We start from the raw sequence: 57,671 nt of genomic DNA on the forward strand, positions 1-57,671 counted from the left end.
CTGCAAAACTGGCGGTGGAAGAAGTCACCTTAAAACAGAACCGATTCAAGCAGCTTATCTCATCCAACAATGAACTGTATGAGCACAACATCAACTCATTACAAAAACAAATTGATAGTAAACAGGCCCTGTTAAACCAGTTAGCCAGTTGTAAATAGATTTCACTTATTCATGATATTAAGAGGAAAGAATATGGAAAATGTCGCCGTTTTTTATGCCAGTGACTCTGGTTCAACCGAAAAAGTTGCCGCTCTCATTGCGCAGCAGTTCTCAACAGAAAGTCACGATATTGCCGACGCAGATATTGAAGAGTTAGAAGAATATGACCTAATCGTATTAGGAACACCCACGATCAACGATGGTGAAATTCAGTCTGACTGGGGTTACGTACTGCAGGAACTAGAAGATCTCAGCTTAAGCAACACCAAAGTCGCTGTCTTTGGCTTGGGAGACCAAATTGACTTCCCTGATACTTTTGTCGACGGAATGGCCGACTTAGCGAATGCTTGCAAAGATGCTGGTGCGACAATTATCGGCCGCTGGCCATCTTCAGGCTATCAATACTCCGAATCACGAGCAGAAGATCAAGGTGAGTTTATCGGCTTAGCAATAGATGTAGACCGGCAGGCAGATCTCACTCAAGAGAGAGTAATAAAATGGACAGAGCAGCTAAAAGGCGCATTAGCTGCTTAAGTTTTCAATACCATTAATCAAGAAACTCAAAATAACCTTATTGCTCTAACGGTCAATGAGGTTATTTAGCCTTAAAAAACTGACAACTAGGGTAAGCTTTTACTCAGTCCTAATCTCTGGTCCACGGGTAGATAGTTTCATCACTTTGATTTTGAAAAAAATGATAATTGAGCTGCATATAATCATCTTTCTTCAGAGCTGTGATATCCCACTGGTTCAGATTGAGGTTGAACTCAAAATCCGAGTTAACCAGTTGTAGCTGTTCAAACTTCCGTTTGCCAATTCGATAAAGGGCAATGCTCGGTGTCTTACAATCAAACGTTACCGTTTCGCTAGGTTTACCGTTAACAGTAAGCTTAGCCTGATATGGTGTATCAGAATCGCACGGCACCTCTTTTACGAAAGTAAACAGGAAGTTGGCATTATTTGTCGTATTCAAAAATATTGCTAACTGATGCTTCAGATCGACTTTGCGAAAAATCAGCTGTTTGGTGTGATTTTCACGCGCACTTTGCATCGCAGTATTATCTAAACGGACAAACTGATCATCAACCCAGAGCCACTGTAAACCTTGATCAGCGAACGTCAGTGCTCGATACGATTGAAATCCCAGATAACCGAACCCCACCAGAAAACTGGCGAACAATAGCAATAAATATTTAAATAATTTAGACATCAGTACATCTCAAACAATCTGCAATCACGTTCATCTTCATCGCATAAAAACAGTCGTTTCTACTCACATTAATTTGGCATAATGCAAAGGTAAGCACCACACTGTCAAGCACACAGTTATCAATGTAGACAAACCACCTCTTTGAGAGTGTTCTATATCTCCTTGCTTACTCCTTTGTTGCTCCTCTCATGGCAATCTGTAGAAAAACAGGTACAATCCGTGCTCAAATTTTTCCTATCATACGGCCTTTACTATGCACTCACCTCAACACTGCTTTACTCGCTTCAACGTTGCTATCGAAGGTTATGAATTACCAAAGGAATTTACATTTCCGTTCTACTATACTCCGCACCCTTTATGCGTATTAGCGGCTGAACAGTTACAGCAGCACTTAGAAACTCAAACCGATTTCGAACATGACTTTGGATTAGAGAGTAATGAAACTGGCCGAGGAAAAATGTTTGGGGTGCTGTTGGTCGAGAACCTTCAAGGGGAAATCGGCTTTTTGAGTGCGTTTTCCGGAAAGATTGCAGAGCAAAACTTATTGGCTGGTTTTGTTCCACCGGTATTCGATATGTTGACGGAAAAAAGCTTTTTTCTTGAAGAGAGGGATGCGATTAATAAAGCCTATACAGATTACAATACCCTTTCACAAGATCCAGAAATAGCCGAGCTAAGCGCTCAAATTGAAACGGAGCGCACGGCTTATGAAAAAGAAGAGCAATCACATCGCCAAATGATGATTATGAATCGCGCTATTCGTAAGCAGCAGCGTGAAGAAGGCAAAGAAACTCTTGCACCAGAACGATATCAAGATTTACTGAATGACTTAAGCAGACAAAGCGTGTCTGAGAAAATAACACTCAAAAACTTAAAACAGAGTTGGACTGAAAAATCAGCCCTCAAAGAACAACGCTTAGCGGAACTTCGCGCACAATTAGCGGCACTTAAGCATAAGTACAAAAGCTTATCGAACGCCTTACAACATAAGCTGCATAAACAGTATCGTTTTTTAAATGGTCACGGCCAACTGCGCGATTTAATTGATATTTTTGCTCCAACAAGCAACCCTGTTCCACCAGCAGGTTCTGGCGAATGTGCGGCACCAAAGCTATTACAATTTGCTTATAAGCACGGTTTTAAACCACTTGCTTTCGCTGAATTTTGGTGGGGAACTCCGCACAAATCTGAAGTTCGTCAGCATAAAAAATTCTACCCTTCGTGCAACAGCAAATGTAAGCCCATTTTAGAACATATGCTGCAAGGTTTGAGTGTTGAATCTAATCCTCTGGAAAAGAACTGGGCAGAAGATAAAGAGTTAGAAATTGTATTTCAAGATGATGCGATGGTGGTGATTAATAAGCCATCAGGCTTATTATCTGTTCCGGGAAAAACGATCAAAGACTCTGCCTATACTCGTTTACAAACATTGTTCTCAAGCGTAGAAGGACCATTTGTCATTCACCGCCTAGATATGGTGACATCAGGGCTATTGGTATTCGCATTAACCAAACGAGCCAATAAAGATCTGCAAAAACAGTTTATTACCCGAAATGTACAGAAGCGCTATATCGCTCTTTTAGAAGGCGAACTGAATCAACCAGATGGAGATATAGCCTTACCATTGCGCGGAGACCCTAATGACCGTCCGCGTCAACTTGTCTGCAACGAGCATGGTAAACATGCTGAAACTCACTGGCAATTAATTGAAGTGAAAGAAGGTCGCAGTAAAGTATACATGTACCCAAAAACCGGTCGAACCCATCAACTTCGCGTCCACTGTGCACACCATTTAGGTTTGAATATGCCTATGGTGGGAGACAGTTTATATGGAGAAAAAGCCGATCGCTTGCACTTACATGCTGAACGACTAGAGCTGGATCATCCATACAGTAAGGAAAGAATGACATTTCAAGTGGACAGTGAGTTTTAGTGACCGTCTGAACATTGGATAAAATTTGTTTTGGGGCCTACACCATAGCAGCTCTCTGCTGGTGTGTGCCCTTTGTTGCTCTTGTCTTTTGTTGATCTTGTCTTTTGTTATACGCAGTTACTCACCACACTTAACGGCAAAACCGATTCTCGCTTGATGAGCAATGGGTGAAATGCACGGGAGACAGAGCACTGCTTACCTTCTAATGAAATTCTTGCGGCATTAATTGCCATACTTTCTATTGGGCTGCGTATGGTCGTTAGCTTTGGCGAAAAGTAGCATTGTGGTAACACATCATCAAACCCAACAATAGAGAGTTGCTCCGGAATTGAAATGCCATGCTCTTTAAATACTTGAATTGCCGCCGCGGCATAAAAGTCATTAAACGCAACCAGTGCTGTCATGGGCAAGCCTTTGTTTAAAAAGTTGGTAGCAGCCAACGCCCCACCTTGCTCTCCAAACGGCACTTCTTCTATCCAATCAGGGTTAAACTGAATCCCCGCTTCCTGCAATGCTCGTTGATAACCATCAAAACGAAGAAATTTGTCATCCACTTCCGTATCACAGGACAAAAAGCCGATTCGACGATGCCCTTGTTCAATTAAGTGTTTTGTCGCCTGATAAGTCCCTTCACTGTTGTCTAGCCAAACACATTGTTGTTCCATTGCTGGAACACGTCGATTGATAACAACGAGCCCAGGATTATGTTTTGCGTATTGCGTTAACGTCTCATCACTCATTACTTTGCTGTGGATCACAATATTGCGACATCCCTTACTCAGCATGAACTTTATCGCATCTTCTTCACAGTCGGCGTCATAATTGCCACTAGCAACCATCATTTTCTTATCATACTGCTTGGCAATCTTTTCTACACCCTGACTTAATAAACCATAAAAAGGGGAATTAAACCGGCTAACAATCAATCCAATAGCATTGAGCCCTTGATTGATATTAAGCCTCTGATTTCCTTTTACTTTATATCCTACTTGAGACATTGCTGATTGAACGATTTCAACCGTTTCTGGTATCACACTGGACGATTTATTAATCACCCTAGAAACCGTTGCTGTCGACACACCTGCTGCTTTCGCTACATCGTTTATGGTTGCCATTTCTCCTCCTAATTTCCTTAAGATTAACTCAATGTAAATTACACTACAATTATCATTTTTTACATTGGTGAATAGGGTCACAGAAAAGCCGAAATTGACACGATAAGATCCATTTCGTGACCTATAGCGAACAAAAAGACAATAAATTCGACATATCGTTTTTATACCCTACTACTCATACTGGATGTAAATTACATGAATAACGAAACCAAAATTGAACCTTCTGTTGGCTTGGCACTCATGCCAATAGCAACCATGCTGCTCTTTCTTATTGTTGGTTATGGTGTGTTCGGCTTACCTATCGAAAGTTTACTTCTCTCCTCGGCAGTTGTCGCTTCAGCTGTTGCATGGAAAATTGGCTATAGTTGGGATGACATTCAAGGCGCGATCATCGACCGTTTAGCAAAGGCATTACCTGCGGTATTCATTCTTGTCTTAGTTGGAGGGCTTATCGGTAGCTGGATGATAGGTGGAACAATTCCTATGCTGGTCTACTACGGCCTGAAAATCATCAGTCCAGAGTACCTCATTTTAACCGCTTTCCTAGTCACCAGCTTAGTCTCACTGTGTACGGGTACTTCTTGGGGTTCTGCGGGTACAGTAGGGGTCGCTTTAATGGGTGTGGCATCAGGTATGGACGCCAACCTTGCGGCTACTGCTGGTGCGGTGGTTTCTGGTGCCTATTTTGGTGATAAAATCTCACCGTTATCTGACACCACCAATTTTGCTCCCGTCGTTGCCGGTACAGATCTTTATTCCCACATTCAGCATATGCTTTGGACAACAATTCCAGCATTCTTATTAGCGGCGGCGGTGTTCTTCTTCGCCGGTAACAGTGATGTTTCTGCCGATACACCCGACAAGATTATTGCCATCCTTGCCAACTTGGACCAACTGTTTACACTAAATATATTCCTACTATTGCCACCTGCCCTGATTCTTTTTGGTGCTATCCGTAAACTACCAACCATTCCATTGATGGTGGCAGCTATCGCAATCGCTATCCTCAATGCCGTTATTTTCCAAGGGTTTGACTTGGCCACCGCGTTAAGCTCGATGCTTAGTGGATTCAATGCATCGATGTTTGCCAATGCAGGTCTTAGTAACGTTGAAGTGATTGGAGATGTATTAACACTGGTTAATCGAGGTGGTATGTCTTCTATGATGGGCGTAGTGCTGCTGGTATTTTGTGCATTCTCCTTTGCTGGCGCACTGGCGCTTACCGGTGGTCTGAATGTTTTAGTCAACCTGCTATCTAAAGGCATTAAAGGCACCGCGAGTCTCATTGGCGCCACTATCGTGACGACCATTACCGTGGTATGCACAACATCCGATGGAAAACTGGCTCTTCTTATCCCATCTGAGCTCTTCCGTGATACATACAAACGAATGCAACTTGACGCCAAAAATTTATCTCGAACAATCGAAGACGCAGGGACGGTTATTGAGCCGTTAGTCCCATGGACAAATGCTGGAGTATTTATGGCTGCAACACTTGGCGTCGCCACACTTGACTATCTTCCATGGGCAATTCAAAACCTTTCTGGGGTATTTTTCGCAATGATTTGGGCCTCAACAGGTATTGGCATCGCAAAACTTAAATTGAGCAACACAGCGCAAGCATCATCTGCAGATAAAACCGCAGAAACCGCATCTGCTTAGCGTATTTATTTAACTTTACTACCTTAGCAAGGGCTCATTCAGTGGGCTCTCTGCTACCTAAGGGCTATTATGCAACACGAATTAGATACCGTTATTAATCGCTATGGTACGGACTGCCTAAAGTGGGACTATATGGAGAAATGGCTAGGTGTTCCTGAAGGTGAAGCGATACCAAGTTGGGTATCTGACTGGGATTTCAAGGCACCAGAGTTTATTACTAAACCTTTAAAAGATCGTATTGAACACGGCATTTTCGGGTATTCTGAACGCGGTGATGACTACTTCAACTCTGTCATCGACTGGTGGGCAGTAAACCACAATGTTGAACTAAAAAAAGAGTGGTTTCACACGACTCCCGGCAGTCTTCCTGCCATCGCAATGCTTATTGAACGTTGGAGTAATATCGCAGATAAAGTCTTGGTATTTAGCCCTGTTTATCATGCATTTTACCGTACAATAGAAAACACTGAACGAACATTAGTCGTGTCACCTCTAGAGGAGAATGACGGCTACTACACCATCAATTTCGACCATCTAGAGGCACAACTTAAAAATGGCGTTAAGGTGTTAATGTTTTGCAACCCACATAACCCCGGTGGTCGAGTATGGACAGAGCAAGAAGTCACTCGTGTTTGTGAGTTATGCCATCAGTACAACACCTATATTATCTCAGACGAGATATGGGCAGATGTTGTTTTTAAAGGCAACACCTTCTATAGCTGTTTACGTGTTGATGCTCGCTATTTAGATAAAATGGCCGTTTGCATCGCAGGTACTAAGTCATTCGGTCTGCCGTCAATGCGGCTAACCAACACCATGATCCCAAATAAGCAAGAAGCAAAGGCGTTGAAATCGAAACTTCTTGCCTATGGCATTGATGTATATAGCTCATTTAGCTTACTGGCGAACCAAGCAGCGTATCGCCATGGCCGTAAATGGTTAACAGACACGCTTCAGTACCTCGAACGCAACAATAAAGTACTCTCGGACTTTGTAGACAGCGAACTTTCTCTGGTGAGCTACCGTGTTCAAGAGTCCACTTATCTTGCATGGCTTGATTGTCGTAGCATGGAGATGTCCGATGAAGAGCTAGAAATACAGCTTCATGGTGCGGGCGTTATCCCCACCATGGGTTACAGTTTCGGTGAGCAAGGAAGAGGATTTATTCGGTTAAATCTAGGTTGCCCCACTTCGGTTCTCGAAGAGAAAATAAAACGTCTAAAAACGGTATTAAAGTAATCAACCTGAAATAAGAGTAATGAATGAAACCGCCGCCTTAGAGCAGAAATACTCTAGGCGGCGGTTTTAACATGTTACGTTACGACATTGCTTAGTTAAACCTTATCCTGCCGGAATACCAAAAATAACAATCGTCATCGCGACAACACCAAGTACACCAAACTGCATAGCCCGCTTATCATTACCTTGACCAAGCGCTACCATTGTCGAGACTAAACACTGCAATGCGTAGAAAAGCGCAAACGCACGACTAGCTAGCGCGACAATTGACACCACATCGGTTCCCCATATAACCAGCACAGAAACAATGCCGATCAATAGATAGGCGTGTTTCGGCGTAATATGTTTATGTGTCGTATCACTGACTAACCCGCTTGCACCGATACTATCAGCAACCGAAGCGCTAAACTGGCTCGCAACTGCGCCAGCAGCAACCACATAAGGTAACCATGGCGATACTCTCTTTATCACATCAATAAATCCCGCGACATCAGCTGACGAGGTAAAATAGGGGAAAAGTGGCAGCATCAAAATAAAGAAAACAATATAGACACATGTAGATATCACTTGTGCGCGTCGCATTGCCTTGATTCTTTGGTTAGGGTTATACATCTGCCCCATAAACCTTGTTGTCTCAAATCCCTGAACAATAATGACTAGCCCCATTAGAAAACGTACTGTATCCCAGTCAAAAGTATGGCTCTCTTGTAATACCGCTCCCCAGCTATACTCAGACGGTAGCGTAAAACCAAAAATAACTAATGAAACTAACAACGCGGCAATTACCGCTAAGTTGGCACTCACCGTATACTTTTCTGTTCGTTCAATCCCTTTCAGTCCCTTAGTTGCCCCTACTCCGCAAATCAAAAGAATCAAAGCAGTCGCTATCCCCTTGCCAACCATTGGGTTGTCAACATTTGCCATCTTTAGTGTAAAAGTCGCCAGCAGAACTAAGTAGTATGCAACAGAAATAAAATACGCACCGATTAACACCACATGTGACGCAGTTTCGATAGATTTAATCGTGTGGCCAGCCTCCGCCTTTTCTAAAATCGGCTCAGCGTTGGCAATATTAAAGCGAATCGACTCTCCGAACAGATACGCCAATGCTGTTAATCCGACCACCGCCAGTACTGCCCATACGCCAATCGCACTCGCCAGCATAGGAACTGAAACTAAAAAGCCACTACCAATAATGGAGGCTAAAGGGGTAACGGTAGCTGACCAAAGTTTATTGTTACGCACTGGAGGGCTTATCAAAAGCAGGAATGTAATAAGCAGCACTACACATAACGCTATGTCTATAAAATTCATCAAAAATGCCTTTTGCTTTATCTTGTCATTTAGTTGTTCTAATCGTGGAGTTTGCACTTGTTCCACTCGTGAGGCACTTCTAAGAAAGTCTTGCCACCCATAGAAAGAGGGATGTTACGAACAACTAGGGTTAGGCTCAAATTAAATATATTTATAGAGAAACTTTGCCAAAAATCTGCTAGGAACTCAGCAGAGATGACAATACTCTTCACTGAGGCCACAGCGCTAGATTAATTAGGTTCGTTTTCTGTTCGTTTTTGCGCTTAAGTTAGCGGTCGAAACTGGACTCTTTTGGCCATTACACCCTGCGGAGTCTATTGATAAGTCTAAACTAAAGTCGCGTTATCTCTTACATACCTAAGCTTCCACACTAGAAAAGAGCTTTAACACAGAGGGGGCTAATTGCGAGGTAAGCGTATGTTTTCTTAGGTAGAAGTATCGATATGCTACTAGCTGTATTTGAGGGAGGTAACACAATATAACCAAACTTTATTCATCATCACACTTTGATAATCTCACGATTATATGACTCTGCTATCGCCTTGTTCGTATGTATTAACTGTGTAATACTTTGTTCATATTTTCGTCACATATTAGTGACACAGTTTTAAAGTAACAAGAACGCACAATCAAAACAAAACAGTTCAGTTAGGGAAAACATTATGACATTAAAGCTACGCACACTCGCTACCGTTGCAATAACCAGCGCCATTTTTCCTGCTTTAGCACAAGCAGATACGTTACGACTACTCACTTGGGGCGGCTATGCTCCCGATGAAGTGATCGATATGTTTGAAAAAGAGACCGGTATCGACGTCAAGGTGACCACCTCCAACAATGAAGATATGATCTCCAAACTGCGTGCTACTGGTGGTTCTGGCTTCGATTTGGCTCAGCCATCTCAAGACCGTATTGCTGGAGCGCAAGCCGAGTTCAATATATACAAACCACTCGATTTATCTAAAATCGATGCCAATCAGTTCATTCCTTCAATGCTGAAATCCACACAAAATATCACGAGTGTAGACAACAGCGTATATGGTATTCCTCACATCTGGGGAACGAGTGGGCTTGTGGTCAACACTAAACAAGCTCCAAACGTTAAAGATTATACCGATTTATGTAATGCCGATTATCAAGGAAAAGTGAGCTACCGTCTTAAGCGTCCAACTTTGATTGGGTTCGCTTTTGCTCTTGGTGAAGACCCATTCGCCGCCTATGGTGATCAAGCGAAATATAAAGAGATTCTGGCCAAAGTTGAAGCTAAGCTTGTTGAGTGTAAAGCTAATGTCAAAACTTACTGGAGTGGCTCTGATGCACTGATGAACCTACTTCGTACTGAGGAAGTTGTCGCTAGTATGGCGTGGGATGCGGGCGGTTGGAAACTTAGCCAAGAAAACCCAGACATCGAGTACATCGCACCGGCTTCAGGCGCGCTAGGTTGGATTGATACTTTTGCACTTCCACGTAAAACCAAAAACGAAGCTGCTGCCTATAAATGGATTAACTTTGTTATGCGTCCAGAAGTTGCAGCGAAAATTACCGAATCTGCGGGTAACTTCACGGCATCTCAAGGTAGTGACGAGTATGTTAACGCAGAAGCCAAAGCACGATTCCAAAAAAGCTTCCCTAAAGCCGCCATCGATAACATTAAGTGGTATCCAGCAGTACCTGCCGGACTTGAAGAGATGGAAGGCATGACGCTAGACCGCGTTAAAGCATCAAGATAAACAAACATTAACACTGCCAAAATTCGTTAAGGTAGTTACCTCCCCCCTGCTGAGAACTGTCTCAGCAGGGATCGTATTTTTTAAAGGAGCGTCGACGAATCATTTATGTCCCAGCCCGATTACATTCTACAGTGCCATAAATTAGGCAAGCAGTTTGCGAAATTCACCGCAGTGCACAACCTTGATCTTAATATTCACGCCGGCGAGTTTTTCTCCATACTTGGTCCGTCTGGATGTGGCAAAACAACGCTATTACGCATGTTAGCGGGATTTGAATCCCCAACTCATGGCCAAATAGTACTCAATTCAAATGAAGTGACCGATACACCGCCAAACAAACGGCCGCTTAACATGGTGTTTCAGCATCTCGCACTGTTTCCCAATATGAGCGTTGCCGATAACGTTGCGTTCGGATTAAAACAGCGTGGCGAACCAAGCGACCAGATTAAACTCAAAGTAGAAGATATTCTTAAACGAGTTGATCTAGCAGGCAGCGGGTCGAAGCGAACACATCAACTCTCTGGCGGACAAAAACAACGTGTCGCGTTAGCACGCTCATTAGTGTTAGAGCCAAAAGTCTTATTGTTGGACGAACCATTAGGCGCGTTAGACTTAAAACTTCGAGAACAAATGAAGATTGAGCTTAAACACTTACAAAAAGCGTTTGGCACGACCTTTATTTACATCACTCACGATCAGAGTGAAGCCTTGATGATGTCAGACAGAATTGCCGTTATGAACGCTGGACGTTTCGAACAAATTGGCACCCCGAGTGAACTGTATATGCGTCCATCCACCCCTTTCGTGGCAGAGTTTGTTGGTGAAAACAACAGCATTACCGCAAAAGTGGTGGAACTGACATCATCAAATCTATCTGTTGTTACAGAACAAGGTGTCTCACTTTCGTTACCACGTTCGTGCTGTCATACCGAGCTAAAAGCCGATCAAGCGATTAAAATCTACCTTCGTCCAGAAGCATTGGCGATGAGCGATAATCCCACAGATGGTGAGGCTTTAACGGGCCAACTTAAAGAGCTACTGTTTGATGGTGCAGCGAGTGGAGCCATTGTTTCCACTAATCTAGGTGATCTCAGGTTGTCTATTACTCCGAATCAACTCAACGACCTACAGTCAAAACAGCAAGCAGAACATTCTGATGACGTCGCTGTGAACCTAAGATGGGCCCCTAACCAAGCGATTGTATTAGGAATATCAGAATGAGCAAAAAATGGGCACTAGCTTTATTTCTTACTCCCGCTATCGTGTGGCTATTAGTGCTAATAGTGATTCCACATCTACAATTAGTTGAACTAGCCTTCTCTGATAGAAGAGATGGATGGACGATTAAACACTTTAACGTCTTTTTTGAGCACAGCATCTACTGGAACACTTTTGTTCGGACTGCGTGGATGTCTATTTTAGCAACAGTATTTACCTTACTGCTTGCCTTCCCTGTCTCGTATTACATAGCAAAAGTCGCAACCGGCGCTAATAAGTTGCTTTTATTGATGATATGTATTCTGCCCTTTTGGCTCAGCGAACTCATCCGCGCCTATGGTTGGATGATCATACTTCGCGAGTCAGGCTTGTTAAGCAATGCTTTAATGTATTTAGGGTTGGCAGAGCAACGCATTGAGTTTCTTTATAATGATTACACCATCATTATGGGGCTGGTATACAATGGGCTTCTGTTTATGGTCGTTCCTTTAGTCAGCGCTCTAGACAGCCTTGATGATAGTCACATTGAAGCCGCTTTCGACCTTGGAGCCAATCGTTGGGTTGCTCTAAAAGAGATTGTTATTCCTCACGCCCTTCCTGGCATTGTATCTGGTTGCATTATTGTCTTTATGCTCAGCTTAGGAAACTACCTTATCCCTAACCTTATGGGCGGTAAGGACAGTCTGTGGTTTACCGAGCAGATTTTCACTCAATTCATTACCCGCTTTAATTGGGAACAAGGTTCCGCTTTAGGGCTGTTGCTATTGCTATTGTCTTCGGCGATGGTGTGGCTTGGATTGAAGGTCAGTGGCCAGTCATTACAGTCCACTGTAGGACGTTAGGAGAGTATATGATTCCTTCGGTACCATTTAGCACATCAAAAACAAAAGTTTATCAAAGCTTTATCGCGATCTTTTTTGTTTTTTTACTGCTGCCTTTGGTTGTCGTCGTGGTATTTTCGTTCCATGATGCCACTTATCCTTCGCTACCTTGGAAAGGTGCGAGCACCATTTGGTATACGGGTGATAGTTCACCCTATATTGGGCTTTTTAACGATAAAAACTTGTTATCTAGTGTACTCACAAGTGTTCAAGTTGCCTTAGGGGTAACCTTAGTATCCACATTTTTGGGACTCAGTAATGCACACTTGTTGGTTCGCTTTCAATTCCGTTACAAAGAGCTTCTTTCTGTCTTAATGTTGATCCCTTTAGTCATTCCAGGAGTCATTCTCGGTGTTTCAATCCTGGTAACATCCAGCACAATGGCAAACTGGGTTGACGATGTTTGGGCATGGGAATGGCAATGGGCGCGACCCGGATTGATATTAGTCGTGTTAGGTCAGGCAGCGTTCATCACTTCTATTACTACGCTGGTCATATTAGCCCGTTATAGACGATTTGATCCTAGTTTAGAAGAAGCGGCACTCAACTTGGGGGCAACACCCCTAAAAGCATTTAGAGCGGTTACCCTGCCTTTCTTGCGCCCAACATTGATCAGCGCTGCAATCGTCGGCTTTTTAATGTCTTTCGAAAACTTTAACACCACCCTGATGTTGGTGGGGTCCGATTCTCCGCTAACGGTGGAAATGTTCCAGCGAGTACGGGAAGGAACAACTCCCGTGGTCAATGCCGTTTCCGTCGCATTAATGTTAGGCTCTACCATACTTGCAGGCTTGTATACCTGGCTACAGTATAAAGCTCAGCAAACCAGCGCTTAACTTGTTAAAAGCTGTGTTCTCCTCGTTACCATTTGCTTATGGTAACGAGGACCCACCTTAATGTGACTCCAACTTCCTACAAACAAGCCAGTACATCAAAATCTATTGAAGCAAACTCATTATGCAACTAACTCGTTGAAAACGAGCTAAGTTTTCTAAACATAAATCTGCTATTCTGAAGAACAATAAGTCATATTCAATTGATAATTAACAATTGAATAGTATTCTACACGTCAAGAAGTCGCACTAAATGACGGACGTGTAAGCTCTAAGGTATTAATATGCAAAAAATAAAGTCGCTAATTTACGTCTGCTTAATGTTCTCGTCAGTTTCTATAGCCAGCACACAATTACCTTCTCCTCCAGAAAAAGTACTGAGTCCATATCAGGCTGAGTCAACAAAAAAACTTAGCTCAGCGCAAGAACTCATCAGTTTCTATAAAAATCGTGCTTATAGTCTCGATACACTTCAATCGACACAAAAGCTGCCTCAAATCTTTACAGAAAATTTGCCGCACAACCTAAATACTTTATCAACCCATGAAAAGACGTCAGCATTTATTCGTCTATTGCTACCCACTCTTAAACTTGTGAACGAGCAAATTCTCGACGTAAGAAGCCAGCTAGTAACACTGTCAACCAAGTCAATTTCAGACTGGAGCGATAAAGAATCTAACTGGGTAAATACGCTTTATGATTCCTATGGTGTAAAAAATAAAGACATCAACCAACTGTTATTACACATTGATATCATTCCACTTGGAATGGCCTTGGCACAAGGTATTGATGAAAGTGGCTGGGGCACTAGTTACTTTGCGGTTGCAGGTAACAACCTTTATGGAGAGCATCTTCCAGCAAGAGGAGGAAAATACCTGACAACCTCAAATGGAAAAGTAAAAGTCGCCGCTTTTGACGGGCTATACCAAGCAACAGCCAGCTACATGCACAACCTAAATTCAACGCGTGCATACAAAGACCTGTGGCAATTACGTTCTCGTTTACGTGCACAAAACAACTTGACTGGTTATGAACTTGTCAGTGCTCTATCACACTACTCTACTAGAGGTGAGTCCTATGTGGAAAACCTTCAAGCCCTCATTAAGTACCATCAGCTAGACGCATTTGATCATGTCGACTTTAAAAAAGAATCGGCCATTAACATCCGCTTTATGGATAAATAACCCTCAAGTTTTCTCTTCAATATTTAGCTATGGTTAACCATAGCTAAATATATACAAACATATACAGATAGACACTTTGACACGGATAAGTCCTAAAGTTGCTTTAACTGTAAGAACAACCCACACTCTCTGCTATGCTGGCAAACTGACACGCACGGCTCAATCAAATGGACGTTACTATGATAGATTCTCTTTCACTACCACAAGCCAGAAAGCTCATTCTTCATTGTCAAAAGCTTCCTTCAGCTAAACAAAGTGGTACTGCTCTATCTGCAACCTTGTCGGCGTTTGAGCATCTTAGTTATATCCAAATAGATACTATCTCTGTTATTCAACGTGCTCATCACCATACGCTCTGGAATCGCAATCCCCGATATAATCCAACTCATATTGACCAACTCCTTGATAGCGGTGATATTTTTGAGTACTGGTCTCATGCTGCATCCTATTTACCTATGTCGGACTACCGCTATACGCTTCCTCGCAAACAGACATTTGCAAGCGGTCAACAAAAGCATTGGTTTCGACGCGATGAAGGCTTAATGACTTATGTAAAAGATCGTATTGCAGCGGAAGGCCCTCTGATGGCAAAAGATTTTGAAAGCCAACAGAAAAAAGTCGCCGGATGGGGAAGCAAACCAACAAAACAGGCATTAGAAAACCTATTTATGCAAGGTGATCTCATGGTGCCTCGTCGCAAAAATTTTCACAAAGTATATGACCTAACGGAACGAGTACTTCCAACTGATGTTGATACACGAATGCCTAGCGACACAGAACTTGCCCGGTATTTGATTAACCGATACTTAACGGCAAATGGCTTGGGTCAAGCCAATGAGATTTGCTATCTACTTAAGAACACAAAATCTCTGATCTTATCGACGCTTAAGCAGATGGTTTATGAGCAAGAGTTATGCACCATTAAAGTAAATAATATCCTTTACTACACGCGACCCTCTTTATTGCAACTGCTCAACAAGCCGTTAGCAAGGAGCAAGTTAAAAATACTATCCCCTTTTGATAACCTAGTCATTCAACGAAAAAGACTACAAGCCATATTTCAGTTTGATTACCTGCTTGAATGCTACGTTCCTGAAGCCAAGAGAGAGTACGGTTACTTCTGTTTACCCATAATGTGGAATGGACAAGTGGTTGCTCGCATGGATTGCAAAGCCGATAGAAAGCTCGCCACACTGCATATTAATCATCTTGCCGTCGAAGAGAAACGATGCCCAATTGAATCATTTCTGCCCGCTCTGGTAAAAGAGTTGCAGCACTTTACTCAATTTAATCTATGCCAGACAATTGAGGTCCATAAAACCACACCAGCACAATTTAAACAGCCTTTACAAACATGTTTAAATGAGTAGCAGAGGCGATTGCTCTACTGCCACATCACCAAAATTGCAGCCACTGCAATCATTGTTAGCGCCAATATATCTTTTCGTTTCACCGATTGTTTTAGCCAGAAAAAAGAAATCAACATGGTAAAAAATACTTCGACTTGCCCTAATGTTTTCACATAGGGTACCGTTTGTAGGGACATAGCGCTAAACCAACCAAACGATCCAATAAAGCTTGATAAACTCGTGAACAGAACCAAGTTTTTATTGAGCTTTAACTGCTGAATAGTGGCTCTCTCTTTAACATAGATATAGCTAACTAAAATGATCGTTTGTAGTGCTATAACTGAAAATAGCACCCATGCAGCACGATGAGGAAATGGCAGAGACAAGCTTAGACTGGCTTCTCTTATCCAAAGAGATGTCAAAGCAAATGCAGTGCTACACGCAAGACCAATAAACGCTGTTTTCAACGACATACTTCTAAAGCCTTGCGGACAACTGAGGATGATTACCGCAATACCACCTATCAATACCCCTAACCAACCTAAGACACTCAGTGAGGTGCCAAAAAAAAGCACCCCTAAAAAAGCCGCTACTGGAGCTTCACTTTTTGCCAGCCCTGCACCAATAGCGAAGTTTTTCTGCTTAAACAGCACCACCATTAAAGCGGTAGCAATAATCTGCATAACAGAAGCGCCTATCACATAAAACCATGACATTGCAGTGAATGTCGGCAGACGGGCTGGAACAGCTTGGTATAAAGAGACAAGATAGACGAGTGCTAATGGGCTCGCCCAAAGAAAGCGTGCCAGAGTCACACCCGCTATACTGGTATCGGCGCTCAATTTACTTTGAAAAGCATTACGCCACGACTGGCTAAACGCGGCGAGTAATGTAAATAGTATCCAGCTCAAAATCGTCCTTAATCATCACTGAAAATAAGGCGCTATCATAATTGATCGTCCATCTGGATATCAAATAAATAGGCTAAAAGGTTAAGTGAACCGTTCTGCCACCTTCAATATCTTCACTCGTAAACTGCCACTGATGTTGATCAATCAATTTTTTGGTTAATTTGAGCCCTAAGCCAAATCCCAGCGCTTCGTTCTGTTCTAATGCATGACTATTTTGGTTAGTAATTGTTAACGACCGTCCAGTTTGAATAACAGATACTCGACCATCACTAGTGTGTTGAAAGGCATTACGTAATAGATTTGCCAGTACAATTCGGCACAAAGTAACCGGCAATTCAAATGATTGAGTATCAACGCTTAAGGTCACCTCAACACTTTTTCCCTCCAATAGATAATCAAGGTCATGAACCAATTGTTCTGTTAGTTCCCCTAGCTGAACATGTTCTGTAACAAGTGATTTACCCTCCGAGCGATTGAGCCAAAGTAGCGTTTCGGTTAAATCCGTCATAGTGATGCTTGCCCGCTTTATGCGCTCTACGACCTCGATCTGTTTTTCGGGGTTGTTGTTCACCGTCATCATTTTACTTAACAGCTCTGAATTTGTTCTAGTGACGGCAATTGGCGTCCTTAACTCGTGACTGGCGTAACTTAAGAACTCCTGTTCTCTATCTAGGCTTTGTTGCACAGAATTAAGGCTATTTTTTATTATATTTGCCAGCATATTAAGTTCTGCGTAATCAAAGTCAGGGGCAGGTTGTTGCAATTTATTTTGGTCTAACGATTTTGCCCAATCTTTAAGCCTCTCAATAGGCCGAGCTATTTTTCTAATTAACAGTATTATAATGACAGCAAACAGCACGACACCACCTATCGCATAGAGCAGTAATGACACTTCATGCTTTGGTGAATTACCTAAAGATTTGGTGCGAGCAAAATCGATTCTATTTAGCATCTTCGCTACATAGCGAAGTTCATTTTGCTCACTTTGCGCTTTTATCAAAAAATAGCCCGTTTCTGGTGGTTCAAACATTGACTCAAATTCGAAATAGGTAAATAGCTCATACATAGTAACCGGCTCTGTTTCAAAACTATTTTGAATTTCCTCTGGAAGATCTTGCCAACGACTGGCGATATAGTAAGTGAGCTGATATTTAGGCTCACCATCTTCAACATTAGATGAACGCGCAACATCCAACATGGTCTTACGCATAGAAGCGTTTAACCCATCAATAAACGCATTCGCAGATAGCGCAGAGTAAACCAAAATTGTAATGGTACCAATGGCAAGCAAAGAGACAAAAAAGTAAAGTCGTAGCGTCGGTCTGATTTTCATAATCTATTCATCCACCTTGAGTGCAAATCCCTGTCCAGAGATAGTATGAATGAGCTTACGATCGAATGCGGCGTCTATCTGTTTCCTTAAGTTAAACATGTGTACTTTTAAGCTATTGCTATCGGGCTGATCATCTCCCCAAACGCCTTGCATTATTTTTTCGCGAGACACGGTATTAGGGCTTTCGCGCATAAGCACTTCCAATATCTTTATTGCCGTTGGTGACAATGCTAATACGTTTCCGTTTCTAATCGCCTGTTTTTTATATAAGTCCAGATCAAGGTCAGCGACGGATATTCGCGCCACTTGCCCACTACGTCGCGTTGCCAATACGCGAACTCTTGCGATTAACTCCTCCATTGCAAATGGCTTCACTAAATAATCATCGGCACCGTTAGAGAAACCAACCAACTTATCATCAAGAGTATCTCGGGCGGTGAGCATCAGAACCGATACATCGATACCTTTTGTTCTTAACGACTCACACACTTTTAATCCGTTCATTTTGGGTAAGTTTAGGTCCAGAATAACCGCATCATAACGGTGCGTTTCTATCAAATTCAGACCTGCAACTCCATTTGCAGCGTGATCACATTGAATACCTTCTAATTCAAAATAGTCGATAATAGCTCTCGCCAGATCAATATCATCTTCTACCAGCAGTAGGCTTAACTTCATCACATCACTATCCTTAGATTCATCTGAACACACTCTTCATTATTGTAATACTGGCGCCGTAGTACCAGTGATTTTTCTTTGTATTCTCGTCAATAGCGCTTTAACTTCGCACTGAATGAAAAGCAGCGATGGCGTTAATACTAATGTGATAATACTGGCAAACAAGATGCCATAGCCTAATGCTGCCGCAGCCGGAATTAGAAACTGCGCCTGTAACGAGGTTTCAGCCAATAACGGAGCTAAGCCTGCAAATGTCGTTACTGAGGTGAGCAGTACTGCACGAAATCGCCCGGTGCACGCTTCAACTATCGCATCATGTACCGATACACCTTGTTTTTTAATTAACTCATTAAAACGAGAAACCAATAATAAACTGTCGTTTACAACCACACCCGACAAAGCGAGTACGCCATTGAGGGACAATAGGCTGATGGTTAGGTCATTACCCCAGTGTCCTAAGATGGCTCCAACTATACCAAACGGTATCGCGGTCATAATCAGCAGTGGTTGCACATACGATTTTAGTGGAATAGCCAGCAGCATATATATGGCTATCATCGCCAATCCGGCCATTTGTAGCATGGAGTCACCCGTCTCCTTCTGCTGTTCCGCTTCACCAGCAAAGTCTACCGTTAAGCTAGGATACTGTACCAATAAATCCGTCACCAATGGTGATTTGAGTTGGTTGACCAGCTCACTTGGTGAGATGATCGTTTTATCCACTACAGCCGAGATGTAAATAGCGCGCTGGCTGTCAATACGAGTAATTTCTGAATTTTGATATTCGGTATAGATATTGACGACACTACTCAAAGGAACCACCGTTCCGTTGGTTGTGCGGATGTTAGCTTGTCGAATATCCGCCATTGTTTGACGCTGATCTTCTGGGTAACGAATCCTGACATCAACTTCATCTTTATCGCGCTGAAATTTTTGTACCACTTCACCGCCGAACGACTGGAGGATCTGCTTGGATAAGTTGGCGGTATCTATCCCTAATGCTCGACCTTGCTCAGTTAACTCAAATCGATACTGAGGCTCTCCTAGATCCAAGTTATCATCAATACCACTTACACCAGCAATCTGTTCCAGATGCTGCTTAAACAATTCGCCAGCGGCTAATACAGTCTCTTCATCACTGGCTTTTAGCTCAACTTTAAAGTTGTCTACCATTTCCCTTTTGGAGAGAACTTTCAGTTTTTTCACCCCTTCCATTTCCCCAATCAACTGCTTCCATGTATTGGAAAACTCGGTAGATGTGTATTCACTATCACTGTTTAACTCTATTTGAACCGTGCCTGAATCATCACTTTCTGCGATAACCTGAAGGCTAAGAATATTACTGGTTTGCTGAGTACCATATTTCTCTCGTAGCAATTGATCGGCTTCCGTTGCGGTAGACTCCATCACCAGTAGGTTGCTATGGGTTTGGCCAAAGCTTGCATCGTTTTGCATACTAATACTGGCTGACACCGTATCACCAGCCAAGTCGGGGAAAAATGCCACACGCACCGCACCTGTTAATGGCATACCTGCGACGAGAATAAGTACTGATATGAATAACATAATAACGGCATATCGAAAGTTAAGGGCAAACTCAATGACTTGTCGATAAACATTACGATTAAACCACTGTAAACCGTTGTCCGCACCATGCTGAATCTTGCTCCAAATGCCTTTGGCATTCTCACGATGAGTATCAATATGCGCTAAGTGTGATGGTAATATTAGTTTTGACTCGACCAATGACAGTAATAACGCAACCGCAACAACGGTGCCGAACTGCGCGTATATCTGACCTAAGTTTCCTGTCACATTAGAAAGAGCCAAGAAAGCCGCCACAGTGGTCAACACACCAAATACTGTTGGTGTCGCCACTTTCAGCGTCCCTTTAATCGTACTGGAGATGCTGTCTCCCTCTTGTTTACGTGTGGAGTAGATACTTTCCCCGACCACCACCGCATCATCAACAACAATACCGAGAGCCATCACAAAACCAAAGGTGGTTAACTCATTTATCGTCAGGCCAAGAAAGGTATCTGTCATGAAAAACATGGTGCCAAAAAACACAAATGGGATACCTGCTGCGACCCAAAGAGCCACACGTACATTTAGAAACAGGGCTAAAACGATAAAGACTAATGCCACCCCAGTCATTGCATTGGTTGACAATAAAGTAAGACGGTCTTTGATCAAGGTACTTTGGTCGTACCAAGTGTCTATTTCAATATTACTCGGTAGCTTCGTGCTGCTATTCCAGCGTTCCACAACTTGCTCAACCTGCTCAACAACTTTAACCACATCGCCGAACTCATCCATAACCACTTGGATACCCATACTGCTCTGTTGGTTGTAACGAGAGAGAGTGAAGGTATCGTCATTAAAACTATCTTGAATGGTGGCAACATCTCCAAGTTGAACTTGTGAGCCATCATTTCTGGTAATAAGAGGAATGGCACGAAACTCTTCAATTTCATACGCTTGTGTAGCAGCTTTTAAACGAACAACTTTGTCACCATTGCGTAAACTGGTCGAAGTAGCAGTAGATGATTCAGCATTGATGACATTTGCTACATCACTCAAAGTTAAACCAAACGCTTGCAGTTTTAACTCATCAACCTCAATGGAGATAATGGGATCCGCTTTAGCTTTTACCGATAAATCACGAATCTCGGACTGGCTTAACAAATCCGCTTTGAGTTGTTCTGCGAGATCCTGCAGTGTCGCTCTGTCTGCATCACCATATATCTGTATCCAAATGGCATGATCCTGACGACGAGCTTTATCGATAACCGGCTTTTCTGCATCCGCTGGTAAGTTATTAATGGCATCAACTTTGGTTTTAACATCATTAAGCAGTGTATCCAGATCATATTCTGTGTTTTTCTCGATAATCAGATTGCTGCCGTTAGCGTTGGAGGTTGACGTAATACGCTTAACACCCGAAACCGTCTCTAATGCTTCTTCTATTTTAACGGCGAGCCCTTCTTCTGCCTGTTCAGCATCACCACTGTCAAAAACAACCGACACGGTTACTTTATCGGGCTCTATACTTGGAAACGCTTCTTTTCGTAACTGAGTTGCAGAAAATATGCCAATAATAATGACACTAAGCAAAAGTAAGTTTGCTGCAACCGAATTGTATGCAAACCACGCAATAATGCCGCTGTACTTTTTCTCTTTTGTTTGTTGATCATTAACCTCGCTCATCATTAATCTCCAGCTATCGCAGTGGAAGTTTTAGCCGTATCTAGCATAGCGGTATCAACCAGAGCTGTTTCTATATTAGGGGAAGGCATTTTAGCGGCAACAGGCATGTTACTCTTATAACTGCTGAGGGGTCTTTTCACCACCAAAGAAGAGTCTGAAACGGTGTCTAGCGCCGAGATATAGACAAAACCGCCACTCTCGAAACGTTTTTCAGCCACGTATCGCTGAAGTTGTTCATCTTCTACTACCCAGATATCACCCTGTTGAGATATTGCTGAGGCTGGTAGCTTCCATAAACCCGAAATATCTGCCCCTTTTATCGTCGCTTGAACAAATGTTCCTGGATATAAATCATCACTTTGTTCCAGGGGATGATCAACCGTGACAATAAGTGAGCGTTGGCGTGTATTGGCATCCAAATGCTGCTCTACGCGGCTAACATAGCCTTGCCAATGAGATAGACCATCTGAACCGGTTAACGCCACTAATCGCTTCTCTTGATTCTGTTTCAACAATGAGTTATCCAACAAATCAATGTTTTTCCATTGATTCTCAGATAAAGGAATCTCTATTTCCATTTCATCTATACTGTATAAAGTTGCCAACTCACCCGCGGTTTGAATATAACTTCCGGGAGAGATATTTCGGCTCACCACTAATGCGTCAAACGGAGCACGAATTTTAGTGTTGTTTAGGTCTTCTTGAGCTTTCTTTTGCGCTTTCTGAGCTGTCTCTAGCGCCATCTTTGCATTCTCTAATTGTGGTTCACGCAGCACCAATGGAGACGCTGGTTCCCCTTTTACTCCCGATTTTTGCCACTCTGATTTGGCCTGAACACCTTTTCGTTCTTCTTCTAGCAAGTTGAGTTTTGCTTGCGCATAATTGCTTTTCGCTTCTGCTAGTGCTTGTTCATACTGAGTGCTATCAATGGTCGCTAAGATCTCACCTTTTTTAACCACTTGCCCAGACTCAAAATTACGGTTTATCGAATCAACACGACCAGAAACCTCAGCCGCAAAACTCAGTTCAAATTTCGCCTTTGCTTCCCCATACCCTATCACTTCTGCTTGATACGCATTGACTTGAGCCTCAACAACATCAACTTGTGGCAGGCTCACGGTAGTAAGCAGAGAAGAAGCTTTTGAAGGTTCTTTATTACTATCAATCTGCTCTGTTTTTGTTTGCTGCTTGTCTTCTCCTGGCTCCATCATTTGATTGCCGTTATAAGCAACAGCGCCAAAGATAGAAGCGGCAGATAGCGCCGTAATTGCGATTGTTAGTACATTTCGTTTCATTGCGATACTCCTAGGCCAAGTGCTAGCCCTAAGTCAATTCGATTTGAGAGTCGGTTATAGGTGATCTGCGAAAGCTGGGATTCCAGATCAAACGTTTTCTGTTGTGCGGTTAATAAATCAAAAATATCCACCAGTCCTTGTCGATACTTCTCTTCGTAAGTAACAAAGCTTCGTTTTGCACTTTCCAGTGCTTCAGTGACATGTTGCTGCTGGCGAGCAAGGGCGTACTCTTGTCCTGCTGCATTTTCCACTTCATTCACTGCGGTCAGCAATGTCTCTTGATAGGACCAAAAGCTTTGTTCGGTTTTTAATTGAGCCACTTCGGCTTGTGAACGTAATTTTCCACCTTGAAACAGCGGCGCGGATAATTTACCGAGTAAGCTCCATACGGAGCTAGAGAACAGAGCCTCAGAAGGTGACTCTGCAACATCTGCTAAGGTTGCTGACAAACTAATGCTTGGTAGCATGGCTTTATAAGCGGCATCAGTACGGAGAGATTCTGCTTCAATATTATAAAACGCAGCCCTAAGGTCAGGACGACGTTCAAGATTCTGCTCTGGTAATAAATCAAGTGGGTAGATCACTTGCGGGAAATGCGCTTCAATATCGATCAAGTACTGTTCGGACTGCGATAATTGCCCTAGTTGCAGTTCTAAAGATCGGCGGCTATTAGCCAGTTTTTCTGTATAGTCTGCAACTGTCGCGCTGGTAGAGGCGCTACTGGATTTCGCACTATCAAGGTCACTAAGGTTATCCAACCCTGAGCGGTACCTCTCCAAAATTAGATTCTCATTATTAGTAAGAACACTTAATCGCTGATTCTCAATATCTAACAACTGTTGTTTGAGGCTGATATCTAACCAACTGCGCATAATATTGGCGGCGAGCAAATCACGGGCCCCTTGCAAACTAGCAGCGCTCGATGCCACATCTTTTACTGCCGCACTGCTGCTGTCGGCGACTCGTTGCCACAAATCGAGCTCCCATGCCACCGTCAAATTGGCACTATAGCTCTCATCGCTACCTTCCGTTGCGGTTCCACTAAAGTCAGCGTTTACCGTAGGTAAGCCATCCGATGCAGTAATATTCTTTTGCTCATAGGCAATCTTCAGTGCCAAAATATTTTGCTGTAGCGATGGGTTATTAATAAATGCGCGATCGAGAAGTTGATCCAGTTGAGGGATATTAACCAGATCAGTAATGTATGTTGCTTCAGTTGCGATATCATTCTGTTCTGCTGTTGTAGCCAACTGACTCAGTAGCACCGCATTTCCAGCCGTTAACGAGCTGGTCGCTTTGGCTGAGTAATCTACGTCACTGGTTGAGCTACAACCCAGCGTAGCCATGGTTAAAATAGAAAGAAGTGAATATCGAAAAGGTCGATGTAATGTCATCGTGCTTGCCTCCAAATTGATAACATCAATGTTAACAATGAGCAGGGTTAAAGCTGGGTTAAGGGCGATAACCCTTATTCCTTCTCAATTAATTTTTACCTATACACGGCATAATCTATTGATTTGAATAGAGAGTTAAAAACGTTTACCATCCTTAGCGATCACTTAAAGGCCATCTAATAATGAATCGGACAATAAAAGCAGCCAAGTCGGACAGACAAGGAACAAAACATAAATCTGAGAAAGAGAGACGAGTTCAGATATTACAAGCTGCAATGACCTGTTTTGCAACAAAGGGGTACCACAGTACCACCATGAAAGAGCTGGTTGAAAAATCTCAGCTTTCTAAAGGTGCCATATATCACTACTTTGACAGCAAAGAGTCCATCCTTGTTGGGCTGATAGAACATTGGGATATTGAGATAGGTCAGGAGTTAGAAACCATCGCTCAACAGCATGATTCTATTAACGGCTTAAAGGCGTTCTGTTTATCGAATTTAGAGTTCTTCATGGAATATAAGCGATTGAGCTACGCATTTTATGAGTTAAAAGATAACCCGTATATTGCGAATTTAATCAAAAAAAGCATGTATACCTCTATTCAGCAAACCAAAACGTTACTAACTAACACTGGCTATAGTGAAGAAAGGGCAAACTTAACCACCGAGCAAGCTGCACTGGCCGTTTTATCTCTGTTTGAAGGTCTTTATAACATGTTCATTATCGATGAAAGCTTAGATCGACAGACAGAGTTTGAAAAACTTTGGCCAGTAGTAGAGAAAATAATCTCAGGTTAATCGACCTACCAGCCAAAGTAATCCGTCTTAACCAAGGTTAATCGAACATCTGTTCAACTCTTCATCCACCCAAGGCTTTCTGAGCATCATAAACACCTTGAATAAACATCTGCATTCCTATCACGGTTAATATCAGTCCCATTAAACGAGTAACAATGCCGATTCCTCCTTTACCAATTCGTTCTACAATTTTTGGACCAAATAGAAAACAGAGATAAGTGATCAAACACAATACCGCAAATGACCCAATGGTCGCGACAATGTGCAGTGTATTTCCCGAAGCGGAATAGTTCATCGCAGTGGCTATGGTGCCGGGGCCTGCAAGAATAGGCAGTGCTAATGGCGATATTGCGACATCAGACTGTTCCACCTCTTTCTCAACGTCACTTTTGTCTGGCTGATGAGAGTGCATTTTTGAAGGCGTCCCCTGCAACATATGGTAACCAACAAGAAAAACGAGAATTCCGCCAGATAAACGCAAAGCAGGAAGAGTAATACCGAACAGCTCAAAAATCCCTCTGCCAAGCAAACTAAAACCTACTATCATCAAAAATGCCGTCGCTAGAGCCTTAAATGCGGTATTTCGTCGTTGAATATCCGTTTGGTTTGCTGTTAATCCAACGAAAACCGCGGTATTTGCAATAGGATTCATAATGGCAAAAAAGCCCATAAATACCGTTACAATAAGAGTTGTTATATCGTGCATAGATTACTTCTTTAAATTGAGATGAGTGTCATTGCAGTCAACCATTTTGGTTAAGTGCGCTAAAACATTAACCATGAGCACACTCGCCTGACACTTTTTTTGCTGCCCATGCAAATACAATAAGTGAAATACCATTTGAAATAAGTTCAATGGCAAATAGCACGCCCAACAACAGCTCTGCCGATCTCGGAAAATCTAATAAGAAAATAAGTGACAACGACAAAGAAATTAAACCTGAAACAAATACAGGTATAAAAGAAGAGCTACCGCGACGTTTAAATGCCATGGCTATTTGAGTAACACCCGATCCAAATAGCAACAGAATGACGAAACTGGCTAAAGAAAGAACACTTTCCAATGGCATACGAATAAAGAAGTAGCCAAGTATTAAGGTGAAAATCGCCAGTAATATGGTCCATATCCCATGCTCATTTCTGTACTTAAACCCTCCGACCAAGTTGAACACTCCAGACACAATAAAGGTCCAGCCCAATAGCTGTTCCAGTGTTAACGACGTTTGCGCCGGATTATATAAAGCCAGTAAACCACCCAATAGGGATATTACCCCTGCTAACAGTATCAATTTTCGAGATTTCATATTTTACTCCTATGTTATAAATTCGTTGGATATAGCGGTGGAAGCACTGTGTCACCCTTTGATTGCAGATGGTCATCTGCCAATTGAACCAGCATTCGCATTAGCGTGGTTTTGTCCCACTTATTGGCATCTGGTTTTGAGGAAAATAAAACAGACTCAAGTTCACGCAGTTGTTGCTCAAAACCAGAACGATCTGCAAGGGAGCGACAAGTAATAAGCCACTGACTAAAAACGCTATAAACCGCTTGTGGATTTTCGCTGTCTACGACTCTGATAAGATGTTGTAGCTGCTGATGTTCTGACCGGTCAGGATTGCCCGTGATTGTTCTCTTCGGCCTATTATCTTTGGCTCGGTTGGTGAACGCGTCTTTTGCTGAACGCTCATTACTGCGGGTTCGCCATAAACGCCATAGCAACCAGCCACTAATGGTCAGCAAAAAAAGTAAAACCGGCACAAACTTCATATACCAAGTCGCGCGGTTATCTTGCCCTGTACGATTTGTTGGTGTTATGTGCGCACTCTTCTCTTTTGAGCCACTGGCTTGCTGAGGCTGTTTTGAGATATTGCTGCCTGCTACGTGGATGACTTCTGAGGCTAATAGTGCTGTTTCATTTTTGCCCGTGCTGGTATTGAACCACTCCAGTTGAATCTCTGGCAGAGCGATATCCCCAGCGGTTAAAGGAACCACTGACATCAGTAAAGTTTTCTGCGCCACACTCCCTTGGGTCGTCTGTATAAGGGAGGTAGAACTGTCGTCCAGATAGATTTTCACGTCAGCATTTCCATCCAACTTGAGCATGGGGATTTGCTCTGGTCGGGCGCCAAGTGCTTGAACGCGAATTCGGCGTACCACTGCCTTTTCTTTTTCGAATGTTAATTTTTTATCTACCCATTCGGACGTCAGTTCTACCTTTTTTGCTGGAAGAAACCAGTCACCCTTATTTCCGGATGATGAAACCTTCCCTTGTATGGTTAGTTTTAAAGCGTCGGAGCGCACTCTAAATGGTGTACCTGAGCTTATAAACGGATTCATTCCTAACTGCTCAAATAGAGAATCATTAAAAGCAAATTGAGAGAGGGATCGAGTTTTTTGTTCCGCGTCAGATACTTTTCCTTCCAGTACAAAAGGGGGCAATTGTACGGCTCCACTTTTATCGAACTGCAACATAAAGTTCCGTTCGATCAATGTAAGATTCTGCCCATTACGTGAGGTTTGCGAAACACGGTCTTCCCCTACTTGTCGTAACTTAAACCCATCACCTTGAGGCACTTTTAGCCCTGCTTGTTGCAACGGATGCTTGGTTTCAATCGTTACCAGCAAAGGAACTTCCTGAAACAGATAATACGGTCCCTTCTCTAATTGAACGCTCACATTCACACCCGTCGTTCCAATCGCTTTCGGGGTTTGGTTAATATCTGTAACCGTTATCTGCAACTCATTACTTTTTAATCCGCCTGCGCGTAACTCAGGGATGGCCAATACCCCTTTTTTGTTAGGCCGAAGTGTAATGGCCCAACTTGTGCTGTCATTCCTGACACCATTAATTATGCTGGTTCTCGTTGAACGAGAGGTTCCCTCAATATCAAAGTCACTTCGTAATGGTGTTAAGTCTGGAGCAGAAATAGCGTTTCCTTCTGCTACCAACGTCAGTTGAAAACTGTCATTTTCAGCGACTTGCGAGCGATCAATTCTCGCCTGCAAGCTTTTGGCATATGAGCCGTATGAAACCAGCACGGTTAACAGCAAAATAAGTGCTTTGGCAAAGGTTCGATAATGTCTCATAGTTCCCCTATTCACTCTTTACCGCACGTAAGCGTGCGTAATGTTGACGAATACGCGCTCGAAGTAAGCCGGATGGATCATCAGGAACTTTACGTAGCTCTTGCTCGATGGCTTGATCGATTTTCTCAGGTTGATCAGGGCTAGGCGCACTCATTGGACTTGAAGGCGATTCCGTTCCGTTACCTTTTAGTGCCTCAGACACTAGGTCTGACAGTAGATTGTTATCTGGCGGCGACGGTTCATTGTTGCGCTCATCTTTTTGATTTTTAGAGACACTGTGCTGAGGCGGTTGCTGGTGAGATTGCAACTCATCCGCTAGATTTGCCGACGACGGCTTTTTACTTTGCGGTTGTGCATCCGAAGAGGCTTCATCTTTAGGCTCTCCTGACTCCGATGAACCACGCTTCTGTTGCTGTGATGGCTGTTGTTCAGCGTTATCTGCCTGTTGCTTATCTTTTTCTGCTTTATTGCTAGATGATTGATCCTGTTTGTCTTTCTGCTGACTATCTTTTTGTTGGCTCTCTTTTTGTTGGCTCTCTTTTTGTTGTTGCTTTTGTTGTTGCTGCTTTTCCTGCTGTTGAATCAAGTCTTGAACCAAGTCTCGATTAAAACGGGCGTCTTCATTTTGTGGCTCTTGCTGCAGCAAGTGGTTATATGCCTCCAAAGCAGCCTGCAGATCCCCAGCTCGAGCCAACGAATTTGCCAAGTTGTACTCTTGGCCTAAATTGTTATATTCACTTACCGCTTTAGCGTACTCAGCAGACTTGTACAGCGAGGCTGCTTTCCACGCAGGGTCTTCAAATTGATCAGCAGCCTGTTGATACTGTTTTAAATTAAAGTTCTCTTGAGCGGCCTGATTTTTGCTCTTCCACAAACCCGATGAAACTGCGGTGCTCGTTTGTAATTGTGACAAGTCGTCGGCAGCCATAGCGCGATTTGGTAGAAATAACATACTCTGGCTGGTTATAAGCACTAGGAATAACCACCCCCTACGGAAAGCAAATGCGCAGAAAATGGTCGGTAAAACCAATAACCAATAGCCCATATCTACCCAGCTATCACTTTGAAATTGTTCAGCTTTAGATGAAGCGCTAAACGGGTTATTGCGACTACTAGGGAGAAGCTGTTTAAGATCCGAGTTGTCAGCGGTAAGCATGGCAAAACGTCCTCCCCCTGCTTTGGCTAATGAGCCAAGACGATCTGGATTAACCTGACTTATACTGGCATTGCCTTCTCTATCGACGATGGTTTGCCCGGATGCCGTTTGTACCTCTGCTCCCTGCTTCGTTCCCACAGCCAGTACAGAAACTGTATAGCCAGCACCTTTAGCCGCGTTTGCGGCTTCAATGGTCGCCGATGGTAACTGACCAATACTGTCTGTTAATATCAGAACGGTTCCTCTTGTCGCATTAGCACGACTTAATAACCCAGTCGCTTCATTGATAGCGAGATCCAAACGGTTTCCCAGCACAGGCATAAGCGAAGTCGATAACTCAGGGATCATTTGCTCAATCACTTTAGGGTCCGAAGTTAACGGTGCAGCAATAAAAGGCGTGTCAGAATAAATCACCAAACCATGTTCATCTCCTGTCGTTTGTTGCAGCATATCTTTTAATTTATGACTGGCACGACGAAGACGGCTTGGAGCAATGTCATCACTATTCATTGATTGAGCTAAGCTCAAAACAGCAACTATCGGTTCTCCACCTTGCCATGCTGGTTTCTGAGTTGACTCCCAACTTGGCCCTGCTATTGCTAATATCAAAAGGATCAAAGTGAGAAGAACAATCACTGGTGTCCAACGACTTGCTTTGCTCTCTTTCCCTTGAACAGAAAGATATTTCAGTAAGTGCGCATCCACATATTTTGTCCAATTGTCCTGTTTTGCAGCGACCTCCCCCTTAGCCAATATAAGGAAGCAAAGAACGGCTGGAATCAACGCCCATAACCATTCAGGACGCAACAAATGAACCTTGTCTAATAGGCTTTCCATTATCACTCCTCTATAAGTTATGCGCTGTCTGTCTGCAGTATCGAGCAATGTTGACGCTTCGATAGACGATCAGGAAAAACATTAAAATAAGCGCCATAGAAGCAGGCCAATAAAACAGTGCCACTTGCGGTCGGACAGGTATTAAATCGCCACTCACAGGTTCAAGCCTGTCGATCTGGTTATAGATAGTGGCTAAGCCTTGTATGTCCTTAGCGCGGAAATAGTGGCCTCCGGTAATAGCGGCGACCTCCTGAAGCGTCTCTTCATCTAGATCCTGTGCAGGATTTAAAGTTTGCATCCCAAAAGGCGTGTTTATCTGTTTGGCTTCTCCACCAATGCCGATGGTGTAGATCCGAATTCCCAATGAATGTGCAATCTCTGCGGCTTTTAGCGGCTCCAGAGTTCCTTCGTTATTGGCTCCATCCGTCATCAATACCAAAACACGTCCCTCTTTAGGTCTGTCCTTTAAACGCTTAATGGATACAGCGATAGCATCACCAATCGCTGTGCGCTGGCCTGTAAGCCCTACTTGAGCTTGATGTAAGAGATGAGCGACGACACTGCGGTCAAACGTTAATGGCGCCTGCAAATAAGCGCGATCAGAGAACAAAACTAGACCTAATCGGTCCCCCTCTCGACGTAATATAAAATCATTAGCGGCTTGTTTTATGACATCTAAGCGTGTAACCACCTGACCCGCAATCGAGAAATCTTTCTCATCCATTGAGCCAGATAAGTCTATTGCCACCATGATATCTCGCCCTTTAGCAGGCAATGGTATTTCAGGGCCGACCACAGCGGGTCGAGCTAGAGCGGTTACTAGTAATAACCAAATAATGGTGACAATCAAAACCACAAATGGCGATGTGAGCCGAGCGGGGCGCCCCACTCCTTCGCCTCGAATTAGGCTATTGAAAAATGGCACCTTCAACGCTCCGGCAGGACTAGATGGAGCAGGCTTTAACCATCGACGTAACAGTAACGGTAGGGGTAACAGAAAAAATGCCAGTGGCCATAGAAAGGTCATCATGCATGACCCCTTATCCACTTTTCAGCGGCATTAACGAGCGTCTTTGTGTCAGGTGAACAACCGTCGCGATGAGATAACGATTTATCACTTAAGCCCATACGATAGGGTGCTTGGCTGATGTATCGCGCAATATCTTCATCCATTCCGTTGTCACCTTCACTTAAGATGCGACACCACGCCTCATCAGTTTCGGCAGCATTTTCATAGCCTCTTAATCGAATCACCACGCGATGCAGTAGCACCGATATCTCTGTTGCCAGCGTTAGTTTTAACAATTCGGTTTCACCATAGCGAATTGCCAGCTCATTCAGCCTAACCAGTGCGACAAACTTAAGTGAACGCCGCTTATAGAACAGGTAGATAATACCTAGCATGGCAAAGCAGAGCACAACGCCAAGAAGAGCCCACCAGCCAAGCGCCAAAGGCCACCAAGAAATTGGATCGGGAAGATGTATGTCGCGCAGCTTATCCAGTTGAGCATAGAGCTCGGGAGAGAGTTGTTGACTCATATCGCTCTCCTACTATTTTTTCGGTACTTGGTGGCAAAAAGAACGCTAGGGTCATCAATGGTCGACATGCGTTGCAGCACCATCCTATACTGGCGACATAAGCCTTCTAGCTTAGATAATCGCTGGCTAAACAATAGACGGTACTCTTGCTCCGAGTGCGGGCTAAGTGCAGAGAGTGATAAAACAGATTGACCATCGGATAGGCGTCCACCACTTAAGGGTAATCTCGCATCAAACGGGTCTTCAATGTGGATCAGAGTCACTTGATTACGAGCGCTGATTTTTTTTAGCTCTCCCTCGCATTTGTCATCTAGATCACTGAAATCACTGATGATAAAGACGAGTCCACCTGATCGAGCATGATGACGTAGTCGTCGTATCGACATCGCGAGAGAGCTCTCTTGATTAACCTCTTGTGCCAATCGCGTGTTCTGAGAAATATTGTCTAACAGACGCAACAGTGAGCGACGAGTACGAGAGGCTCTAAAGTCACTACAGCCTTGTTTATGGCAGATTAGTCCACCGACCCGATCACCACCGTCGTGAGCGATCCATGCCACCTTTGCCGCAATCTCTGCAGCCAAATGCGACTTGAAGCGATTTCGGCTTCCAAAATGCATCATGCTTCTTAAATCTAACAATATGTGAACTGGCCTTTCTCGTTCTTCTTGATATAACTTGGTGTGCGTCTGACCTGTCCGCGCTGTTACTCGCCAATCAATATTCTTAACATCATCTCCAGCTTGATAAACACGAGACTCAGCAAACTCCATTCCTAATCCAATAAAATGCGAACGGTTACTACCCCACTGATGCGTATTCACTTTTCCTGAAGGGGCAAAACCTGATGCATGCTTTTCAGGACGAACTCGAAATAGTTCTGTTTGACTGATTTCAATTCCATTCACCGTAGCTAAGGATTTCGTCATAACGATTTCTCCTTTAGCTTGCAGGTACTCGGTTTAACAGTGCGCTAATAAATTCATCAGCACTATAACCGTCAGCTTCGGCTTCGTAGCTTAGGATAATGCGATGACGAAGAACATCATGGGCGATAGACTGAACATCAAATGGAGTGACAAACTCTGAACCCCGCATCCAAGCATGAACCCGTGCACAGCGATCAAGAGCAATAGTACTTCGGGGGCTCGCACCGTAGCTCACCAACCCGTTGAGATCATCGCCGTACAAAGATGGATTTCGTGTTGCTTGTATTAATTGGATGATATAGCTGATCAGCGCTTCAGAGCAGTGTGTCTGTAACGCCGTCTGTCTTGCCGAGAGAATGGATTTCGCTGTAATCATTTGTTGCGGAAGTCTCTTGATACCCTGCGCTTCTCCATGAACAATTCGCAGTATCTCTCTCTCAGCTTCTGCATTCGGGTAATCAATATTGACGTGTAATAGAAATCGGTCGAGTTGAGCTTCGGGCAATGGATATGTCCCTTCTTGTTCAATCGGGTTTTGAGTCGCCAACACCATAAACAGCTCGGGCAGTGCATGAGTTTTTCCAGCGACCGTTATCTGCCTTTCAGCCATAGCTTCTAACAATGCCGCTTGTACTTTGGCGGGCGCACGATTGATTTCATCTGCCAAGATTAAGTTATGAAACAGCGGTCCACGCTGGAAGGTAAAACTTGCCAGTTCTGAACAATAAATCTCCGTCCCGGTCAAATCACTTGGAAGTAAATCCGGCGTAAACTGAACCCTTCTAGCGTCACAATCAATCACCTGAGCTAACGCGTTAACAGCCTTCGTTTTAGCAAGGCCTGGGGCACCTTCTAACAAAATATGGCCATCAGCAAATAGTGCCAACAATATACGGTCTACAAACGTCTCCTGACCAATAATCTGGTTGTTCATATAGTGACGCAAATAGTCGACCAAGTTATCTTCTGTTAGTTGCAGCTCTTGCACAGATTCGTTCATTGCTAGGTTGAGGTTCTGATGATTCATAACATAGATTCCCGTTGAAGAAGTTTAACTTAGGGAGCAGCCTGCCTCTGCTCCCTATAAATAGGCGTTACTTAATATCTTTCAGAGCGTAACCCTGTTTTGGAACGTCTTCAACATTCAGATCTTCAATCGCTATTGAAACTTCAATTGCCTTTAGATTCATATTTGCTTCGTAGAAATGGCCGGCTTTAATATTCTTTGTTGCGTTTTCCAGATTTGAAATCGTTTTTAGAACTGGAAGGAGAACATAGTGAATATCAAGATCGACTCCCGATTCCTTCATCAAGACAACCGCTTCATCTACTTGTCCTTGCTGCGCCATTGCACCGGCTTTGTTGATAACAAGCTCTAACTCTTGAGTGGGTTTAAAACCTTCAGCTAAGGTAATTGAGCGATCCAAAGGAATCACATAATCACCGGCGGCATCCACTTTAAGCGCGTAACCAAGAATAGCTTGATCCAGTACTTCTCTTGATTTTTTCACCAGCTCAAGTGCCGCATCTGTTTGGCCATCAAACAGTGCAAAACGTGCATTACGAACATCAGAAATGACCGCTTTAGCATGACCAGAAATATTGATTGTTTTCGCGACAACGATTTCTTTTCCAGAATCAGTAGCAGCATAAGCAGTGGTGACTAGGGGAGCACCAGCCATTAGCGTGGCAAGTGTTAACATGGCGATCTTAGATGGTTTTAACATAGTTATCTCCTGAGAGGTTATTGCATACTTTTGTTAAAACAGAAGATAACGGATGAACATTAAGTCAGCTTCAAGCTAACTTTAAATATATTTAATACCGATAAAGTTCATTGCTTTATCAAGTTTCATCTCGTCTGACTAGGTATTAAGTCTCATGATTTTCAGCTAGAGCTGAGGCGCGATTCAAAAAGATAAATGCCCGCACAATGGCGGGCATTTATCTTTATTGATCGGGTTGGAGGGGAAAATGAATAATAACCCGCAAACCGGGGTGACTATTCTCTAATGAAAGAGATGCTTTATGGTAACGAGCAATGGCGGCGATTAACGTCAGCCCCAACCCGTTACCAGATTCTGTTCTGGCTTTGTCGACTCGATAAAATGGCTTGAGTATGTTGTCAATACTCTGTTCCGACACCCCTGGGCCATCATCCTTAACAATCATGTCCAGCCCAGTATCATCTAACACTGTCGTTATCATCACCTTTGTTCCATCAGGACAATGTGCTTGTATATTTTTCAACAGATTAACCAATAGCTGCTCTAACATACCAGCATCGCCATACACCTTTTGCGGTTTTACACCATCGTCAGGCTTTGTCACAATGATCTGATTATCTATTTCACCATATACAGGTTCATAGAGTTCGGTGATTTTATCGATGACTGACCAGATATCGACCCATTGAAAATGAGAACGGTCAAGATGGGCATTGATTCGGGAGATACGTAATATAGTATCAAAGGTGGTATTGATGGCTTCAACATCGTTGATCGCTTTCTTGATAACCGGTGTCGGACACTCTCCTTTTTCACTTTGCTCCTGAGCTTCATACAAGCTGAACAAAGTATGAGCAAGAGGCGTTTTTAGATCATGCGCCACCGCTGATGCCGTGCTCTTAATCCCGGTTATTAGCTCTGACAAGGTATCCAAATTGAGATTAATCTTCTCTCCAAGTTGGTCAAGCTGATCTGGCCGAGCTGTCGGTGAACGCTGAACACGTACATTAGATTCTCCATCGGCAACCTTTTTGAGCACGTTATCCATATGACGAATTTTTCTTGCTGAAGATGCACTAGAAATCGCGCCTAGAATCAGCGTGCTTAGCGAAATAACCAGTGCCGCTATAAGTAACCACACAATCAAACTACGTTGAACCGCGACGATTAACGTGTCAGAGCGGCCAACAATCAGTGTATACCCTTTCAGATGGATGACTTTGCTGTGATATTGGTTCTGTTCCTCATCCAAACTAGGGCTAATCAAAGTAAGCACTGTTTTTTTCCAACCAACAAAATCAGGGGCGATGGAGACATTCCCCGCAATCGCTTTACCATCGGCATTAAACACACCAACAATATGCTCTTTCGGTATAAAGGTATTTGATAAACCGGCCAAGGCTTCTGTCATACCTTTAGAACCATCCTCTTTTAATATGTCGCCGAGTAATGATATTTCCTCTTCCGCCTGTGTGCGCAACTCATAAATCATGGCTTGAGTAACGGCATTGTAAATAAACACACAAATCAGAGACATAACCAGTAACGTCAAGCTACTGATCTTGAGGGACAACCGAAATGCTGAGCCGGGAATAATATCAACGAGGCGCACGAATCACATACCCCATATTTCTAACTGTATGAATTAACTGATCATCAAATGGTTTATCAATCTTCTGTCTTAGCTTACTCATATGAGTTTCTACCACCGATGTTCCGGGATCAAAATTAAGCTCCCATACACGTTCAAGAATCATCGTTCGACTCACTACTCGTTCTTTATTTTCCATAAGATACTCGAGTAACGTGAACTCCTTATTGAGAAGTTCAATCACCATCCCTTTACGGCTTGCTCGTCTGGTAAGTAGATCCAGTTTCAAGTCGTGAACATGCAGTTCTGTGCTGGCTATTCTGTCTTTTGGCCTTCGGGAAAGTACTGTGATACGGGCTAGCAGTTCAGAAAAGTGAAAAGGCTTCACCATGTAGTCATCGCCGCCGGAAAGTAACCCTTCAACTTTATCATCCACATCCGACAATGCGGTAAGAAACAGCACCGGAAGCTGACTGTTCGATGATCTCAACGCCTTAACTAAAGAAAGTCCATCCATACCTGGCATCATGCGATCGGCAATCAACAAGTCATACTGATTGTACAAGCAGTGACTGAGCGCCTCTCTGCCATCGGTCACCCAATCAACAACATGACCATGTTCAGTTAGCCCTTTAAGAATATAACTTGCGGTTGTTTCGTCATCTTCTGCAAGTAAAATCTTCATTACTATCCCCAATGTATTTCTGCTGTGGCATACGCTAAGACAATTTTAACAAAGTTACCATTAATTATTTTTAAGCTTATCGCTAATCAACCACTTACCTCTGCTAAACAACCATTAATCTTACAACAACAATGGGATTGTTTTGAGCCAAATTTTGCCTAAATTGGGGTTATTTAACATAGGCTAAAGTAGCTTCAAGCATTCCTACAGGACATATCAAAGCCGACCTTTATAACTAATGGCAAGCATAATGATTATTAATAGATAAAAATATCAATTAATTTTAACAAATACTTTACATGCACCCCTTTCTGCACCTACAGTTACATATGCAACTGATGACTATACATCAGATAACTTATTAAAATTTATATAAACGTCAGGACGGAAACATGTCTAAAAGAAATCGAGCTATTATCGATCAGGAAGTAACATTCGCCGAAAATGAAGAACTCGTCTCCACCACAGATAAAAGAGGCGTTATAACCTATGCCAATGAAGAGTTCTGCCGAATTTCAGGCTACAGCTTGCAAGAACTAGTAGGAAAAAACCACAACCTAATTCGTCACCCTGATATGCCTAAAGCCGCCTTTAAAGATTTATGGGAACACATAGGCGAAGGTCAAGCGTGGCGGGGCGCAGTAAAAAACCGATGCAAAGATGGTCGATATTATTGGGTAGATGCTTTTGTCACCCCCATTTATGAGAACGCTCAGCTGATCGGTTTTCAATCCGTGCGTCGTGTTCTTGCTCCTGAGATCAGACGCCGTGCTGAGAAGCTATACGCTGTGGCCGATAAAGGAAAACGCCTCACCGCCAAAATCCGCTTTACCACAAAACAACGAATCCTTCTGTTACTGCTATTAACTATTGGCTCAGTTAGTGCAGGAATATACCTTTCACCTTTTTATACTCTGCTTATTCCGTTTGCCACTTTTGCTGTTATGTATCACGAGCTCTTTGTTCGTCAAAAATTTTATGACGACCTTAAATATACCTATGACAGTATTTCAAGACTGGTTTTTTGTAACGATAAGAGTAACTACGCTGAGTACCATATAAAAATGCAGCAGGGACGAGTGCAAACTATTCTTGGACGAACAATGGATAGCAGTAACGTTTTACTCAATTCCGTTCACTCTCTTGAAGATGCTTCGGCTCACGCCCATGAAAATGTCGAGAAAGAGTCCCTTGAACTGGAGAAAGTCGTCTCAGCAATGGAAGAGATGGTGACAACCATTAACGAAGTCGCTCGCAACAGCTCGGCGACTCTTGAACAAGTCCATCAGGCCAACGAAACCTGTAGTCACGCTACGTCTTATATGGACAAAACCCAGCAAGAAGTCACTAATTTGGCAAAAGAAGTGGAATCTTCTTTCGTTTCTACCGAAGATCTTTCAGCAAAAATAACCAGCATTTCAAGTTTGATGGCAGAGATTCAGAGTATTGCCGAGCAGACTAATCTATTGGCGTTAAATGCCGCAATTGAGTCCGCCAGAGCAGGAGAACAAGGACGAGGGTTTGCGGTTGTGGCCGATGAAGTACGGGCACTGAGCCAACGAACTCACCGTACCACTCAAAATATTCAAGCCTCAATGGATAGTGTCATGTCATCTATCTCAACCCTTACTTCGACCATGAAAAATGGACAAGATGTCGCGAAAGTGTGCTTAGACAACACCACCAGCACACAACAAACCATCAATGAGCTAAACGGTGTCATGCAATCAATAGAGGATGCCGCGGCGCAGATCTCCACCGCAGCAGAAGAGCAGACCGCCGTTGCTCAAGATGTAAACCAAAATATAGTTGAGATACGCAACGCGTCTCAAAGTAACCTTAAAGATGTCGACGAAGTGGCGTCATTAGCGCACAACATTGAAAACAAGGCACAGCAATTAGCATCACTTGGACTTTCATTTAAACAGTAGGCTCATTTACAGAGCAAAAAATGAAGACCCAGTTACTCTAGAAATTAACTGGGTCTTTTGCAAGACGATAACCCCCCCACTTTCGCAACCCCTCGTAGAGAGCGAATGAGATGGCGAGATTGGTGCAACATTCACCAATGTCAGTGCCAAACCTCAAATTTCTGCCACCGAAACCGATTAAGTGGCCTATTTTTCTTTTTCCTTATCCAATACCGTACTAAAGTAGTGGCAAGAATCATCAGCGAGTCTTCAACTATGAGCTTAGAACAAACATTTCGTAACATTGCCACCGACCCTCACCTATCTCCAAAACAGAAGAGTAACTACTTATCGTTGGAGGCAGATGCGGCTATCCCTTATCCATCAATTTCAGATGAGCTAAAACAAGCAATGGAGCAAGGGGTAATCTGTGACATTTTTGAAGGGCACGCACCATTCAAACCAAGATATGTTCTGCCGGATTACGCTAAGTTTCTTAAACAAGGGTCTAAATACCTTGAACTAGAACCTGCGACTAACCTAGATGAAGCCATCAATGCGCTGACCATTTTGTATCATCATGTACCATCAGTAACCAACATCCCTGTCTATATTGGCCAGTTAGATGAAGTACTGCTTCCTTATGTAAAAGATGTTGATGAAGAAACTCTATATCAGAAGCTTAAACTGTTTTGGATCATGCTTGATAGAACGCTTCCAGATGCCTTTATGCATGCCAATATTGGTCCGAAAGACAATATCGTATGCCGCACAATTTTAAAGGTGGACGCAGAGTTAAAACAGATCGCTCCAAATCTGACTTTTATGCACGACCCGCAACAAACGCCAGATGACTTATTGCAACTAGCCGCGAACTGCATTTGTGAGTGCAGCAAGCCACATATTGCCAACTATCCAATTCATGCTCAAACCTATGACGATACAGGTTTTGCTATTGTTAGTTGCTACAACTCTTTACCACTCGCTGGCGGCGCCAACACCTTAGTACGACTCAACTTGAAGGAAGTGGCAAACCGCACCGACAATACGCAGCACTTCATGAGTGAAACCTTGCCTCATTACTGCCAATTAATGTTTGAACTTATTGAGGCTAGAACATCATTTTTACACGGTGATTCTCACTTCTTTAACAGCTTCTTAGTAGAAGAAGAACTGATCTATGAAGATCGCTTCGCGCCGATGTTTGGTATTTACGGCATGGCGGAAACTGTCAATATTTTACATCAGAAATCAAATAAAGAAGGCCGATACGGCGTAGATTCTGAAGCGAACCAGTTAGGTCACTCAATCTCAGCCAAACTGGATTCAATAGTTAAAAATACCCCGGTAAGTTACGGCTGGCATGGCCGAGCTCTATTGCACGCCCAAGGCGGAATTAGCTTAGATAAAGAGGTGACTCCCGGTGTCCGTATTCCATACGGAGATGAACCCGATCCAGTTAGCCATATTCAGGCGCTAGCGGCTCATCACCAGTATTACTCATCCGGTATTAGTGACATTCTTACTATAGATGAAACGGTAAAAGACAACCCACAAGCGATGTTCCAACTTGCCAAAGGCGCTCTTTCAATCGGCTTCAGAGAGTTCACCGCTAACGTGGCATCCAACGACCTAGTTCGCGTGACTGGGTATATGATCAAACTGTCAGATATCGCCAAATTCTCACAGCAAGGTTCAAGAACCAATACCACTGGACTCGGAGCCGAAGCGGCTGAAAACACCAATATCCTTAATCGCAAACCGCGTGTCGTAAGTCATGAGCAAGATCCAAGCTACAGTCAGTAAAATTCTGACTTTCTCTTGCGTTGATGGGCCTGGAAACAGGCTCGTTATCTTTCTGCAAGGCTGCAATTTCAATTGCTTAAACTGTCACAATCCACACACGATTAATCTCTGCGATCATTGCGCCGAGTGTGTGGCAGTTTGCCCAGAAAAGGCGCTGTCGATGCATGGACAGCAAGTACACTGGCAGGCCTCACTGTGTACCGAATGCGACGCGTGTATCGAAGTATGTCCTCGCAACTCAACACCAAAAACCAAGCAGTACTCTGTTGATGAGATGATGGCGCTTATCCGTACACACAGCCCATTTTTATCTGGTATCACCGTCACTGGCGGCGAAGCCACCCTTCAGCTTCCCTTCATTGTGGCGCTGTTTACTGCACTCAAGCAAGACGCCTCAACCCAACATTTAACTTGCATGGTGGACAGCAATGGTTCTCTTAGCCGTCATGGCTGGCAAAAACTGCTTCCAGTAATCGACGGCGCAATGATTGATCTTAAAGCGTGGCAAAAAGAGACACATTTACGACTGACCAATCGCGAAAATAGCAAAGTGATTCAAACCATTCAGTTATTAGAACAGAACCACAAACTGTACGAAGTGAGATTACTGCTTATCCCAAACCAAACCGATCTGCAGACCGAAGTCGATGCCCTAGCTCAGTTTCTTACAAAACGAGGAGCTGATGTAAGAATAAAAATTAACGCTTTTCAACAACACGGCGTAACAGGAGAAGCTGAGCAGTGGCCGTCATGCAGTGAAGAAAGCGTTAAACAGTTCGCTGCGCAGCTTGAACAACGCGGCGTCAATAACCTTATTCTTCCAAGCGTTTATTTGTAATTCCATATATCTGATGGACTGACTAGTGAGTTCTAGACCTAAATACATATTGCCGCAACGAGAACACTTAATAGCTAAAAATAAAATTAACCGCAAAAAAAGAGGTCCATTATATGGACCTCTTTTACCGCTAAGTTTTGCTAGCTGGATGTATTATTTTAGGTAGCTCGATTTATTCGCTGAATCAACTTCCTCTAAGAAAAGATCCATCAACTCTACGCCTTTTTCACCTAAGGATTCTTTAATAAGCACTTTAACTTTTGGTTGAGTTGCTTCACGCATTTTCTCACGCTCTGCTGGAGATAGTGCATTCACCTTCATAACTTTTTTAAGTCCTGTAAGACCTCGGTCAGACGATGCTTCAATTAGTCGTGACAAACCTCGGTTGGCACTTAACGCAATTTGTGTCGCATCATGAATGATTTTCTTTTCTTCTTCAGTAAAGCTGTTATATAGATTTTCATTCATCATAAACGTATATGGTGCAAATAGATGGTTTGTCAGTGTTAGATACCCCTGCACTTCATTAAACTTAGCAAACGATACGGTTGGAACCGGGTTCATCTGTCCATCAATAACACCCGTTTGCAACGCTGAATATACTTCACCCCAAGCCAATGGATACGCTTCCGCTCCAAGAGATTTCACAATAGTTTGGTGAGTAGGAAGCGTCATAGTACGGATACGCAAGCCATCTAAATCTTCCAAAGTATTAATCGGACGTTTAGAGTTTGTTACCGAGAAAAAACCACCTGTATCAGGGAAAGCCAGTACTTTTACATCCCCTAGCTCATCTTCAATATCCTTCGCTAGCACTTTACCAAACTTGCCATCCAACACATTGTATGTAGATGCATTACTATCAAATGCAAATGGAATATCTAACACTCCAATTCTAGGATAGTAACCTGCTAACGCCCCTACTGAAGACAACGTTGCTTGCAATTGACCGTCGCGTACCATCTGGATATGCTCTTTTGACGATCCTAACTGGTTGCTAGGGTATACCTGTACTTTTATTTCGCCATTTGACGCAGTTTCTACAATATTTTTAAAAACACCAACAAAAGCATGGGCTGGGTTTTCCATCATATCGGCTTTGTTATCGTGTCCAAATCGAATTAGCTTTTCAGCAAATACTGAACTCGACATTGAGCAGGAAAGTATTACTGTTGCTAAAACTGTTTTCGTAATATTCTTCATTGGATAAATCTCCATTTCTTTCAATATGTGTAAGGTACTAACAAGTTTATTGTGATAATTAAATATCTTTATTTAATAACCTAGCAATCTAGGAATAAATAACGCCACATCTGGTGAATAAGCAATAAAGAATAGTAAAGCTAGTTCCCCAATTAAAAATGGCATTAAGTCTTTGGCAATTTCTTCTAATTTCGTTCCTGTTACAGAAGACAATACAAATAAGCAAGCTCCTATCGGTGGAGTCATCAGTGATATATTTAATGACAAAACAAATACGATACCAGCATGCAGTGGGTCCATACCTATTTCTTGTGTTAATGGAACCAATATTGGAGCTAGAATAATTAACATCACATTGATGTCCATAATCATTCCAACGGTTAACAAGAGCATCATAATAAGTAATAAAATGATATCTGGATTACTTGATAGCCCAATAAATACATCCGCAATTTGCTGTGGTATTTGGTTAAAACTCAACCACCAACCTAATATAGAAGCAGAGCCAATAATTAAGTAAATAACTGCTGATATTTGTGCCGTTCTTATCATCATTGAGAACAGCGCTTTAGCCGTCAGGTTACGATATATAACCGAACCAACAAATAGAGAATAAGCAACCGCAATTGACGCCGCTTCTGTTGGTGTCACGATACCAAAAACAATGCCACCTAATATGATAAGAGGCATAAGTAACGCAAGAATAGAGCCTCTAAAATGCGACAACACCACAGCAAGAGAAGCACGTTGAGCCATCTTTGGTAGATTTTTGCTCTTTCCTGTTACACCAATTATCGCCATACAAACTGCACAAACTAACAGCCCCGGCAGGATACCTGTCGCAAATAGACCACCAATAGAGACGCCCATTAACGACCCATATACAACCATTAAACCAGATGGCGGAATTGTTGGCCCAATAATGGAACCTGCAGCGGTTACAGCACAAGCATAAGAACGTGTATAGCCTTGTTTTTCCATTGCAGGAACCAAGGTACGACCGAAAGCAGCAGCATCCGCCGTTGCTGAGCCAGTAATGCCTGAAAAGAACACCGAAGCCAACATGTTTGAATGTGCTAAGCCACCACGAAAATGTCCAACTAATGACTCTGCTAATAGAACAAGTCGGCTGGTTATTCCCGTTTGGTTCATTATTTCACCCGCGAGGATGAAAAATGGCATGGCTAAAAATGGGAAAATGTTTAAGCCGTTAAATATTTTACTTGGTGCAAGCGAAGCGAAATGCATTCCACCTACATCAAACATACCTGTTAAGCCTGCCACACCAAGAGATAAGGCTACAGGTGCGCCCAATAACAAAAGGATAAGAAAAATTGCACCAACTAACATAGGTCACCTCCTGTTACGTCGTTGTTCTCAGCGCTGAAAACATCAATGGCATCTTGAATCAATACAATCAACGCTTGAAAAGCACTAAGCGAAAAAGTAATAGGTATCGCTGCATACGCATACGACATCGGTAATGAAAACACCGTAGAAAGCTGGTTCGCACCTTTAGACACGTAAGCTATTCCTGCATAAGAGACGTATGAGAAAAACAGGACTAATAAACACCCCATCATCACTTTTAAAAATTGCTGTACTTTGATTGGCAATCTTTTGGTAATAAACTCTAATCCCATATGTTCGCGGCCAAAAGTACAACATGGAACCGCTAGCAAAATACCCCAAATCATTATGTAGCGTGCTAGCTCTTCTACCCAAGATAACTGCCAGTGAAATATATATCTGTCTGCCACGCCCACCCAAACATCTAATATTAACAATGCCATTAAAATACCAACGGCATATTGATTAATTTTATTAACCAGTGCGCCAAAAGCATTAAGTTTATTTCTAATGGTACCCATAGGTTACCCTCTAATTACTCACTTAAATTTTAAAATTGGTTCTAAAGCAAAACCCTTTAAAAACCGTCTATCTTATAAAACAACAATCAATCATTTTATTTTTCTCTGCGTTTAACTTAAATATACATAGTATTTATTATATGGCCGCAGAATGGAATATATAAACTACTGATAAATATATCAATCTCCTAGTGGTAGCCTTCCATTTCCTCCTCTATAAGAATCGAGATTGAATTTAATTCGCCTTAAATTTTCCTGTACTAATGATTCTCTTTTATGGGCAAGCTTCATCGCCAATACATCTAGCTGAACCAATAGTGCATATCTTGATGTTGTAGGACGAAAAATATCATCACCCTCACTCACTTCGATTTTGAACACAACATCGGCAAGCTCTGCTAAAGGTGAAATTGCGCTGGTAAACGCCAAAACTTTCACTCCATACTGCTTCGCTACTTTTGTAATATCGATGATTTCTGGAGATCTTCCTGAAATCGAGAAAATTACCAAAACGTCCTTTTTACTTAATACGGACGCTGTCATTCTTCCCATTAAACTATCGTTATGCACAGAACACATCACACCCAATCTAAAAAATCTATTCTGAGCTTCTTGGGCCATGACACTTGATGAGCCTCCACAACCAAAAATCATCATCTGTTGTGACTGTTCGATAATGTCGATAGCTTCTTCTATATTACTTTCAGAAACGATTTGTTCATGACAGTCCAATGTTTTATGTATTGCTGAAAACAGTCCTTGGGTATCAGAATATACTGTGTTGCTGACAAATCGCTGCCCTAAACTTTGACACTGGGCTAATTTAACTTTTAAATCTCTTACATCCTTGCAACCTACCGCTTTTGCAAAACGAGTCACTGTTGCTTCACTAACACCTGCTTTTTTCGCTATATCGGTAATACTTGCTTTTGCACTAAATGTAATATCATCTGTGATCGCTTTTGCGACTCTTTTTTCCGCTCCGCGAAGCTGTATATATACATCATGTATTCGTGAAACTATGTCTAATTCATAATTCATAGCGGGACCTTCTAATTTATATGTCTAATTTATTAATTTATCGTTAACATATCTGAGAGTTCACTCACACTGAAAAATATAATTGTGATAGTTTCTATCTTTTTGCGACCAAAAAAATACTTAATTGCATAAAAAACAATAAGTTATATTTTGAAAGCAATTTGCATTAATTGAAAATATTGTGATAGATAGTATCGAACAAATGATAAATTGTTCTTTCTTACATAGCTAAAACAGATAAAAACTTGAGCTATTTCACGCTTTTTAAGCCATATATAAGCTGCAATTTTTCTAGAAAAAAGAGATGTTGCTAAACTATGCCGAAGTAACATAAATTCTTAGTGGATAATGTTTTTCCGAATATTGTTTTTCATTAATTTATTAATAAAATGCAGCTCTTCATATATAAATCTCGGCTCATATTAAATATGACATGGCACACCTAATCACTGTGTATTTATATGATAGATATCTTATTTTAACCTCAACTCGGGATAAGAAAGTCAAAACTCCATATTTAATAATAAGTTAAGCTTTAACTAGGCGCAGTGCTGCTATTTTAGATGAATGACAAGGCAAAATTATAAGTGATAGTTATTCTATCACGTTGATTTTAACGAAGTCAGACGCTATAAGAGCAGTACTGAGCGGCTTAAATTATCCCGAGCTGAGGTTATTTTAGGTTTACTAAATATGAATTACTTAGTGAAGAAGTATCAAAAATTACAACAACTTGATTAGACTTGCCTGATTGGTTTTTTCCACCAAGGTAAGACGCACATATCAGCGACTTGTTTTATACGGGGAGATGTTTTGCTAAACGAACGTCGGAATGGAATTCATCACTATACTATGAACTCGTTTTTATCTTGTAGAGCTGACTGCTGTTAATTCTGATAAGCATATCAGGTGCTTTACGTAACTAAAGTAGTCATTAAACCGGTTGTTAACGCCGTTCTAACCACTACTTTAGACAACACCTTATGGGGCTACAACGCTATTATTGATTGGCTAAGTGAAATGCCGTTACATAATCTCGTGCATTCTGTCTGATAGTTTCGTCACTCATACCAGGTTTGTATAATGATGAACCTAAGCCGAATCCTTTGGCACCAATATTAAGCAATGGTCTCATGCTCTCCTCTATCGGCTCAATCCCGCCCACGGGTAAACATATTGTCTGTTCTGGCAGGACGGCTTTTAGGGCTTTAAATCCATCTAATCCAAGTACTGAGACAGGAAACAGCTTTATTCCTGTCGCTCCCAACGCCAATGCAGAAAAGGCCTCGGTTGGTGTTGCAACACCGGGAAATACAATACAATTTGCCTCCAATGAGAGCGTAACGACATCATCATTTAGGTTTGGAGTCACAACCAAATTAGCGCCAGCAGCAATAACCTCTTTAACCAATTCCTTTGAAGTCACCGTCCCTGCACCGACATAACAGGTTTTATTGTAAGCGGCTGATAATAGTTTAATACTTTCTATTGCATTCGGACTGTTAAGTGGGACTTCTATCATTGAATAGCCTTCACTGATCAATATCTCCGCCACTCTAACCACATCTTGTGGTGTAATCCCTCGCAATATTGCAATTAGAGGCAGGTGATTATCTAGATCGAAATCTACATTACTAAGCATTTAATACTCCATATATTTGATTCATTCCCAGTATAAAACAGTCGTCTCCACTCACTATTGTACTGTTTAAGGAAAGTAACTCTGATGCGTACTCATATCGCCAACCCAACTCTGTATTGCCAACAATATAGAGATGATTACCTTGTAGCTCTTTCAGCTCATAGCCAATTAACAAACCAGAGAGATAGTTTAAAGTGTGTTCATCTTTCACGTTGTCAAACAAACGCATTGTTCTAACTGAAAAAAGTGAATGACTTAAGTTCTCCGTTTTGCTTTCTCTAACACCCATATCAAAGGCATAATTTGATTCAAATTGCTTAGGAAGAGAGTGACCAAGAATGGAATGCTGAGATAATATTGAGTACAGTTCGCCTGTCATATAAGTAGAGAAGTCTGTTAGTTCCCCATTTGTCATAGCGATATGCTTACTATGAGTGCCTGGAAAAACAGCGGTAAAATTATTCTTTTCTATTGCGGCACGAAGCCCAAAACACTGAACCTCTTCTCCCCGCATGACATCGTGTCTCTTTGGGGAGTGACTATGACAAACCCCCGGAACTATGTAGGCAGTACTGCCCCACGGTAACGGAAGAGAGTACACCGCATTCGCAAGTTTCTCGGTGGTAACTGACGTTTCCACATAAGGAACATTAACCCACCCCTGCGCAGAACCAACCATACCCGCCATATATATGGGAAGATGCTGATAGTTCTCGATCCAACCAGATAATATTTTTTCTAAAGATTCGGCAAATTGCTGATTCTCTATTTGAAGTAGACCTAACGGCTCTTCTACCTGATCGAGTCGCTCTCCTGAAGAGTTAATTAAGAAAGCCCTGAAGTTGGTTGTTCCCCAATCTATCGCGATATAACTACCTTTATTATCTTTCATAACGGCCTTCTTATGCTTCTGTAGAGTATGCATTCCCTACGCTCGATGCAGCCTGTTTAGCGAGGAGTCCAATTTGTTGCCAATCCTTATTATTAATTAGCTTCTTGTCCACCATCCAAGTTCCACCACATGCAGTGACTCGATCTATTGCGAGATAGTCTTGAACATTTTCTGGGTTTACCCCACCAGTTGGCATAATTTGAATATCGACATAAGGCGCTAAAAGCGCTTTAAGCATACCAATGCCACCTGAGGCCTCTGCCGGAAAGAACTTAAGCATTTTCAAATCCATAGCGAGTGCAGCCTCAATCGACGTTGGGTTATTTACTCCTGGGATGTAAGGGATATTTATGGTTTTACAAGCTAATGCGGTTTGAGGACTAAACCCCGGTGATACTATAAAACTGGCCCCTGCATTTTTGGCCGCGATCACTTGTGACTCAGTTAATACTGTACCTGCGCCAATAAGCATCTCTGGTTGAGACTGACGCAATAGTCTAATTGCTTCTTCTGCCGCATCCGAACGAAAGGTAATTTCAGCCGCCGGAAGTCCATTATCAAATAACGCTTTTCCTAAAGGTATAATATCTTCAGCATTATCCAATGCGATAACTGGAATAACCTTTATTTTTTCCATTTGTTCAATTAGCTTATTCATATTTATTAGCCTTAATAATTGCAGATTCCAATAATGATTTACTGATTAACGCCCCTCTGTGTTGTATAACTATTCCAGCAAGGCAATTACCTATTTCCGCACACTCTTCTGGTTTATAACCACGAATATAACCATGTAGAAAACCAGCATTAAATGAATCACCGGCAGATGTGGTATCTACAACCTGAATATCATCCTCTATTCCCACATGAATCATTTTATTGTTTATAAAGTCTTTATAAACACATCCATTCTTTCCTCTTTTCAATACAACCTTGTTCACTCCTGACTTTTCTAAGCGCGCTAAGGTGTCGAGGTAGTCTGAATCACCCCATAAATTCTTTTCGTCGTCATCAGTTAACAAGGCTAAATCGCAAAATGATAAAACCTTCTTATGAATATATTGTGCATGGCCTTCACCCCCTCTGCTTTCCCATAAACGAGGTCGATGATTAGAATCAAAAATAATTGCCACACCTAACTTAGATAACTGTTCTAATTGCGATACTAAAGATGCACAGTCTTCCTTCGGTAAAATAGCCAAACTAATACCGCTGACGTAAATTGCATCCATCGATTCTAGTCCCGATTGAACTCGATGAAACTCTGGATGAGACACCATGTACTTGGCCGCTGAGTTGTCTCTCCAATATACAAATGAACGTTCTCCGGCTTCATCCAGCCGGATCAAATAAGCGCCGACCGTTCTTTTTGAATCAATCAGCACATTGTCAGTGTTAATATTTTGCTGCTGCCAACTCGCGATAATTTCACGGCTTAAATCATCACTTCCCATCGAGGTAACATAAGAGACTTGAGTGCTCTTATCACGATTCAATGCTGATAGATAAATTGCTGTATTTAAACTATCTCCACCATAACTTTTCTTTATACCGCTATCTGATGACGTTCCAAATTCAACCATACACTCACCAATGAGTGCTATTTTTCTTTTTATTTCAGGCATAGATACGCCTCCTAATATAGTCATTAAGCAGCCGAATATATAAATCATCCATTAAATATATAACCTTACCTAAGTTATATTATTCATCTATTATTTATAATGATATTTAGGCATATCAAGGACAACACACCTGATTAAAGCAGGCAACCCAGCACACTTAAACAATCCCACTGAGTTGCACACAGCTCAATTAAAAACAAAAGGTTTTTAGTTAAATAATATCCACTGAGATTATTTATCAACATCCCAATGAGTATTTAAATTAATTGATCAAACTATTAAATATAATTCTATTTAGATTTGTAACAAGTGAGGTCCACTTCTACTTTTACGTCTACAACTAAGTCCGCAACCATACAGATTCTAGCTGGCGGATGATCCGAAAAATACTCTTTAAATACTTTGTTAAATGATTGAAAGTAACGTGCATCAGTTAAAACAACCTTCATATGAACAATGTCTTCTTTACCATACTGTGCGTTCTTCATGATATCCAAACAGTTATCAATGGCTAAACGAGATTGTTCAATAATGCCACCTTCAACAACTTCACCATCTGTCATTGGAGTTTGGCCCGAAATATACAGCCAACCACCAGCTTCTACTGCATTAGAAAATGGCAAATGCTGTCCACCTGTTCCAGCTTTACCTTCAACACCATAACGTTTAATTGTCATAATTCACCTCAGTTTTTTTAAATTAACAGCCACGTCGAAGAAATCGACCGTATCTGCCATGTTCCACAGTATTGTTTTGGTAAGCTAATTGACCATTAACATATACCGAATGTATCCCTTTGGCCTTTTGCTCTGGCTGACTAAATGTCGCTTCATCTTTAATTGTTTCAGCATCGAAGATAACTAAGTCTGCAAATGCGCCTTTCTTTATCACTCCTCGATTTACCAAATTAAACCGATGCGCAGATTTACCCGTCATCTTATGTACTGCCTGTTCTAGTGAAAGCAGGTTTTTCTCACGACAGTAGTGTCCAAGCATTCTGGGAAATGTTCCCCATAATCGCGGGTGCGGATGAGGGTCATTAGGTAACCCGTCAGAACCAATCATGGAATGCTCAGAACTCAGCACTCTTTCTACATCTTCAGGATGCATATTGTGATATACCGCGCCTGCGGGTTGTAAAGCCTTAGCGGCTTCTAACAAAGTGCAACCCATTTCACTGGCAATACTCTTTAGCATTTTTTGCGCATGCTCTGGGCGTGACTGAGACCAAGTAATAAATATATCGAATTCATCGGTAACTTGTTTAAGATCCAATGTGGATGAGCTAGCAGAATATGGATAGCAATCACAGCTCACATCTTGATGTTTCTTGGTTTTGTCCATGAGTGCAAGTGTTTCAACGGTACGCCCCCAGTTTCCAGCTCCCGCACACTTCAAATGAGATATAACAACTGGGATATCATTGGCTTTTCCGACGTAAAATGCTTCTTTCATCGCGTCTAAAATCGGTTCAAACTCGGAACGCATATGAGTGGTGTAAATACCATTTTGCTTAGTCAGTTCAGCGGCTAGCTGCGTAACTTCTTCAGGGTCAGATTCAAACGCCGAAGCATAAGCAAGACCAGAGCTCAAGCCTAAAGCGCCGTGTTTTAACGAGTCACTAAGTGCCTCTTTCATTAACTCAATTTCATCTCGTGTAGCAGTGCGATACAAGTCGTCCATAACATTATTTCTAAGCGTTGTATGACCAACTAATGCAGCGACATTCACAGCAGGCTGCGCTTTTTCAATAGCGTCAGCATAATCTTTAAATCTTGGGTACTGAAAATCCTCTTTCTGACCAAGTAAGTTCATAGGATCAGGAGGTGAATCGAGCAACACAGCAGGAGAAGCGCTGATACCGCAATTACCAACAATCACAGTCGTCACGCCTTGACTGATTTTTGGCACACAATCGGGGTAACGGATCACATTGGTATCATCATGGGTATGAACATCAATAAAGCCTGGAGCAACCGTTAGCCCTCGTCCATCAATAATTTCCGCATCTTCCGATATAATATTGCTATCAACATTAATAATCTGATCATGAGAAAACTCAATATCAGAGGTATATCGAGCACGTCCTGTCCCATCTACTATTGAGATGTTCTTAATCAAATATTTACTTCTAGTCATTTACATACCTTGGACTAATCTCCCAATGGCTGCCTACTTCCGCTGCCATCACGATGATTATCTAGCGTTATTTTTAATCGTCTTAATTTATCTCTTACCTTAGGCTTATTAGTAGATGCTAACCTATAAGCAAGAATATCGAGTGTGACCATCATGGCGTACCGAGATGAAGATGGTTTATAAATGTAGTCACTCTCCTCAGTGATAATTGGCAGTGTCAGATCACTGATTTCACTTAATGGAGATCCCGTTTGTGTAATTGCTATAACTTTCGCCCCATACTGCTTAGCAATTTCTGCACTTTCTGCAATCTCTGCTGTATATCCTGTTAAAGACAAAGCAATAAACACATCTTTTTCATCTATGGTCGAGGCAGCCATTCGAGTAAGTAAGCCATCATTGTATGAAGAGACAACATACCCTAACCGAAATAACCTGAACTGCAGTTCTTGCGAAAGTACCGTCGACCCCCCTCCCATTCCGACAATGACTATCTGCCTAGAATTATTAACAATGTCACAAGCTTTATTGAGTACTTCCGGTGTAATGGCGTCTCTGTTTTTTTGAATAACATTTTGAGCACTTTGATAAATGCCTTGGATACCAGTCTCATCGGGTTTCTCATAAATAAACCGTTGGCCTACGGCTAAACATTTAACAATCCTCAACTTTAAATCTCGGACGTTTTTGCATCCCATTGTTTTCGCAAATCTTGTCACTGACGCTTCACTTACCTGCGCCTGTTCTGCCAATTCAGTAATACTCGCGGAACTGGCAAAAGTTAAGTCATCAACAATGACTTTTGCTACTGATTTTTCTGCTTCTCGCAACTTTGGATACATCTCTGTAATACGAGAAATAATGTCAATTTCTACATTCATAATGACCTCAAGAACGGGGTTAATTATTGCTTTACTTTTATAATAAATCTGTGAGATAAAACTCATTAAATATACAATAGTTTGATACTTTTTAACACTTTTAGGCGGTATATTTTTTAATATACAATAAAAACAACAAGTTAAAAATGTTACCAAAAATTGCAAAAATCAAGGAGTTTAAAAATGTATGATAGTAACTCTCACAAAATTTCAGCTAAATACCAAAAAGGGATGCCATTCGAACAGCAAAAATCACAGCGTTACGACTTAAGTAAAGGAGAAGTAAGTTTGCCTTGTGCGACCCTTAATCTCAATTCTGTGAAGCACAACATAAATTGGATGCAAGAGTTCGCAAACTTCCATAATATTTTGCTAGCTCCACATGGCAAAACCAGTTTGACTCCAGAAATAATACAGCTTCAAGTAGAGGAAGGTGCATGGGGAATAACGGTAGCGAATGTTCAACAAGCTTATGTAGCAAAAATGGCAGGGGCAAAGCGGATAATAATCGCCAATCAAGTAATAGGAAAAAGCAACTTTAAACTCGCGGCTGAATTAATGTCAGACGTTGAACTCTATATTTGTGTTGATTCCATTTCTAATATCCGCGCTCTTGGCCAGTTTTTCAGCCAACAGTCCAGCCCATTAAATATTCTTATCGAATATGGAGTTCCTCACGGTCGATGCGGAGCGAGAACAGAAGCAGAAGTAAATGATTTAGTCGATGAGCTGGCACAGCACTCAGGTTTATCTCTTCAAGGATTAGAGTTTTATGAGGGCGTTATTCATGGAGGTAATGAAGAAAAAGAAGTGCAGGAGTTTGTTTCACAAGTGTGCGACCTATTCATGAGGTTAGATGCTAAATCCACTTTTAACTGTCAGTCTCCTATTATTACCGGTGCCGGTTCAGCATGGTATGACATTGTTACACAAGCCTTCCAGTCATTGCCTGACCGCCTAACTAAAATAATCCGTCCTGGCTGCTATGTTTCTCACGATAAAGGCATATACCAAACTGCTCAACGAAAAGTGCTAGAGCGCATTTCTCATTCAGAGCAATTAAGCAAATTCATCGAGAACGATCTGAAGTCCGCTATTGAAGTTTGGGCATACGCTCAGTCACGTCCAGAGCCAAATCGTATTATCGTTGCTCTGGGAAAACGAGATGTCGCATTTGATACAGAGTTACCTATGCTAGAACGAATATATCGGGATGGAGAACGTATAGAATTTAATGCTCAGTTGGCGATAACAAAAGACGTCATGGACCAACATATGTTTTTGGAAGTGCCTGATGACTGCCCTATCTGTGTGGGTGACGCTCTAGTATTCTCAACCTCCCATCCTTGTATCACTTTCGATAAATGGCGACATATCGCCATTAGTGAAAACAACATCGCAACTCATTGGATGAAAACCGAATTCTAGTTTCTTTAGGAATGAAATGGTAAAAACCAACATAAGCACAAAAAGATATGTTGGTTTTTACCAAAGTAGCGATTCCCCGATCTTCATATTCACCATTTAACCGGTTTATTATCTGCCTGCTATATAGTTAACCATTAACAACAAAATTTGCTCTTCATACCATGAGAATATCGTTAAGCAACTTGAATGACTGAGCGTCAATAACCTTATTTTTCCTACAGTATATCTATGATCACTTTTCTGAGTTATTTCAATACTGCAACAGCTTTACTTGCGTATATACTGTCTCTGATAGGGTCTAGATTCTAGATATAACAAAAGGATTGTCATTCGCAAATGAAAGAACTTTTTGAGTTTAGTTTATATTTGCTCTACGGCTTAGTTTTCTTCGCAATTGGTTTTTCTATCTATTTTAGAGATATGCGATTTAGCCACCTATCCATCGCCTCCGCTTTGCCAACCCTCGCTATTTTCGGTTTTATTCACGGTTTACATGAGTGGTCAGAAATGTACCTTCATATCTACAGCCAAGATCTAGAAATGCACAATACGGTCAAAATATTTAAAGTAGCAAAATTATGGGCTTCATTTATTGCCCTTGGCTACTTTGCAATTCAGATGTTAGCGATGACCAAATGGCGACTAAAACCTCATATTCAATTCTTAACACAAGCCATCACAATTATATTTTTCTTTAGTGTAATTTATCGCTACTTCTCAATAGACCTAGACAGTTTCGTACAAGAGACGACTCAAGAGATACGCTGGCTTTTTGGTTCAGGTGCTGGCGCATTAGCAGGCGCTTCATTAATGAACTATTCTCAAAAATTAAAGTTAGAAGAGAGAAAAGCCTCTGATGCGGTAGAGTACTTAGGCATTTCTATTATTATTTATGGTGTATTTGCTGGGTTACTCTATATCCAAGATCCTATTATTGGCGCATCTATTCGTACGCTATTGGCAATCATCGTATTAATCTTCTTACGCAAGACATTAGAAATATTCGATGCCGAACGACAGAGTCAAATAGAATTGTCGCTTCAGCAAGTGCTTCATGATAACAAGTTACGTGATATCGGCGAACTATCTTCTGGCATTGCTCATGAGATAAAAACACCGTTAAGTAGTGCTTTAATGCGTTGCGATCTACTCGAAAAGCAGCTTGAGCAATTTGATAAAGAAAACGCAAAAAGACAACTAAAACAAGTTAGAAAAGGGGTAGTAAAAGCAGCACACATCAGCCAAGAATTGTTACAGTTTTCTCACAAGCGAACCGCGATTAAACAACGGGTCTCTATAGAGAGCCTCATCAATGAGTCGTTGGAGCTTATGGGGCATAATCTCAATGACTTCCATGTGCATAAGAACATTCCCTCAAACCTCTATTTCTTCGCGGATAAAGAGCAGTTGGAAGAGGTTATTATCAATATAGTGAATAACGCAATAGATGCATCCACAGACAATAAAACCATCTGCATCGACGCAGAACAGAAAGGTCTTAAGGTATTGCTATCAGTCACTGATTTTGGCGGCGGAATAAGCGATGATATTAAAGATAAAGTCATGTTGCCTTTTTTCACGACAAAAGATAAGACCGTAGGTACAGGTCTTGGTCTCACTTTATGCCAAAAAATACTAGAACAAAATCAGGGTAAACTTAGCTTTGAAAATACCGATGCCGGGCTAAAAGTGAGTATCGAGTTACCGATGGAGAATTAATGAGTCTTAAACTATTACTAGCAGAAGATGACCTCGACTTACGTGAAGTCATTACAGAAGCACTTTCGATGGACGGCTTTGAAGTCACCCCATGTGAGAGTGCTGAACAGGCAATTAGCTGTGCAATGAGGCACTCATACGACATTGCGATTCTCGATTTTATAATGAATGGTATAAGTGGTATTGACGCAATTACCGTACTAAAACAGACTAATCCCAATATTGGAATTGTCATAATTACCGCATTTGGCACTGTGGATACGGCTGTTGATGCGATGAAAAAAGGCGCAGATGAGTTCCTGACCAAACCCTTTAATTTACAAACTCTCTCTGTCACCCTTAAGAAAGTACATGAAGGAAAGTCATTGAAGTCGCCAGCGGTCAGCAAAGATAGTGACCTAGTATTTAGCGCCCTTGCCAACCCGATACGAAGAAATGTTATCTACCAACTTAAAACCCATCAGAAATTAAAGTTTATGGATCTATGTCGTCTTGTCGGTATCGAAGATCACACCAAATTTAACTTTCATCTGCGACAATTAATTAAAAGCGGTTTGGTCGATAAAGATCATGAAAAGTCGTACTTCTTAACCAAAGTTGGTATAGATATAGAAGCCAGAGTTCTCATTTAATTAAAACGATTATAAAGAACGCCATATGCCGTTATCCGTAATACCTATCACCATTTTATCTCGGCTTCAGCTATATCATTTTGAAAAAATAGCGATATTAACCGATCTGTTCTCATTGAATAAAAGTCTTTGAGCTCTTCGTCTTCCTGATCATGACAATCTGTACAGATCTCTTTTGCATCAAACTCTTCATGAGGTAAATGGCACTCAACGCACTCCATACTTTCGCCATCTTGGTGTTTAATATTATGTTGTCTACCTTCAAGTTCAGACATTACGCCATGACATTCGACACAGCTCTTATATTCAAACTCCAAGTCATCAGAAGGCTCCTCTCCTACATGACATTGATCGGCACATGTTTCATCTTTTAAGTGAAAATTGGCTAAGTTATCTTCATTCGGATTTGGCAAATCTTCCGCCTGAACCGTTGATAATCCAATAGAGATAACTATCAGAATAAGAAACTTAATTATCTTCATTAGTTTGCTCCTACTGTCAAATTCCATGGCAATCAATACAGATTAAAATTCTATCCGTCGGGCTTATTTTTTTCATTTTATCAACGTCGTCATGCATATCATGGCAAGACGAACAGAGAACATCAGTAAAATGCACATCGTGCGTCCATTCTATTGTTGAAATAGATTCTGGAGAATGGCAGTCCATGCACTTGTCATTTTGTACTTGAATAGATTGGTTTGAGTGTTCAGAAAAAACAATAATCTCCGACTCTTCTTTGGGGTGACGATTTTTAAATCCATGGCAGGCAGTACAGTTATTAAAAAATTCTTCACTTTTATGAGCCCCTACACTTTTTATAGCCCGAACCCCTTTAATTAATCTCTCTTTTTGATGACATCGTATACATCGCTTATTTTCTTTGGCAATTATTAAAATGTCAGAACTTGCTAACTGACTACTATAAGTCGCTTTTTCTTCCACCTGTTGAATACTCTCATCAGCTATTGACGAAGATGCTAACAAAAAAAGAAAAATAATATTTCCGATAAAATATATGAATTTTCTAATTATATCCATATTCAA

The 57,671-nt window shown here is 42.0% G+C and carries 51 protein-coding genes (1 of these 51 running past the window's edge); 18 read left to right on the forward strand and 33 right to left on the reverse strand.

The annotated features are described in order from the left end of the window. Positions 1 to 158, forward strand: the 3' portion of a protein-coding gene (nifJ, locus tag CHJ_RS22760) for a pyruvate:ferredoxin (flavodoxin) oxidoreductase (RefSeq protein ID WP_317919145.1). Its footprint begins 3,421 nt before the window's first position; the window shows 158 of its 3,579 coding nt (coding positions 3,422–3,579); its start codon lies off the left edge, out of view; the stop codon is at positions 156 to 158. A gap of 34 nt (positions 159 to 192) precedes the next feature. Next, the gene (locus CHJ_RS22765) at positions 193 to 693 is read left to right on the forward strand and encodes a flavodoxin (protein WP_171753895.1); all 501 of its coding nucleotides are present in this window, start codon (positions 193 to 195) and stop codon (positions 691 to 693) included. A gap of 109 nt (positions 694 to 802) precedes the next feature. Here CHJ_RS22765 and CHJ_RS22770 read toward each other — a convergent pair whose 3' ends face one another. Continuing rightward, positions 803 to 1,369: a hypothetical protein gene (locus CHJ_RS22770; protein ID WP_317919146.1), complete on the reverse strand. Its 567-nt coding sequence runs from the start codon at positions 1,367 to 1,369 to the stop codon at positions 803 to 805. Positions 1,370 to 1,622: 253 nt separating this feature from the next. On the opposite strand from CHJ_RS22770, the gene CHJ_RS22775 reads away from it, so the two are divergent. Further along, positions 1,623 to 3,302, forward strand: coding sequence for an RluA family pseudouridine synthase (locus tag CHJ_RS22775; RefSeq protein ID WP_317919147.1), 1,680 nt, complete (start codon positions 1,623 to 1,625; stop codon positions 3,300 to 3,302). A gap of 107 nt (positions 3,303 to 3,409) precedes the next feature. On the opposite strand, the gene CHJ_RS22780 is transcribed toward CHJ_RS22775, so the two are convergent. Beyond that, entirely contained in the window at positions 3,410 to 4,417 is a 1,008-nt protein-coding gene (locus CHJ_RS22780; protein WP_317919148.1) for a substrate-binding domain-containing protein, read from the reverse strand. 195 nt (positions 4,418 to 4,612) lie between these two features. Here CHJ_RS22780 and nhaC point away from each other — a divergent pair, with 195 nt between their 5' ends. Both nhaC and CHJ_RS22790 read left to right on the forward strand, forming a co-directional pair. After that, the gene (nhaC, locus tag CHJ_RS22785) at positions 4,613 to 6,079 is read left to right on the forward strand and encodes a Na+/H+ antiporter NhaC (protein WP_317919149.1); all 1,467 of its coding nucleotides are present in this window, start codon (positions 4,613 to 4,615) and stop codon (positions 6,077 to 6,079) included. Positions 6,080 to 6,148: 69 nt separating this feature from the next. Beyond that, entirely contained in the window at positions 6,149 to 7,318 is a 1,170-nt protein-coding gene (locus CHJ_RS22790; protein ID WP_317919150.1) for a MalY/PatB family protein, read from the forward strand. Between the two features lie 102 nt (positions 7,319 to 7,420). On the opposite strand, the gene CHJ_RS22795 is transcribed toward CHJ_RS22790, so the two are convergent. Beyond that, on the reverse strand, positions 7,421 to 8,632 hold the full coding sequence (locus tag CHJ_RS22795) for a hypothetical protein (RefSeq protein ID WP_317919151.1): 1,212 nt from the start codon (positions 8,630 to 8,632) through the stop codon (positions 7,421 to 7,423). A gap of 662 nt (positions 8,633 to 9,294) precedes the next feature. Between CHJ_RS22795 and CHJ_RS22800 the strand changes: the two genes are divergently transcribed. The 6 genes from CHJ_RS22800 (at position 9,295) to CHJ_RS22825 (ending at position 15,848) form a co-directional block, all read left to right on the forward strand. After that, positions 9,295 to 10,362, forward strand: a complete 1,068-nt coding sequence (locus tag CHJ_RS22800) for an extracellular solute-binding protein (RefSeq protein ID WP_171753889.1) — start codon at positions 9,295 to 9,297, stop codon at positions 10,360 to 10,362. Positions 10,363 to 10,467: 105 nt separating this feature from the next. Beyond that, positions 10,468 to 11,583: an ABC transporter ATP-binding protein gene (locus CHJ_RS22805; protein ID WP_317919152.1), complete on the forward strand. Its 1,116-nt coding sequence runs from the start codon at positions 10,468 to 10,470 to the stop codon at positions 11,581 to 11,583. Beyond that, positions 11,580 to 12,422: an ABC transporter permease gene (locus CHJ_RS22810; RefSeq protein ID WP_171753887.1), complete on the forward strand. Its 843-nt coding sequence runs from the start codon at positions 11,580 to 11,582 to the stop codon at positions 12,420 to 12,422. Before CHJ_RS22805 ends, CHJ_RS22810 begins: the two co-directional genes overlap by 4 nt. Before the next feature lie 8 nt (positions 12,423 to 12,430). Continuing rightward, a complete protein-coding gene (locus CHJ_RS22815; protein WP_317919153.1) occupies positions 12,431 to 13,297 on the forward strand; it encodes an ABC transporter permease in 867 nt (288 codons plus the stop codon). A 281-nt stretch (positions 13,298 to 13,578) separates the two neighbouring features. Then, positions 13,579 to 14,478, forward strand: coding sequence for a glucosaminidase domain-containing protein (locus tag CHJ_RS22820; RefSeq protein ID WP_171753885.1), 900 nt, complete (start codon positions 13,579 to 13,581; stop codon positions 14,476 to 14,478). Between the two features lie 182 nt (positions 14,479 to 14,660). After that, on the forward strand, positions 14,661 to 15,848 hold the full coding sequence (locus CHJ_RS22825) for a winged helix-turn-helix domain-containing protein (RefSeq protein WP_317919234.1): 1,188 nt from the start codon (positions 14,661 to 14,663) through the stop codon (positions 15,846 to 15,848). Positions 15,849 to 15,862: 14 nt separating this feature from the next. On the opposite strand, the gene CHJ_RS22830 is transcribed toward CHJ_RS22825, so the two are convergent. The 6 genes from CHJ_RS22830 to CHJ_RS22855 all read right to left on the reverse strand — a co-directional run bounded on the left by CHJ_RS22830 (position 15,863) and on the right by CHJ_RS22855 (position 24,648). Further along, positions 15,863 to 16,738, reverse strand: coding sequence for a DMT family transporter (locus CHJ_RS22830; RefSeq protein ID WP_171753879.1), 876 nt, complete (start codon positions 16,736 to 16,738; stop codon positions 15,863 to 15,865). A gap of 73 nt (positions 16,739 to 16,811) precedes the next feature. After that, on the reverse strand, positions 16,812 to 18,071 hold the full coding sequence (locus CHJ_RS22835; RefSeq protein WP_317919154.1) for a sensor histidine kinase: 1,260 nt from the start codon (positions 18,069 to 18,071) through the stop codon (positions 16,812 to 16,814). 3 nt (positions 18,072 to 18,074) lie between these two features. After that, complete coding sequence (locus tag CHJ_RS22840) at positions 18,075 to 18,749, reverse strand: response regulator transcription factor (RefSeq protein WP_317919235.1); 675 nt, start codon at positions 18,747 to 18,749, stop codon at positions 18,075 to 18,077. A gap of 39 nt (positions 18,750 to 18,788) precedes the next feature. Beyond that, positions 18,789 to 21,962 (reverse strand): efflux RND transporter permease subunit, encoded by a 3,174-nt coding sequence (locus CHJ_RS22845; protein ID WP_317919155.1) that lies wholly within the window; start codon positions 21,960 to 21,962, stop codon positions 18,789 to 18,791. Beyond that, a complete protein-coding gene (locus CHJ_RS22850) occupies positions 21,962 to 23,254 on the reverse strand; it encodes an efflux RND transporter periplasmic adaptor subunit (protein ID WP_317919156.1) in 1,293 nt (430 codons plus the stop codon). Before CHJ_RS22850 ends, CHJ_RS22845 begins: the two co-directional genes overlap by 1 nt. Continuing rightward, positions 23,251 to 24,648 carry a TolC family protein gene (locus CHJ_RS22855; RefSeq protein WP_171753875.1) on the reverse strand — a complete coding sequence of 466 codons (1,398 nt, stop codon included), beginning with the start codon at positions 24,646 to 24,648 and terminating at the stop codon, positions 23,251 to 23,253. The genes CHJ_RS22850 and CHJ_RS22855 overlap by 4 nt, the downstream gene beginning before the upstream one ends. A gap of 182 nt (positions 24,649 to 24,830) precedes the next feature. On the opposite strand from CHJ_RS22855, the gene CHJ_RS22860 reads away from it, so the two are divergent. After that, the gene (locus CHJ_RS22860) at positions 24,831 to 25,445 is read left to right on the forward strand and encodes a TetR/AcrR family transcriptional regulator (RefSeq protein WP_171753874.1); all 615 of its coding nucleotides are present in this window, start codon (positions 24,831 to 24,833) and stop codon (positions 25,443 to 25,445) included. Positions 25,446 to 25,506: 61 nt separating this feature from the next. Here CHJ_RS22860 and CHJ_RS22865 read toward each other — a convergent pair whose 3' ends face one another. From CHJ_RS22865 to CHJ_RS22915, 11 genes are all read right to left on the reverse strand, one after another. Continuing rightward, positions 25,507 to 26,151: a MarC family protein gene (locus CHJ_RS22865; RefSeq protein ID WP_317919157.1), complete on the reverse strand. Its 645-nt coding sequence runs from the start codon at positions 26,149 to 26,151 to the stop codon at positions 25,507 to 25,509. A 67-nt stretch (positions 26,152 to 26,218) separates the two neighbouring features. Then, entirely contained in the window at positions 26,219 to 26,749 is a 531-nt protein-coding gene (locus CHJ_RS22870; protein ID WP_171753872.1) for an HdeD family acid-resistance protein, read from the reverse strand. A 14-nt stretch (positions 26,750 to 26,763) separates the two neighbouring features. Further along, on the reverse strand, positions 26,764 to 28,533 hold the full coding sequence (locus CHJ_RS22875) for a BatD family protein (RefSeq protein ID WP_317919158.1): 1,770 nt from the start codon (positions 28,531 to 28,533) through the stop codon (positions 26,764 to 26,766). 7 nt (positions 28,534 to 28,540) lie between these two features. After that, positions 28,541 to 30,526 (reverse strand): VWA domain-containing protein, encoded by a 1,986-nt coding sequence (locus CHJ_RS22880; protein ID WP_317919159.1) that lies wholly within the window; start codon positions 30,524 to 30,526, stop codon positions 28,541 to 28,543. 10 nt (positions 30,527 to 30,536) lie between these two features. After that, on the reverse strand, positions 30,537 to 31,556 hold the full coding sequence (locus CHJ_RS22885) for a vWA domain-containing protein (RefSeq protein ID WP_317919160.1): 1,020 nt from the start codon (positions 31,554 to 31,556) through the stop codon (positions 30,537 to 30,539). Further along, complete coding sequence (locus CHJ_RS22890; RefSeq protein WP_317919161.1) at positions 31,553 to 32,065, reverse strand: DUF4381 domain-containing protein; 513 nt, start codon at positions 32,063 to 32,065, stop codon at positions 31,553 to 31,555. Before CHJ_RS22890 ends, CHJ_RS22885 begins: the two co-directional genes overlap by 4 nt. Next, positions 32,062 to 32,994, reverse strand: a complete 933-nt coding sequence (locus tag CHJ_RS22895; RefSeq protein WP_317919162.1) for a DUF58 domain-containing protein — start codon at positions 32,992 to 32,994, stop codon at positions 32,062 to 32,064. Before CHJ_RS22895 ends, CHJ_RS22890 begins: the two co-directional genes overlap by 4 nt. Before the next feature lie 13 nt (positions 32,995 to 33,007). Then, the gene (locus tag CHJ_RS22900; RefSeq protein WP_317919236.1) at positions 33,008 to 33,994 is read right to left on the reverse strand and encodes a MoxR family ATPase; all 987 of its coding nucleotides are present in this window, start codon (positions 33,992 to 33,994) and stop codon (positions 33,008 to 33,010) included. Positions 33,995 to 34,088: 94 nt separating this feature from the next. Next, a complete protein-coding gene (locus tag CHJ_RS22905) occupies positions 34,089 to 34,721 on the reverse strand; it encodes a YfdX family protein (RefSeq protein ID WP_317919163.1) in 633 nt (210 codons plus the stop codon). 223 nt (positions 34,722 to 34,944) lie between these two features. Further along, positions 34,945 to 36,333 carry a sensor histidine kinase gene (locus CHJ_RS22910; protein WP_317919164.1) on the reverse strand — a complete coding sequence of 463 codons (1,389 nt, stop codon included), beginning with the start codon at positions 36,331 to 36,333 and terminating at the stop codon, positions 34,945 to 34,947. Further along, the gene (locus CHJ_RS22915) at positions 36,320 to 36,997 is read right to left on the reverse strand and encodes a response regulator transcription factor (protein WP_171753864.1); all 678 of its coding nucleotides are present in this window, start codon (positions 36,995 to 36,997) and stop codon (positions 36,320 to 36,322) included. Before CHJ_RS22915 ends, CHJ_RS22910 begins: the two co-directional genes overlap by 14 nt. 392 nt (positions 36,998 to 37,389) lie before the next feature. Here CHJ_RS22915 and CHJ_RS22920 point away from each other — a divergent pair, with 392 nt between their 5' ends. From CHJ_RS22920 to CHJ_RS22930, 3 genes are all read left to right on the forward strand, one after another. Next, on the forward strand, positions 37,390 to 38,928 hold the full coding sequence (locus tag CHJ_RS22920) for a methyl-accepting chemotaxis protein (RefSeq protein ID WP_171753863.1): 1,539 nt from the start codon (positions 37,390 to 37,392) through the stop codon (positions 38,926 to 38,928). Positions 38,929 to 39,183: 255 nt separating this feature from the next. Beyond that, positions 39,184 to 40,713, forward strand: a complete 1,530-nt coding sequence (locus tag CHJ_RS22925) for a YjjI family glycine radical enzyme (protein WP_317919237.1) — start codon at positions 39,184 to 39,186, stop codon at positions 40,711 to 40,713. Then, positions 40,685 to 41,551 carry a YjjW family glycine radical enzyme activase gene (locus tag CHJ_RS22930; RefSeq protein ID WP_317919165.1) on the forward strand — a complete coding sequence of 289 codons (867 nt, stop codon included), beginning with the start codon at positions 40,685 to 40,687 and terminating at the stop codon, positions 41,549 to 41,551. The genes CHJ_RS22925 and CHJ_RS22930 overlap by 29 nt, the downstream gene beginning before the upstream one ends. 153 nt (positions 41,552 to 41,704) lie before the next feature. Here the strand turns inward: CHJ_RS22930 and CHJ_RS22935 are convergent, their stop codons facing one another. The 11 genes from CHJ_RS22935 to CHJ_RS22985 all read right to left on the reverse strand — a co-directional run bounded on the left by CHJ_RS22935 (position 41,705) and on the right by CHJ_RS22985 (position 52,845). Next, on the reverse strand, positions 41,705 to 42,754 hold the full coding sequence (locus tag CHJ_RS22935; protein WP_317919166.1) for a DctP family TRAP transporter solute-binding subunit: 1,050 nt from the start codon (positions 42,752 to 42,754) through the stop codon (positions 41,705 to 41,707). Between the two features lie 72 nt (positions 42,755 to 42,826). Next, positions 42,827 to 44,104 (reverse strand): TRAP transporter large permease, encoded by a 1,278-nt coding sequence (locus CHJ_RS22940; protein WP_317919167.1) that lies wholly within the window; start codon positions 44,102 to 44,104, stop codon positions 42,827 to 42,829. Further along, entirely contained in the window at positions 44,098 to 44,625 is a 528-nt protein-coding gene (locus CHJ_RS22945) for a TRAP transporter small permease (RefSeq protein ID WP_317919168.1), read from the reverse strand. Before CHJ_RS22945 ends, CHJ_RS22940 begins: the two co-directional genes overlap by 7 nt. Positions 44,626 to 44,805: 180 nt before the next feature. Continuing rightward, positions 44,806 to 45,666 carry a MurR/RpiR family transcriptional regulator gene (locus CHJ_RS22950; protein ID WP_317919169.1) on the reverse strand — a complete coding sequence of 287 codons (861 nt, stop codon included), beginning with the start codon at positions 45,664 to 45,666 and terminating at the stop codon, positions 44,806 to 44,808. Between the two features lie 1,000 nt (positions 45,667 to 46,666). Next, positions 46,667 to 47,308 (reverse strand): 2-dehydro-3-deoxy-6-phosphogalactonate aldolase, encoded by a 642-nt coding sequence (locus tag CHJ_RS22955; RefSeq protein WP_317919170.1) that lies wholly within the window; start codon positions 47,306 to 47,308, stop codon positions 46,667 to 46,669. Beyond that, the gene (locus CHJ_RS22960) at positions 47,301 to 48,200 is read right to left on the reverse strand and encodes a 2-dehydro-3-deoxygalactonokinase (RefSeq protein WP_317919171.1); all 900 of its coding nucleotides are present in this window, start codon (positions 48,198 to 48,200) and stop codon (positions 47,301 to 47,303) included. The genes CHJ_RS22955 and CHJ_RS22960 overlap by 8 nt, the downstream gene beginning before the upstream one ends. Before the next feature lie 10 nt (positions 48,201 to 48,210). Continuing rightward, positions 48,211 to 48,858 carry a bifunctional 4-hydroxy-2-oxoglutarate aldolase/2-dehydro-3-deoxy-phosphogluconate aldolase gene (locus tag CHJ_RS22965; RefSeq protein ID WP_317919172.1) on the reverse strand — a complete coding sequence of 216 codons (648 nt, stop codon included), beginning with the start codon at positions 48,856 to 48,858 and terminating at the stop codon, positions 48,211 to 48,213. Next, positions 48,851 to 49,825, reverse strand: coding sequence for a sugar kinase (locus CHJ_RS22970; RefSeq protein WP_317919173.1), 975 nt, complete (start codon positions 49,823 to 49,825; stop codon positions 48,851 to 48,853). The genes CHJ_RS22965 and CHJ_RS22970 overlap by 8 nt, the downstream gene beginning before the upstream one ends. 290 nt (positions 49,826 to 50,115) lie before the next feature. Continuing rightward, positions 50,116 to 50,502, reverse strand: coding sequence for a RidA family protein (locus CHJ_RS22975; protein ID WP_317919174.1), 387 nt, complete (start codon positions 50,500 to 50,502; stop codon positions 50,116 to 50,118). A 22-nt stretch (positions 50,503 to 50,524) separates the two neighbouring features. Beyond that, positions 50,525 to 51,964: an N-acyl-D-amino-acid deacylase family protein gene (locus CHJ_RS22980; protein ID WP_317919175.1), complete on the reverse strand. Its 1,440-nt coding sequence runs from the start codon at positions 51,962 to 51,964 to the stop codon at positions 50,525 to 50,527. Positions 51,965 to 51,978: 14 nt separating this feature from the next. Then, the gene (locus CHJ_RS22985; protein ID WP_317919176.1) at positions 51,979 to 52,845 is read right to left on the reverse strand and encodes a MurR/RpiR family transcriptional regulator; all 867 of its coding nucleotides are present in this window, start codon (positions 52,843 to 52,845) and stop codon (positions 51,979 to 51,981) included. Positions 52,846 to 53,028: 183 nt separating this feature from the next. Here CHJ_RS22985 and CHJ_RS22990 point away from each other — a divergent pair, with 183 nt between their 5' ends. The 3 genes from CHJ_RS22990 to CHJ_RS23000 all read left to right on the forward strand — a co-directional run bounded on the left by CHJ_RS22990 (position 53,029) and on the right by CHJ_RS23000 (position 56,624). Next, positions 53,029 to 54,273: an alanine racemase gene (locus CHJ_RS22990; RefSeq protein WP_317919177.1), complete on the forward strand. Its 1,245-nt coding sequence runs from the start codon at positions 53,029 to 53,031 to the stop codon at positions 54,271 to 54,273. Positions 54,274 to 54,609: 336 nt separating this feature from the next. Continuing rightward, on the forward strand, positions 54,610 to 55,992 hold the full coding sequence (locus CHJ_RS22995; RefSeq protein ID WP_317919178.1) for a sensor histidine kinase: 1,383 nt from the start codon (positions 54,610 to 54,612) through the stop codon (positions 55,990 to 55,992). Beyond that, on the forward strand, positions 55,992 to 56,624 hold the full coding sequence (locus tag CHJ_RS23000) for a response regulator (RefSeq protein ID WP_317919179.1): 633 nt from the start codon (positions 55,992 to 55,994) through the stop codon (positions 56,622 to 56,624). The genes CHJ_RS22995 and CHJ_RS23000 overlap by 1 nt, the downstream gene beginning before the upstream one ends. A gap of 47 nt (positions 56,625 to 56,671) precedes the next feature. Here the strand turns inward: CHJ_RS23000 and CHJ_RS23005 are convergent, their stop codons facing one another. Together CHJ_RS23005 and CHJ_RS23010 are read right to left on the reverse strand one after the other, a co-directional pair. After that, entirely contained in the window at positions 56,672 to 57,106 is a 435-nt protein-coding gene (locus tag CHJ_RS23005) for a cytochrome c3 family protein (protein WP_317919180.1), read from the reverse strand. 16 nt (positions 57,107 to 57,122) lie between these two features. Beyond that, positions 57,123 to 57,665 (reverse strand): multiheme c-type cytochrome, encoded by a 543-nt coding sequence (locus tag CHJ_RS23010; protein ID WP_317919181.1) that lies wholly within the window; start codon positions 57,663 to 57,665, stop codon positions 57,123 to 57,125. Between the last annotated feature and the right edge of the window lie 6 nt (positions 57,666 to 57,671).

This window comes from Vibrio sp. MACH09 (genome assembly GCF_033238805.1).
Classification (GTDB): domain Bacteria; phylum Pseudomonadota; class Gammaproteobacteria; order Enterobacterales; family Vibrionaceae; genus Vibrio.

Coding starts and splice junctions, on each gene's coding strand:
- CHJ_RS22765 (WP_171753895.1), top strand. CDS start 193: ATGGAAAATGTCGCCGTTTTTTATGCCAGTGACTCTGGTTCAACCGAA.
- CHJ_RS22770 (WP_317919146.1), bottom strand. CDS start 1,369: ATGTCTAAATTATTTAAATATTTATTGCTATTGTTCGCCAGTTTTCTG.
- CHJ_RS22775 (WP_317919147.1), top strand. CDS start 1,623: ATGCACTCACCTCAACACTGCTTTACTCGCTTCAACGTTGCTATCGAA.
- CHJ_RS22780 (WP_317919148.1), bottom strand. CDS start 4,417: ATGGCAACCATAAACGATGTAGCGAAAGCAGCAGGTGTGTCGACAGCA.
- nhaC (WP_317919149.1), top strand. CDS start 4,613: ATGAATAACGAAACCAAAATTGAACCTTCTGTTGGCTTGGCACTCATG.
- CHJ_RS22790 (WP_317919150.1), top strand. CDS start 6,149: ATGCAACACGAATTAGATACCGTTATTAATCGCTATGGTACGGACTGC.
- CHJ_RS22795 (WP_317919151.1), bottom strand. CDS start 8,632: ATGAATTTTATAGACATAGCGTTATGTGTAGTGCTGCTTATTACATTC.
- CHJ_RS22800 (WP_171753889.1), top strand. CDS start 9,295: ATGACATTAAAGCTACGCACACTCGCTACCGTTGCAATAACCAGCGCC.
- CHJ_RS22805 (WP_317919152.1), top strand. CDS start 10,468: ATGTCCCAGCCCGATTACATTCTACAGTGCCATAAATTAGGCAAGCAG.
- CHJ_RS22810 (WP_171753887.1), top strand. CDS start 11,580: ATGAGCAAAAAATGGGCACTAGCTTTATTTCTTACTCCCGCTATCGTG.
- CHJ_RS22815 (WP_317919153.1), top strand. CDS start 12,431: ATGATTCCTTCGGTACCATTTAGCACATCAAAAACAAAAGTTTATCAA.
- CHJ_RS22820 (WP_171753885.1), top strand. CDS start 13,579: ATGCAAAAAATAAAGTCGCTAATTTACGTCTGCTTAATGTTCTCGTCA.
- CHJ_RS22835 (WP_317919154.1), bottom strand. CDS start 18,071: ATGAAAATCAGACCGACGCTACGACTTTACTTTTTTGTCTCTTTGCTT.
- CHJ_RS22840 (WP_317919235.1), bottom strand. CDS start 18,749: ATGAAGTTAAGCCTACTGCTGGTAGAAGATGATATTGATCTGGCGAGA.
- CHJ_RS22845 (WP_317919155.1), bottom strand. CDS start 21,962: ATGATGAGCGAGGTTAATGATCAACAAACAAAAGAGAAAAAGTACAGC.
- CHJ_RS22850 (WP_317919156.1), bottom strand. CDS start 23,254: ATGAAACGAAATGTACTAACAATCGCAATTACGGCGCTATCTGCCGCT.
- CHJ_RS22855 (WP_171753875.1), bottom strand. CDS start 24,648: ATGACATTACATCGACCTTTTCGATATTCACTTCTTTCTATTTTAACC.
- CHJ_RS22860 (WP_171753874.1), top strand. CDS start 24,831: ATGAATCGGACAATAAAAGCAGCCAAGTCGGACAGACAAGGAACAAAA.
- CHJ_RS22865 (WP_317919157.1), bottom strand. CDS start 26,151: ATGCACGATATAACAACTCTTATTGTAACGGTATTTATGGGCTTTTTT.
- CHJ_RS22870 (WP_171753872.1), bottom strand. CDS start 26,749: ATGAAATCTCGAAAATTGATACTGTTAGCAGGGGTAATATCCCTATTG.
- CHJ_RS22875 (WP_317919158.1), bottom strand. CDS start 28,533: ATGAGACATTATCGAACCTTTGCCAAAGCACTTATTTTGCTGTTAACC.
- CHJ_RS22880 (WP_317919159.1), bottom strand. CDS start 30,526: ATGGAAAGCCTATTAGACAAGGTTCATTTGTTGCGTCCTGAATGGTTA.
- CHJ_RS22885 (WP_317919160.1), bottom strand. CDS start 31,556: ATGATGACCTTTCTATGGCCACTGGCATTTTTTCTGTTACCCCTACCG.
- CHJ_RS22890 (WP_317919161.1), bottom strand. CDS start 32,065: ATGAGTCAACAACTCTCTCCCGAGCTCTATGCTCAACTGGATAAGCTG.
- CHJ_RS22895 (WP_317919162.1), bottom strand. CDS start 32,994: ATGACGAAATCCTTAGCTACGGTGAATGGAATTGAAATCAGTCAAACA.
- CHJ_RS22900 (WP_317919236.1), bottom strand. CDS start 33,994: ATGAACGAATCTGTGCAAGAGCTGCAACTAACAGAAGATAACTTGGTC.
- CHJ_RS22905 (WP_317919163.1), bottom strand. CDS start 34,721: ATGTTAAAACCATCTAAGATCGCCATGTTAACACTTGCCACGCTAATG.
- CHJ_RS22915 (WP_171753864.1), bottom strand. CDS start 36,997: ATGAAGATTTTACTTGCAGAAGATGACGAAACAACCGCAAGTTATATT.
- CHJ_RS22920 (WP_171753863.1), top strand. CDS start 37,390: ATGTCTAAAAGAAATCGAGCTATTATCGATCAGGAAGTAACATTCGCC.
- CHJ_RS22925 (WP_317919237.1), top strand. CDS start 39,184: ATGAGCTTAGAACAAACATTTCGTAACATTGCCACCGACCCTCACCTA.
- CHJ_RS22930 (WP_317919165.1), top strand. CDS start 40,685: ATGAGCAAGATCCAAGCTACAGTCAGTAAAATTCTGACTTTCTCTTGC.
- CHJ_RS22935 (WP_317919166.1), bottom strand. CDS start 42,754: ATGAAGAATATTACGAAAACAGTTTTAGCAACAGTAATACTTTCCTGC.
- CHJ_RS22940 (WP_317919167.1), bottom strand. CDS start 44,104: ATGTTAGTTGGTGCAATTTTTCTTATCCTTTTGTTATTGGGCGCACCT.
- CHJ_RS22945 (WP_317919168.1), bottom strand. CDS start 44,625: ATGGGTACCATTAGAAATAAACTTAATGCTTTTGGCGCACTGGTTAAT.
- CHJ_RS22950 (WP_317919169.1), bottom strand. CDS start 45,666: ATGAATTATGAATTAGACATAGTTTCACGAATACATGATGTATATATA.
- CHJ_RS22955 (WP_317919170.1), bottom strand. CDS start 47,308: ATGCTTAGTAATGTAGATTTCGATCTAGATAATCACCTGCCTCTAATT.
- CHJ_RS22960 (WP_317919171.1), bottom strand. CDS start 48,200: ATGAAAGATAATAAAGGTAGTTATATCGCGATAGATTGGGGAACAACC.
- CHJ_RS22965 (WP_317919172.1), bottom strand. CDS start 48,858: ATGAATAAGCTAATTGAACAAATGGAAAAAATAAAGGTTATTCCAGTT.
- CHJ_RS22970 (WP_317919173.1), bottom strand. CDS start 49,825: ATGCCTGAAATAAAAAGAAAAATAGCACTCATTGGTGAGTGTATGGTT.
- CHJ_RS22975 (WP_317919174.1), bottom strand. CDS start 50,502: ATGACAATTAAACGTTATGGTGTTGAAGGTAAAGCTGGAACAGGTGGA.
- CHJ_RS22980 (WP_317919175.1), bottom strand. CDS start 51,964: ATGACTAGAAGTAAATATTTGATTAAGAACATCTCAATAGTAGATGGG.
- CHJ_RS22985 (WP_317919176.1), bottom strand. CDS start 52,845: ATGAATGTAGAAATTGACATTATTTCTCGTATTACAGAGATGTATCCA.
- CHJ_RS22990 (WP_317919177.1), top strand. CDS start 53,029: ATGTATGATAGTAACTCTCACAAAATTTCAGCTAAATACCAAAAAGGG.
- CHJ_RS22995 (WP_317919178.1), top strand. CDS start 54,610: ATGAAAGAACTTTTTGAGTTTAGTTTATATTTGCTCTACGGCTTAGTT.
- CHJ_RS23000 (WP_317919179.1), top strand. CDS start 55,992: ATGAGTCTTAAACTATTACTAGCAGAAGATGACCTCGACTTACGTGAA.
- CHJ_RS23005 (WP_317919180.1), bottom strand. CDS start 57,106: ATGAAGATAATTAAGTTTCTTATTCTGATAGTTATCTCTATTGGATTA.
- CHJ_RS23010 (WP_317919181.1), bottom strand. CDS start 57,665: ATGGATATAATTAGAAAATTCATATATTTTATCGGAAATATTATTTTT.